At 60.2% G+C, this 57,671-nt stretch carries 43 protein-coding genes and 1 pseudogene (1 of these 44 running past the window's edge); 17 read left to right on the top strand and 27 right to left on the bottom strand.

The features are described 5' to 3' along the window. Together GSQ77_RS00665 and GSQ77_RS00660 are read right to left on the bottom strand one after the other, a co-directional pair. A protein-coding gene (locus GSQ77_RS00665; protein ID WP_158898372.1) for a diguanylate cyclase crosses the window boundary here: on the bottom strand, positions 1 to 449 show its 5' portion. It extends 595 nt beyond the left edge of the window; only the first 449 of its 1,044 coding nucleotides appear in the window; its start codon is at positions 447 to 449; its stop codon lies off the left edge, out of view. Positions 450 to 678: 229 nt separating this feature from the next. Then, the gene (locus GSQ77_RS00660; protein WP_158898008.1) at positions 679 to 1,563 is read right to left on the bottom strand and encodes a LysR family transcriptional regulator; all 885 of its coding nucleotides are present in this window, start codon (positions 1,561 to 1,563) and stop codon (positions 679 to 681) included. Positions 1,564 to 1,731: 168 nt separating this feature from the next. Here GSQ77_RS00660 and GSQ77_RS00655 point away from each other — a divergent pair, with 168 nt between their 5' ends. Beyond that, positions 1,732 to 2,451 carry a pirin family protein gene (locus GSQ77_RS00655; protein ID WP_158898006.1) on the top strand — a complete coding sequence of 240 codons (720 nt, stop codon included), beginning with the start codon at positions 1,732 to 1,734 and terminating at the stop codon, positions 2,449 to 2,451. A 66-nt stretch (positions 2,452 to 2,517) separates the two neighbouring features. Here the strand turns inward: GSQ77_RS00655 and GSQ77_RS00650 are convergent, their stop codons facing one another. The 6 genes from GSQ77_RS00650 to GSQ77_RS00625 form a co-directional block, all read right to left on the bottom strand. Continuing rightward, positions 2,518 to 3,810, bottom strand: a complete 1,293-nt coding sequence (locus GSQ77_RS00650; protein ID WP_158898004.1) for a dicarboxylate/amino acid:cation symporter — start codon at positions 3,808 to 3,810, stop codon at positions 2,518 to 2,520. A gap of 276 nt (positions 3,811 to 4,086) precedes the next feature. Beyond that, positions 4,087 to 5,451, bottom strand: a complete 1,365-nt coding sequence (locus GSQ77_RS00645; protein ID WP_158898002.1) for a sigma-54 dependent transcriptional regulator — start codon at positions 5,449 to 5,451, stop codon at positions 4,087 to 4,089. After that, on the bottom strand, positions 5,441 to 7,462 hold the full coding sequence (locus GSQ77_RS00640) for an ATP-binding protein (protein ID WP_158898000.1): 2,022 nt from the start codon (positions 7,460 to 7,462) through the stop codon (positions 5,441 to 5,443). The genes GSQ77_RS00645 and GSQ77_RS00640 overlap by 11 nt, the downstream gene beginning before the upstream one ends. Continuing rightward, entirely contained in the window at positions 7,462 to 7,905 is a 444-nt protein-coding gene (locus GSQ77_RS00635; RefSeq protein WP_158897998.1) for a hypothetical protein, read from the bottom strand. Before GSQ77_RS00635 ends, GSQ77_RS00640 begins: the two co-directional genes overlap by 1 nt. A 73-nt stretch (positions 7,906 to 7,978) precedes the next feature. Then, positions 7,979 to 8,401, bottom strand: coding sequence for a hypothetical protein (locus tag GSQ77_RS00630; RefSeq protein WP_158897996.1), 423 nt, complete (start codon positions 8,399 to 8,401; stop codon positions 7,979 to 7,981). Between the two features lie 71 nt (positions 8,402 to 8,472). Beyond that, positions 8,473 to 9,174 carry a GntR family transcriptional regulator gene (locus tag GSQ77_RS00625; RefSeq protein WP_158897994.1) on the bottom strand — a complete coding sequence of 234 codons (702 nt, stop codon included), beginning with the start codon at positions 9,172 to 9,174 and terminating at the stop codon, positions 8,473 to 8,475. A 189-nt stretch (positions 9,175 to 9,363) separates the two neighbouring features. Here GSQ77_RS00625 and GSQ77_RS00620 point away from each other — a divergent pair, with 189 nt between their 5' ends. From GSQ77_RS00620 to GSQ77_RS00605, 4 genes are all read left to right on the top strand, one after another. Next, entirely contained in the window at positions 9,364 to 10,581 is a 1,218-nt protein-coding gene (locus GSQ77_RS00620; protein WP_158897992.1) for an alanine--glyoxylate aminotransferase family protein, read from the top strand. 135 nt (positions 10,582 to 10,716) lie between these two features. Beyond that, a complete protein-coding gene (locus tag GSQ77_RS00615; RefSeq protein ID WP_158897989.1) occupies positions 10,717 to 11,481 on the top strand; it encodes a 2-keto-4-pentenoate hydratase in 765 nt (254 codons plus the stop codon). A 69-nt stretch (positions 11,482 to 11,550) separates the two neighbouring features. Beyond that, on the top strand, positions 11,551 to 14,595 hold the full coding sequence (locus GSQ77_RS00610; RefSeq protein ID WP_158897987.1) for an FAD-binding and (Fe-S)-binding domain-containing protein: 3,045 nt from the start codon (positions 11,551 to 11,553) through the stop codon (positions 14,593 to 14,595). Between the two features lie 56 nt (positions 14,596 to 14,651). Continuing rightward, entirely contained in the window at positions 14,652 to 15,902 is a 1,251-nt protein-coding gene (locus GSQ77_RS00605; RefSeq protein ID WP_158897985.1) for a nitrate/nitrite transporter, read from the top strand. A 30-nt stretch (positions 15,903 to 15,932) separates the two neighbouring features. On the opposite strand, the gene GSQ77_RS00600 is transcribed toward GSQ77_RS00605, so the two are convergent. Continuing rightward, the gene (locus GSQ77_RS00600; protein WP_158897983.1) at positions 15,933 to 16,799 is read right to left on the bottom strand and encodes an SDR family oxidoreductase; all 867 of its coding nucleotides are present in this window, start codon (positions 16,797 to 16,799) and stop codon (positions 15,933 to 15,935) included. A gap of 244 nt (positions 16,800 to 17,043) precedes the next feature. Here GSQ77_RS00600 and GSQ77_RS00595 point away from each other — a divergent pair, with 244 nt between their 5' ends. From GSQ77_RS00595 to GSQ77_RS00585, 3 genes are all read left to right on the top strand, one after another. Continuing rightward, on the top strand, positions 17,044 to 17,715 hold the full coding sequence (locus GSQ77_RS00595; RefSeq protein WP_158897981.1) for a glutathione S-transferase family protein: 672 nt from the start codon (positions 17,044 to 17,046) through the stop codon (positions 17,713 to 17,715). Positions 17,716 to 17,968: 253 nt separating this feature from the next. Then, positions 17,969 to 18,214, top strand: coding sequence for a hypothetical protein (locus GSQ77_RS00590; RefSeq protein ID WP_158897979.1), 246 nt, complete (start codon positions 17,969 to 17,971; stop codon positions 18,212 to 18,214). Positions 18,215 to 18,552: 338 nt separating this feature from the next. Next, positions 18,553 to 22,941 (top strand): EAL domain-containing protein, encoded by a 4,389-nt coding sequence (locus GSQ77_RS00585; RefSeq protein ID WP_158897977.1) that lies wholly within the window; start codon positions 18,553 to 18,555, stop codon positions 22,939 to 22,941. Positions 22,942 to 22,987: 46 nt separating this feature from the next. Here GSQ77_RS00585 and GSQ77_RS00580 read toward each other — a convergent pair whose 3' ends face one another. From GSQ77_RS00580 to GSQ77_RS00530, 11 genes and pseudogenes are all read right to left on the bottom strand, one after another. Then, positions 22,988 to 23,689, bottom strand: a complete 702-nt coding sequence (locus tag GSQ77_RS00580; protein WP_158897975.1) for an ABC transporter ATP-binding protein — start codon at positions 23,687 to 23,689, stop codon at positions 22,988 to 22,990. Further along, a complete protein-coding gene (locus tag GSQ77_RS00575) occupies positions 23,682 to 24,443 on the bottom strand; it encodes an ABC transporter ATP-binding protein (RefSeq protein WP_158898370.1) in 762 nt (253 codons plus the stop codon). Before GSQ77_RS00575 ends, GSQ77_RS00580 begins: the two co-directional genes overlap by 8 nt. A 64-nt stretch (positions 24,444 to 24,507) precedes the next feature. Continuing rightward, positions 24,508 to 25,464 (bottom strand): branched-chain amino acid ABC transporter permease, encoded by a 957-nt coding sequence (locus GSQ77_RS00570; RefSeq protein WP_158897973.1) that lies wholly within the window; start codon positions 25,462 to 25,464, stop codon positions 24,508 to 24,510. Next, positions 25,461 to 26,333, bottom strand: a complete 873-nt coding sequence (locus GSQ77_RS00565) for a branched-chain amino acid ABC transporter permease (protein WP_158897971.1) — start codon at positions 26,331 to 26,333, stop codon at positions 25,461 to 25,463. The genes GSQ77_RS00570 and GSQ77_RS00565 overlap by 4 nt, the downstream gene beginning before the upstream one ends. Before the next feature lie 6 nt (positions 26,334 to 26,339). Further along, positions 26,340 to 27,518: an ABC transporter substrate-binding protein gene (locus GSQ77_RS00560; RefSeq protein ID WP_158897969.1), complete on the bottom strand. Its 1,179-nt coding sequence runs from the start codon at positions 27,516 to 27,518 to the stop codon at positions 26,340 to 26,342. Positions 27,519 to 27,563: 45 nt separating this feature from the next. Next, complete coding sequence (locus GSQ77_RS00555; protein WP_158897967.1) at positions 27,564 to 29,312, bottom strand: class I adenylate-forming enzyme family protein; 1,749 nt, start codon at positions 29,310 to 29,312, stop codon at positions 27,564 to 27,566. Further along, the gene (locus GSQ77_RS00550; protein ID WP_158897965.1) at positions 29,312 to 30,466 is read right to left on the bottom strand and encodes an acyl-CoA dehydrogenase family protein; all 1,155 of its coding nucleotides are present in this window, start codon (positions 30,464 to 30,466) and stop codon (positions 29,312 to 29,314) included. Before GSQ77_RS00550 ends, GSQ77_RS00555 begins: the two co-directional genes overlap by 1 nt. A gap of 26 nt (positions 30,467 to 30,492) precedes the next feature. Further along, the gene (locus GSQ77_RS00545; protein WP_158897963.1) at positions 30,493 to 31,308 is read right to left on the bottom strand and encodes an IclR family transcriptional regulator; all 816 of its coding nucleotides are present in this window, start codon (positions 31,306 to 31,308) and stop codon (positions 30,493 to 30,495) included. A gap of 462 nt (positions 31,309 to 31,770) precedes the next feature. Next, a pseudogene (locus GSQ77_RS00540) lies at positions 31,771 to 32,357 on the bottom strand (YceI family protein). A 210-nt stretch (positions 32,358 to 32,567) separates the two neighbouring features. Next, positions 32,568 to 33,524, bottom strand: a complete 957-nt coding sequence (locus GSQ77_RS00535; protein WP_158897961.1) for a bifunctional enoyl-CoA hydratase/phosphate acetyltransferase — start codon at positions 33,522 to 33,524, stop codon at positions 32,568 to 32,570. Positions 33,525 to 33,620: 96 nt separating this feature from the next. Continuing rightward, positions 33,621 to 34,373, bottom strand: coding sequence for an IclR family transcriptional regulator (locus tag GSQ77_RS00530; protein WP_158897959.1), 753 nt, complete (start codon positions 34,371 to 34,373; stop codon positions 33,621 to 33,623). A 391-nt stretch (positions 34,374 to 34,764) separates the two neighbouring features. On the opposite strand from GSQ77_RS00530, the gene xsc reads away from it, so the two are divergent. Beyond that, complete coding sequence (gene xsc, locus GSQ77_RS00525) at positions 34,765 to 36,552, top strand: sulfoacetaldehyde acetyltransferase (protein ID WP_158897957.1); 1,788 nt, start codon at positions 34,765 to 34,767, stop codon at positions 36,550 to 36,552. Between the two features lie 113 nt (positions 36,553 to 36,665). On the opposite strand, the gene GSQ77_RS00520 is transcribed toward xsc, so the two are convergent. Continuing rightward, positions 36,666 to 37,499 carry an IclR family transcriptional regulator gene (locus GSQ77_RS00520; protein ID WP_158897955.1) on the bottom strand — a complete coding sequence of 278 codons (834 nt, stop codon included), beginning with the start codon at positions 37,497 to 37,499 and terminating at the stop codon, positions 36,666 to 36,668. Between the two features lie 150 nt (positions 37,500 to 37,649). Between GSQ77_RS00520 and GSQ77_RS00515 the strand changes: the two genes are divergently transcribed. Both GSQ77_RS00515 and GSQ77_RS00510 read left to right on the top strand, forming a co-directional pair. Next, positions 37,650 to 39,302, top strand: a complete 1,653-nt coding sequence (locus tag GSQ77_RS00515; RefSeq protein ID WP_158897953.1) for a GMC family oxidoreductase — start codon at positions 37,650 to 37,652, stop codon at positions 39,300 to 39,302. Between the two features lie 123 nt (positions 39,303 to 39,425). Beyond that, complete coding sequence (locus tag GSQ77_RS00510; protein WP_158897951.1) at positions 39,426 to 40,727, top strand: MFS transporter; 1,302 nt, start codon at positions 39,426 to 39,428, stop codon at positions 40,725 to 40,727. Between the two features lies 1 nt (position 40,728). Here the strand turns inward: GSQ77_RS00510 and GSQ77_RS00505 are convergent, their stop codons facing one another. Next, on the bottom strand, positions 40,729 to 41,493 hold the full coding sequence (locus GSQ77_RS00505; protein ID WP_158897950.1) for an IclR family transcriptional regulator: 765 nt from the start codon (positions 41,491 to 41,493) through the stop codon (positions 40,729 to 40,731). A 231-nt stretch (positions 41,494 to 41,724) separates the two neighbouring features. Between GSQ77_RS00505 and GSQ77_RS00500 the strand changes: the two genes are divergently transcribed. The 3 genes from GSQ77_RS00500 (at position 41,725) to GSQ77_RS00490 (ending at position 46,453) form a co-directional block, all read left to right on the top strand. Continuing rightward, a complete protein-coding gene (locus tag GSQ77_RS00500; protein ID WP_158897948.1) occupies positions 41,725 to 43,167 on the top strand; it encodes an aldehyde dehydrogenase family protein in 1,443 nt (480 codons plus the stop codon). 38 nt (positions 43,168 to 43,205) lie between these two features. Further along, entirely contained in the window at positions 43,206 to 44,876 is a 1,671-nt protein-coding gene (locus GSQ77_RS00495; RefSeq protein ID WP_254067392.1) for an AMP-binding protein, read from the top strand. A 167-nt stretch (positions 44,877 to 45,043) separates the two neighbouring features. Further along, positions 45,044 to 46,453 carry an MFS transporter gene (locus tag GSQ77_RS00490; RefSeq protein WP_158897944.1) on the top strand — a complete coding sequence of 470 codons (1,410 nt, stop codon included), beginning with the start codon at positions 45,044 to 45,046 and terminating at the stop codon, positions 46,451 to 46,453. A gap of 64 nt (positions 46,454 to 46,517) precedes the next feature. Here the strand turns inward: GSQ77_RS00490 and epsC are convergent, their stop codons facing one another. The 5 genes from epsC to GSQ77_RS00465 form a co-directional block, all read right to left on the bottom strand. Beyond that, positions 46,518 to 47,534, bottom strand: a complete 1,017-nt coding sequence (gene epsC / locus GSQ77_RS00485; protein WP_254067391.1) for a serine O-acetyltransferase EpsC — start codon at positions 47,532 to 47,534, stop codon at positions 46,518 to 46,520. A 515-nt stretch (positions 47,535 to 48,049) separates the two neighbouring features. Further along, positions 48,050 to 48,949 (bottom strand): 3-hydroxyisobutyrate dehydrogenase, encoded by a 900-nt coding sequence (gene mmsB / locus GSQ77_RS00480; protein WP_158897942.1) that lies wholly within the window; start codon positions 48,947 to 48,949, stop codon positions 48,050 to 48,052. A gap of 56 nt (positions 48,950 to 49,005) precedes the next feature. Continuing rightward, positions 49,006 to 50,532 carry a CoA-acylating methylmalonate-semialdehyde dehydrogenase gene (locus tag GSQ77_RS00475; RefSeq protein WP_158897940.1) on the bottom strand — a complete coding sequence of 509 codons (1,527 nt, stop codon included), beginning with the start codon at positions 50,530 to 50,532 and terminating at the stop codon, positions 49,006 to 49,008. A 74-nt stretch (positions 50,533 to 50,606) separates the two neighbouring features. Next, positions 50,607 to 52,295 carry an AMP-binding protein gene (locus GSQ77_RS00470; protein WP_158897938.1) on the bottom strand — a complete coding sequence of 563 codons (1,689 nt, stop codon included), beginning with the start codon at positions 52,293 to 52,295 and terminating at the stop codon, positions 50,607 to 50,609. A gap of 231 nt (positions 52,296 to 52,526) precedes the next feature. Continuing rightward, complete coding sequence (locus GSQ77_RS00465) at positions 52,527 to 53,660, bottom strand: acyl-CoA dehydrogenase family protein (RefSeq protein WP_158897936.1); 1,134 nt, start codon at positions 53,658 to 53,660, stop codon at positions 52,527 to 52,529. 224 nt (positions 53,661 to 53,884) lie between these two features. Here GSQ77_RS00465 and GSQ77_RS00460 point away from each other — a divergent pair, with 224 nt between their 5' ends. From GSQ77_RS00460 to GSQ77_RS00450, 3 genes are all read left to right on the top strand, one after another. Continuing rightward, complete coding sequence (locus GSQ77_RS00460) at positions 53,885 to 55,060, top strand: AraC family transcriptional regulator (RefSeq protein ID WP_158897934.1); 1,176 nt, start codon at positions 53,885 to 53,887, stop codon at positions 55,058 to 55,060. Positions 55,061 to 55,580: 520 nt separating this feature from the next. Next, the gene (locus GSQ77_RS00455; protein WP_158897932.1) at positions 55,581 to 56,087 is read left to right on the top strand and encodes a Fur family transcriptional regulator; all 507 of its coding nucleotides are present in this window, start codon (positions 55,581 to 55,583) and stop codon (positions 56,085 to 56,087) included. A gap of 299 nt (positions 56,088 to 56,386) precedes the next feature. After that, positions 56,387 to 57,556: an alpha-hydroxy acid oxidase gene (locus GSQ77_RS00450; protein ID WP_158897930.1), complete on the top strand. Its 1,170-nt coding sequence runs from the start codon at positions 56,387 to 56,389 to the stop codon at positions 57,554 to 57,556. The last annotated feature ends 115 nt before the right edge of the window (positions 57,557 to 57,671 follow it).

Below are 57,671 nucleotides of genomic sequence, written 5' to 3'. Positions count from 1 at the left end.
AAGCAGGCGAGTATCGTCTCCATGCGCGGCTGAAACTGAAACTGCAGGCCCAATACCGCAATGCCGATCAACGCTCCCAGCAACTGTGACGCCAGCCCGCGAAAAAACAAACGCGAACCGCCGGCGGCCATATTGTCCATACTCATCATCGCCAACATCACCGTGCAAGACAGCACGTTGAACTGCATCGCGATCGTCCAAAAGCCACCGAAGCAAGAATCGACCATGATGCAGAAGCGCTCGAACCGGTACGGATAGCGATTGCGTAGCCCTAGATAGCAAGCCAGATGCGGCCAGATAAAACCGTGCAGGACGACCAGTGCCCAGATGGCTGGCGAGACATGGGGCAAAAACCATAGCGCCGAGACCACGCACAACGACCCCGCGCCCAAACCGACAACCCGCAGTTTGTAAAGGCGCCTAACAAACCTTTTCCCCTTACCGGGCAAGTGTTCGGGTACATGAAGGGAAACGTTGTGTCCCAAAATTAAAATCCTGACGTGACGCTAAAAATGGTACGGAGCCGAGCGAACCTGGTGGGCGCTTATTCGGCGTCGAGTCGACGCTGAATAAGCGCCGCTCTTCCACATTGGTAATATTTAAAATATCACCGTTGGCGTTAATTTAAGCAGATACCGCGCGTTTTGCCATGTTTATTTTTGATGTCATTTGCGAAACTCAAGATTTTGCGAAAGTTTCATAAAGAAAATCGACAAAAACGCGCAACGCAGTTGAACTCTGGCGATGTTGCGGATAAATCGCATAGACGCCGCCGTCGGCAGACAGATAGTCATCCAGGATTGTGACAAGCTCGCCTCGCTTTAAAGCTTCGCCCACGATAAATGTCGGTAGAACGGCAATGCCTAATCCTGCCAGCGCCGCGTCCCGTACTAATTCGCCATTATTGACGCGCAATCGCCCGGTTACAGGAATCCCACGTGTGCGACCATTGATTTTGAACTGCCATTCAACGGTTTTTGCGTGGCCATACAACAGGCATTCATGCTCTTTTAAGTCGTTCGGCGTGACAGGCGTGCCACGCCGCCGCAAATAGTCAGGCGCGCAACATGCCACCAGATTAAAGGGGGTAATGCGCCGCGCGATCAGGGAGGAATCGCTCAACACCCCAATACGCATTGCCATGTCATAGCCCTCTCCCACCAAATCGACGGTGCGATCGTTGAGTTCCAGCTCGATCGATACGTCGGGATAACGCTGGAGAAACTTTGGAATAACCGGACCCAGGTGCAGCGTGCCGAACGACATCGGTGCGCTAATGCGCAAGCTGCCTCGGGGGCCCGCGTTCTGACTGGAAATCGCCTCCTCGGTTTCAGCCACCTCCGCGAGGATCTTTTGGATACGCTCGAAATAAGCTCGGCCCAGTTCCGTCACTGTGAGCTTACGGGTGGTTCTGACCAATAAGCGCACACCTAGCCGCCCTTCCAGGGCCATCACCCGCCGGCTGACGAATTGCTTGGACAATCCCAGCTTGTCGGCCGCCGCCGTGAAGCTCTGCGCCTCGACGGTGGTGGCGAAAATCCGCATGTCTTCGAATTGATTCATCGGGCGCCCTTGAAAAACAGCATTGTGCTGAATTGTCACATACTAGGTGACAGTATTACGCCAGAATCGATCTTTATCAATCAATAATATGACACTAAACTTGCTTCATCGGTCCAGCGCCACCCTAACGCGGCGCCCGGGCTCAAACCCAGTTTCCCGGAGTTCATCATGATTGAAGTTCGCAAAGCAAACACCCGCGGCGTCGCCGAGCATGGCTGGCTGAGCTCGCGTCACACGTTTTCGTTCGGTCACTATCGCGACCCGCAGCAGCAGGGTTTTTCAGATCTGCTGGTGATCAACGACGACCGCGTGGCACCGGGCAAAGGGTTCGGCACCCATCCGCACCGCGACATGGAGATTTTTTCCTATGTCCTCGAAGGCGCTTTGGAGCATAAGGACACGATGGGAACGGGATCCGTGATCCGCCCCGGCGATGTCCAGATGATGAGTGCAGGCACCGGCGTGGCTCACAGCGAATACAACCATTCGAAGAGCGAGCCTGTGCACTTCCTGCAAATCTGGATCGTGCCGCAGCTTAAAGGCGCAGCGCCCCGGTACCAGCAGTTGAATTTCACGGCGGCCGAAAAGAGCGGTGTGTTCCGGCGGATCATTTCTCCCGACGGTCGGGATGGCTCGCTGGGCGTGCATCAGGACGCGAGTGTTTACGCCGGGCTTTTCGACGCGGGCCAGAGCGCTACGTTCGATGTGGCGCAAGACCGCTACGCCTATGTGCACGTTGCAAGCGGTAGCGTCGAGATGAACGGCGTAGCGTTGAGCGCTGGCGATGGCGTGCGAGTACGCGACGAGCGTGCGCTCACGTTTGCCAAGGGCGAACACGCCGAAGTGCTGGTATTCGATCTGCGTCCGAACGAATTGCCTGACTTCTGAACCAGCGGCATGTTGCAGTGAAAGCTTGCAAAGGTGCGGGGAGTATTCCGCACCCTTGATGGCTTATTAAGCCGCGACCCCTGCGTCTGCGTCAGTATCAATCACCGGTGCCCCGCTGAGCACCTGCCCCAACTTCTTGCGATCGAGTTCGCGCTCCCACGCCGACACCACCACGCACGCCACACCGTTACCCACGATATTGGTCAGCGCACGGCACTCGCTCATGAAGCGGTCGATACCCAGAATCAGCACCATGCCCGTGACCGGCAAGCTAGGCACCACCGCCAGCGTCGCCGCCAACGTGATAAAGCCCGAACCGGTCACACCGCTGGCACCCTTCGAAGTCAGCATCGCCACGGCCAGAATGGCCGCTTCCTGGCCCCACGTGAGATCGATGTTAAGCGCTTGTGCAATGAATATCACCGCCATCGTCATGTAGATGTTGGTGCCGTCCAGGTTGAACGAGTAGCCCGTCGGTATCACCAGCCCCACCACCGAGCGCGAGCAACCCAACTTCTCCATTTTCTCCATCAGTTGCGGCAGCGCCGCCTCCGAGGAACTGGTGCCGAGCACGATCGCAAGCTCTTCCTTGATGTAGGAAACAAAACGCAGGATGCTAAAGCCCGTCAGGCGCGCGACGATCCCCAGCCCGACCACCACGAACACCACCGCGGTCAGATAGAAGCAACCGATCAGCTTGAGCAGCGGAAACAGCGAGACGATCCCGTATTTGCCTATGGTGAAAGCCATCGCGCCAAACGCGCCGATCGGGGCGACCTTGGTAACGATATGCACCATGCGAAAGAATATCTTCGAAATCTGGCCGATAAAGTCCGTCACGATCTGGGCTTTCGGGCCGATCATCGACAGCGCTGCGCCGAACAGCAGCGCGCCAAACAGAATCTGCAAGATATCGCCCTTGGCGAAGGCATCGATCATCGTGTCCGGGATGATGTGCAACACGAAGTCCACCGTGCTCTGGCCTTTGGCCTGGGTGGCGTACGTGGCGATGCTCTTGGCGTCCAGGCTGGCCGGGTCGATGTTGAAGCCGGTGCCGGGGCGCAGCAAGTGCGCGGCAAGCAAACCGATCACCAGCGCGACGGTCGACATGACTTCGAAGTACAGCAGTGCCTTGCCGCCCACACGCCCGACCTTGGTCAAGTCCTGCATGCCTGCAATGCCGGTGACCACCGTACAGAAGATGATGGGCCCGATCAGCATGCGTATCAGCTTGATAAAGCCATCGCCGAGCGGCTTCATGTCGATGCCCAGGCTCGGGTAGAAGTGCCCGAGCAAGATTCCAAGCGCGATCGCGATCAGCACTTGGACGTACAAAATCCGATAGAAGGGTTTTTTCACGGTGTCTCCTGATTGAAATAGTTGAACTTGAGCGGCGAGATCCGCTCGGTCTTTTTGTTTTTGTGGGTCAAATTAACGCAAGGGCCGTGCCATTCGGGCACGCCTGCTAAGCGACTGATCTATATGGGATAAGCGCATGCATGCGGGACACGCTGTGCGGAAAGACAGACTTTCGGCGCGTGCGCTGGCTGGAGAACGTTACGCAAACCAACTTATGCGAACCCGCTCATGCACGCTGCCTACGCAACCGGGGCGGGGCGACGCGACCGCAGCGCTTTATTTGAATTCTTCGGTACTGATACCGAGTCGGCGCATCTTGTCGTAGAGAGTCTTCTTGGGAATGCCGAGTTGTTCGCTGGCGGTCGCAGCGCGCCCGGCGCTACCGCGCAAGGCCTCTTCGATCAGGTAGCGCTCGAAGCCGTTGAGTTGTTCGTCCAGCGAGCGCCGCGCACCTGGTTGGCCCGCTTCGCCTTCGCCGCGGCCCGCCGCCGGCTCATCAACACGCGTCAACATGCCCAGCGCAAAGCGCTCGGCCACGTTGCGCAGCTCACGCACGTTGCCTGGCCACGAGCGCGCCATCAGATCGCGCATCTGCTCGGAGGAAATGTCCGGCACCGGCCGATTGTAGGCCGCCGCCGCATGCAGGACGAAATGCTCGAACAACAGCGGGATATCTTCGCGGCGCTCCCTCAATGGCGGGATTTCCAGAATGATGACGCCGAGCCGATAGTACAGATCGTCGCGGAAGTGCTTTTGCTGCGAGAGTTCGAGCAGGTTCGCCTTGGTGCCGGCGACAATCCGGCAATCCATCTCCAGCAGTTCGTTGGATCCGATGCGTTCGAACGTGCGCTCCTGTAGCAAGCGCAACAACTTCGCCTGCAAGGACATCTGCATGGTCTCGATCTCGTCGAGAAACAAGGTGCCGCGCTGCGCGTATTCTATTTTGCCGATACGGCGTTTGATCGCGCCGGTGAAAGCGCCCGCTTCGTGCCCGAACACTTCGCTTTCGAACAGCAACTCGGGAATGCCCGCGCAGTTGATAGCGGCAAAGGGATGTGCCTTGCGCGGGCCGTAGTCGTGCAGCGAGCGCGCAACCAGCTCTTTGCCTGTACCGGTTTCTCCCAGCACCAGCACATTGGCGTCCGCGCCGGCCAGCTCGAGTATCATGCGCCGCAGCCGCTCGATTGCGCTCGATCGACCGAGAATCTTGGCTTCGATCTGATCACGTTGCTGCAAGGTCTGCCGCAGCGCCTGCACTTCCAGCGTTAGCTGGCGCTTTTCCAGCGCACGCCGCGCAACATCGACCAATTGCTCGGAAGAAAACGGCTTTTCGATGAAGTCATAGGCACCGCGCCGCATCGCATCGACGGCCATTGCGATGTCGCCATGGCCGCTCACGAGAATGACGGGCAGCGTCGGGTCGATCGCTTTTGCCTGTTCCAGCAGCGCCATGCCATCCATGCCGGGCAGGCGGATATCGCTCACGACGATACCGGGAAAGCCCCGCTCGATCAGCTTGAGCGCAGGCTCCGCGCGCTCGAACGCCCGCACCTCCAGGCCGCCAATCTCGAACGCCTGCACGCTGCCCAGCCGTACGGCCGCATCGTCTTCAATGAACAATATGGTCAGCTTATCTTGCATCCGGCTCTCGCGGCGTAGCCGCTCTCAATCTGATAATGAACTCGGCGCCGCCCTCGGCCCGGTTGTGCGCGCTCAGCGCGCCGCCGAACTCCTGGACGATGCTCAACGAAATAGTCAGCCCCAAGCCCAGGCCTTCGCCTTGATCCTTGGTCGTAAAGAATGGTTCGAACAAATGCGCGAGCGCTTCATCGGTGAGGCCGGGGCCGCTGTCGTGCACGCTGATAGAGACATCGTCGGCGTCACGCGCGATCGAAATCGTCAATTCGCCCGCTGCATAGTCCCGCGCTGCCGATACCGCCGTGGCGGGCATCGATCCCGATCCCGATTCCGATCCAGACGCCGAGATTGCCCGTGCCTGCGCTTGTGCCCCCGCCGTCATCGTCATCGCATCCAACGCGTTGGCGATCAGGTTGACCAGCACTTGTTCGAGCCGAGTCGCCTCGGCCCACCCATACACCTCAACGTCGGGTTCCGTACGCACCGGCAGCACCAGCCGCACTTCGCTGCGCCGCAAGCGCGCATCCAGCAAAAACAGCGCATTGGCCAGCGCAGCATGCAATGAAACCGGCTCCAAAAAAGCCGGTGATTTGCGCGCAAAACGTTTGAGCTGACGGGTGATTTTACCCATGCGCTCAGTGAGATCGCAGATTACCTCGAGATTTTTCTGGGCACCGGGCACTTGCCCGCGCTGGATAAAAATCAGCGCGTTGTCCGAAAGCGTGCGCAACGCGGCCAGCGGTTGATTGAGCTCATGGGTAATGCTCGCAGACATTTGCCCCAGCGCTGCCATCTTGCCCGCCTGCATCAATTCCTGCAGCGTCGACTTCAGAACGGCCTCGGTGTTTTTCCGTTCGGCGATCTCGACCTTCAGGCTCTTGTTGGCGTGGCTCAATGCATCGGTACGTCGCGACACCTTTCTTTCGAGCTCATCGTTCAACCGACGCAAAGCGGATTTGGTCGCGAGCTCCTGCGCGATGATACGCCGACGCTGCAACACGAACAGGACAAACACCGTAACGAACGCCAACCCCAGCCCCGTGCCCACTGCCACGTTCAGCGCGGCGCTCTCCGCCGGCTTGATATTGGAAAGCGTGACGATCTTCCAGTCGGTGCCCGACACCGGCCGGCTGACCGCAAGAAACCGCGGCCCCAGCAAGGCCGGAATACTGCGCCGCAAGTCGACGTATGACGCAAACCGCTCGACGGCCGTGCCGGCATTGATTCGATTCTGTTCGACCAGACCAATCGCTTCGAGCGCGCCAGGCGCATCGTATTGACGGGTCGCCGCGATGCTCGCACGCGCCTCGCTGGACAACGCGATCAGGGACTTGTACTTCCATGGATCGAAGGTCGAAAGAAAAATCACACCGTTCGCATCGGCGGCCACTACGGTATCCGCGCCACGCTTCCACACCGGCTCGATCTTGTCGAGATTGATCTTGACGGTCGCGATCCCGACCACCTTTCCGCCCGCGCCGCCCGCATACACGCGCTCGGCATAAAAGTAGCCGGCCTCCTTGCTCGTGGTACCCAAGCCGTAGAACACGCCGTGCCCCTGGGCCAGCGCGTCCAGAAAGTAAGGCCGGTAGGCGAAATTCATGCCGACGAAAGTGATCGGCTGATCCCAGTTGCTCGACGCCAGCGTCTTGCCCTGCAGATCCATGATGTACAGCGTGTTGGAATGGGCGCCCCGATTGACCGCCGCGAGGTAGCGATTGACCTTGTCGGTCAGCGCGGCGGTGCCAGGCTCCTGAAGCAGGCGCACGGTGTCAGGGTTAAGGCTGAGCAACGAAGGCAGATAGGTGTAGCGGGCCAGTTCGCTGGTGAGTGTGTTTTCGTATATATCGATCCGATGCGCGGCAGCGTCACGGATCGTGTCGATACCGCTGCGTTCCGTATATCGATAAGCGCTCCATACGCCCAGCGGAATCAGCAGCAAGACGCAGAGATACGTCAGGAGCCTGGGTTTGCGCGCAGAAGCGCCGCCTGCGGCGGTAGGCTCCGAGGCCATCAATTGCCCGGTAACGGTCCGACGACGATACTGACCTGTGTGCTGCCGAACATCGACGAAGTGATCTGGATCGTCGCGGAACGGGCGCCCTTGGTGAACGTCAGCACGCTAGCCTTCGAAAACAGGCTGGTGACCAATGACCACCCCGAACTCTTCGGTTGATCGCGATAAAAGATGAAGGCGTCGTTTGCCGAACTGTCGGTCGCGAAAATGATCCGCCCGGTCCAGGTCGAACCGCTGCCGAGCACCAGACTGTCCTCGGGATCGATCTTCACGCCCAGGGGAATCGGAAAATCGCCCGCCAGACGCTGCTCGATCGGCTGAGTGTTAGCCTGGAACCCGCTTTGCGGAGTGCTGCCAGCGGCACGCCCCGGAGAACTCGTGGTACAGGCGCCGATCGTCAAAACCAGCGCAGCGATCGTCAAGACGCGAATCAAAACCATAGGTCACCCGGAGATACAGTTAGAAGGAGCCGCGAACGTAACGCTCAGGCCACAAACAACGCGTACGCAAAACTCAATCGGAACTGTCCAGCCAGGGAATCTCGACGTCGGTAATGAACGCCACCACAGCGAGCGGGCCATCTTCGAAACGCCCCACCTTACCGTCGGCACGCTGCCACTCGACGCGAAACTTCGGCGGATGGGAGTCGGCCAGCAGCCACACCGAGCGCAATTCCTCTTCGTCGGTTTTGGCAACGGCGCCGTCCAGCGAGATACGGATATGTTGCGGCCACAAGCCGCCGGTCGGTTCCGCGAATTTCTCGGCATCGAGAATATCGTAATCGGCCTCGATGCCGATGGTCGCCGCTGCATCGACGTTCATCTTGCCCACACTATGCAGCAACGCCGTCGCCCGCGCGAAATCGGCGTGACGTATCGCCAAGGCGCCGCGAGTCAGAGCCTGTTCAAGCTTGGGGTTGGTTTTATTTCGGCTCACGCGCAATCCTTATTTGGTTAGCTGAGGGGTTAGCTCAGTGGTAAATCCACTCAGGCTGGATTGTACCGGTCTCACTGATCAGCGGCACTATCGCCGAGCACGGTATCGCGCTTGTCCAACAGGTGGCGCCGCAACACAGCCCCCAGGCGCTTGCCATCCCGAGCTTCGAGTGCCTCGATCATGGCTTCGTGGTCCTGGACCGCACGATTCCATTTGCCGATCTGGAAATTGGATTTGTACCGCAACGCCTGGATGCGTCGATTCAACGACAAGTAAGTTTGCCGCAAGACCGAGTTACGCGCGGCCTCGTTGATTTTGTCGTGGATGGCCTGATTGCGACTGTAATAGCCCGAAAGATCGGACTGCGCGTGCGCGGCCAGCATCGCGAAATGCAAAGCCTTGATTTCGGCCACTTCGGCTGCCGTGATGCGCTCGCAAGCCAACTCGCCGGAAAAAGCCTCCAGCCCGCTCATCAATTCGAAGGTTTCGCGGATATCGGCCTCGGACAGTCGTGACACCGAGGCACCGCGGTTCGGCGTGATCTCGATCAGCCCTTCAGCCGCCAGCACCTTGAGCGCCTCGCGCAGGGGCGTACGGGAAATACCGAGCAATTCGCATAGCTCGCGCTCGTTGAGTTTGGCGCCGGGAACCAGGAAACCCTCGACGATATAGGTACGCAGATGGTCGACGACCATGTCATGCAGACGTTGGCGTTCGAACTTGGGCAACGCGGTCGCCGGCGGATCAATATCCAGTAAAGCCGTATTTTGCATGCAAAACCTCTTAGGTACGCGCTGCCATTATAGCTTACGGTTCATGGCTTAATATCGCTCGAAGACACCGCTTGCAGGCCTGAAAGCTGCCTGCGGTACTGCCGGCCACGGCCAGCAAAATTTGACTTCCCAACTACCTCTATTATCGGCTAAAGTATTTTGAATGCAAAATTCAAAAAGGATACCAAGATGCTGAAACTCGACTTTCATCCCGCGGGCCGTCACTTCCTGCAAATCCCCGGCCCGAGTCCGGTACCGGACCGAATTTTGCGGGCGATGAGCTATCCGACGATCGATCATCGCGGGCCGGAATTCGGTGAGCTTGGCCTGAAGGTGCTGGCCGGCATCAAGAAAATTTTCAAGACCGAGCATCCTGTGGTGATCTACCCGGCGTCCGGCACCGGCGCGTGGGAGGCGGCGTTGGTGAATACGCTCAGCCCGGGCGACGCCGTGTTGATGTTCGAAACCGGTCATTTCGCCACCTTGTGGAAAAAAATGGCCGAAAAGCTCGGTCTGAAGCCCGAGTTCATTGGCCTGCCTGGCGTCGAAGGCTGGCGCCATGGCGTGGATGTCGCGATGATCGAAGAACGTCTGCGCGCGGACAAAGGGCATCTGATCAAGGCCGTGTGCGTCGTCCATAACGAAACCTCCACCGGAGTCACCTCCGATATCGCGGCGGTGCGCCGCGCGATCGATAGCGTCAAACATCCGGCGCTACTCATGGTGGACACCATTTCGGGGCTTGCCGCGGCCGATTATCGCCATGATGAATGGGGCGTGGACGTCGCCATTTCCGGTTCGCAAAAAGGGTTGATGCTGCCCCCAGGAATCAGCTTCAATGCGCTCTCCCCCCGGGCAATCGACGCCAGCAAGAAAGCGACGCTGCCGCGCGCGTTCTGGGATTGGGAAGAAATCGTGTCGATGAACAAGACCGGTTACTGGCCCTACACGCCGAGCACCAACTTGCTCTACGGTCTATCCGAAGCGCTCGATATGATTTTTGCGGAAGGCCTGGAGCAGGTATTCGCGCGCCACCAACGGCTCGCCGCAGCTTGCCGCAGCGCCGTGCGCGGTTGGGGTCTGGAGATTCAATGCGCCGACGAAGCGGTCTATTCACCGGTCCTGACCGGCGTCATGACACCCGCGGGCGTCGATGCCGACGCCGTGCGCAAGTTGATTTACGAACACTTCGATATGTCGCTGGGCACGGGCTTGGGCAAAGTGAAAGGCTGCATGTTCCGTATCGGACATCTAGGCGACTGCAACGATCTGACGCTGATGGCGACACTGGCTGGTTGCGAGATGGGGCTGCAAATGGCGGGGGTGAAGTTGAGCGGCAGCGGGGTCCAGGAAGCGATGCGTCATTTGAGCGCGCATCCGTCGAAATTGCGTCATGCGGCTGGGTGAGTGACGAGCAAGTGACTGAATAAGCGGCCGATATGTGACCGATTGATCGGTTGAATAGGCGGCCGAATAAACGGTTAAATAAGCGATTGAACTAGCGGCTGAATAAGCGACCAAGTAGACGCACGGGAAAATAATATGCCGGTATTGGCACCTCATCTGGAACAGCTGGCGAGCACGCTTGCCGCTGCAGCGCGTAGCGCGACGCCCGCGGCGATCGAACCGGGCATGTACCCCCGTTCCGCCTTCGAAGCCTATCGGGTACAGCGTGAAATCCTGCGCCTGGACGGCCGTGGCTTGGGCGGCATCAAGGTCGGCTCCAAATCCGCCACCGGGCCGATTCATGGCGCGTTGCTGCCCAACTCGGGCCTCAAGCCCAGCGCCGAGAATGTGCAGCTTCGCGACTTTCCAGTCGTCGCGCTTGAGCTCGAAATCGCGTTCCGGTTTGGCAAACCATTCCTGCCCCGTCCTACGCCTTATACCGAGCAGGAGGTGCTGGATTCGGTAGCCATGATGGCGGCCACGATAGAGATCGTCAGCAGCCGGTTAGCCGGCTGGCCCGACAGCGATGCACTGTGCCAGTTGGCGGATCTGCAAAATCACGGCGCGCTGATCGTCGGCGAATTCGTGCCCTACGATCCCCGCTTTCCCTTCGAACAGCCGCCGCTGACCTTCACCTTCGCCGGCCAGGATATCGGTGGCTCGGCGCCCGTCAACCCAGCCGGCGATCCGCGTCGCTTGTTGAGTTGGGCGGTCAATCACTGTCTCGATCAGGGTCTGGCGGTGGGTCCGGATCTGGTGATCACCACCGGGAGCTATACCGGCGCATACTTTCTGGACAGACCCGGCCTCGCGGCCGGTGAAATTGCGGGCCTGCCGCCGGTGCAAGTCCAGCTCGTGTAATGGGCTCGGCGTGCCCCCGCCACTCACCCGGCCACCCACCCATCCCTACCGATCGATGAGCCACCGTTCATGCTGAATCAACCTTCCAACACTTTGGTTAAACCGGTGCGCTTCGTCGACGCAGGACGCGCGTCGGCCACGCCGCTGGCGCAACACTTGCGGCGCGAGTTGCGCGGCGGTGTGATGTTCGATCGCGCCGCGCGCGGCCGCTATGCAACGGACGCCTCGATCTACCAGATCACGCCGATCGGAGTAGTCGTGCCGCGCGACCAGGACGACCTGATCGTCGCGCTCGATATCGCGCGCCATCACGCCGTACCCGTTCTCGCTCGCGGAGCCGGCACCAGCCAGTGCGGGCAAACGGTGGGCGAGGCGCTCGTCATCGACACGAGTAAATGGCTGCATCAGGTGCTGGCGTTCGACGCGCAAGCGCGCACCGTGACGGTTGAACCGGGGCTCGTGCTCGACCATCTGAACGCGTGGCTCAAGCCGCATGGCCTGTGGTTTCCTGTCGACGTGTCGACCGCGGCCCAATGCACGATAGGCGGCATGACCGGCAACAATTCCTGCGGTTCGCGCTCGATCGAATACGGCAACATGGTGCACAACGTGGTCGGCATCGACGCGGTGCTGGCCGACGGTTACCAAGCGCGTTTCACGACGCTAGCTGCCATGGCCCCCGATACGCGCCTGCAAGCTCTGGTCGCAAGCCTGAAGCAGATCGCGCAACGCGAAGCCGCACAAATTATCGAGCAGGTGCCCAAGGTCTTGCGGCGCGTCGCGGGCTACAACATCGACGTGTTCGATTGCCAGAATCCCAAGCCCTACAGCGCGGATGGCATGCCCAATCTTGCGCATTTGCTGGTCGGCTCCGAAGGCACCCTCGCCTTCAGCCGGCAGATCACGCTGCAGCTTGCGCCGCTGCCTGCCCACAAAGTGCTGGGCGTGGTGAATTTCGCAAGCTTCCATCAGGCGATGGATCTCACCCAGCATATCGTCAAGCTCGGCCCGACCGCGGTCGAATTGGTCGATCACACGATGATCGCGCTGTCGATTACCAATCCGGCATTTCGCCCGGTGATCGAGGCAGCGCTGGTCGGCACGCCGCAAGCGATCCTGCTGGTCGAATTTGCCGGCGCGGACGCGGCCGTGCAATTGGCCAAATTGGCGCAACTTGATGAGCTGATGGGCGATCTGGGTCTGCCCGGCTCGGTCGTGCGCATGACCGGTGCCGCGCAGCAAAAAGCGCTTTGGGAAGTGCGCAAGGCCGGGCTGAACATCATGATGAGCATGAAGGGCGACGGCAAGCCCGTTTCGTTTATCGAAGACTGCGCGGTGCCGCTCGAACACCTGGCCGAGTACACCGCAAGCCTGACCGAAGTGTTTCATCGTCACGGCACCGAAGGCACGTGGTACGCCCATGCCAGCGTGGGCACCCTGCATGTGCGACCGATACTGGATATGCGCCGCGACGGCGCACAAAAAATGCGTGCCATCGCCCAGGAAGCCTCAGCGTTGGTGCGCAAGTTCAAAGGCGCGTATTCGGGCGAGCATGGCGATGGTCTGTGCCGTGGCGAATGGGTGGCGTGGCAATACGGCCCGCGGCTCAATCAGGCGTTCAAGGACATCAAGAACCTGTTCGATCCCGACAATCGCTTCAACCCCGACAAGATCGTCAATCCACCCAAGATGGACGACGAGCGCAATTTCCGCTTCGGCGCGAAATATGGCGAGGTGTCGCTGACCCCTAGACTGGATTGGTCTGCCTGGAATGTCACGCGCGCGCCACTGACCGGCACCGAAGGCGAACCGGGCTCGGGCGGCGACCGCACCGGTGGCCTCGCCAAGGCAGTCGAGATGTGCAATAACAACGGCCACTGCCGCAAGTTCGATGCCGGTACGATGTGCCCAAGCTACCGCGTCACGAAGGACGAAATGCATGTGACGCGCGGCCGTGCCAATACCCTGCGGCTGGCCCTTTCGGGCCAATTGGGGAGTGAGGGTCTGGCGAGCCCGGAGGTCAAGGAAGCGCTCGACCTGTGCGTCTCATGCAAGGGCTGCAAGCGCGATTGTCCGACCGGCGTCGATATGGCGAAGATCAAGATTGAAGCCCGCGCCGCCTGGCAAGATAGCCACGGGCTGACATTGCGCGAACGGCTGGTGGCGTTCATGCCGCGTTACGCGCCGTTGGCCAGCCGCTTGAGCCCGCTCGTCGATTTGCTCAAGGCGCTGCCCTTGCCTTACGGCTGGGCCAAGCGTCAAATGGGTTTTGCGACGGAACGCTCGCTGCCCAGTTTCAAGCCATCATTCCTGACAAGGCGATCAGCCACCTCATCTTCCAAACCCGGGGCTAACCTCGCGAGCGGTGACAAACAAGTCCTGCTGTTCGTCGACACCTTCAACAATTACTTCGAGCCTGAAAATGCCGCTGCCGCCAAACGCGTGCTCGAAGCGGCCGGCTATCACGTCCACCTCAACACGCGCGCTGGGGAACGACCGCTGTGCTGCGGGCGTACGCTGCTCTCGGCGGGTCTGGTCGCACAAGCCAAGGAAGAAGCGCAGCGCATGCTCGATGGTTTGCTGCCTTTTATCGAACAACAGATCCCGATTGTCGGGCTCGAGCCCTCCTGCCTGCTGACTTTACGCGACGAATTCCTCAACTACGGTTTCGGCGAACCTGCGCGCAAGCTGGCGCAATCGGCGTTCCTGTTCGAGGAATTTCTCGTGCGCGAATCCGAAGCGGGCCGGTTGCAACTGGATCTCGGCGCCATCGCGCAAACCAAGGCATTGATCCACGGACACTGCCACCAGAAGGCTTTCGACGCATTGGGCGCCGTACCTACCGTGCTCAAATGGATACCCGGGCTGGAAGTGTCGGTGATCGAATCGTCGTGCTGCGGGATGGCGGGCAACTTCGGTTACGAAGCCGAGCATTATCAGACTTCGATGGCCATGGCGGAATTGGCTTTGCTGCCTGCCATTCGCGAGATCGACGACCATACGGTGGTGGTGGCGGACGGTACCAGTTGCCGGCACCAGATCGCCGACGGGGCTCAGACCGACGCAGTTCATGTTGCCGTGCTGCTCGCGTCGGCGCTATCGATCACCCAGTAATTTGCTGTCTATATCGATTGATATAGGTTGCTGCACATCACCGAAGATTCCAATCGATGTCTAAATGGACGCAACTTCGCGTACTGCTCTTATTTGCATGCGGCTACTTCGTCTCGTATGTGTTTCGCGGCGTCAACCTGGGTTTCGCGCCCTACCTCTCCCATGACCTCGGCCTGTCGACCGCCGGGCTGGGCGTACTGACCAGTCTCTACTTCGTGGCGTTCGCGGCGACCCAGATCCCCGCCGGGGTGCTGCTCGATCACTACAGTGCGCGACGCGTCATTCCGGCGCTGCTGTTGCTCACCGGCCTGGGCTCGTTCCTCTTCGGCCACGCCCACGGCCTATCGGGCCTGATGTTGGGTCGCCTGCTGATCGGGGTCGGCGTTGCTGCCTGTTTCGCCGGCGCTATCAAAGCGCTGGCCATGGTTTTTCCGGTCGAGCGTTTGCCGATGGTCAACGGTTTGGTCATGGCGATCGGTGGTTTGGGCGGTGTCTTCGTCGGCTCGCCGCTCACGTGGCTGCTGGGGCTAACCGATTGGCGCACGATCTGTTACGGGCTGACCGGCTTGAGCCTGCTGGTGGCCATCGCAATCTGGTACGGCGCACCCGCCGTGACCAAGCCCCACCAGCACGGCGGCGTGCTGGCGCAGTTCAAGGGCACCGGTCAGATCTTGGCCAGCGGCACATTCTGGCGCGTAGCGTCGTTATCGGTCGTGACGCAAGGCGTGTTCTACGCGATGCAATCGCTGTGGGTCGGGCCTTATCTGAGCGACGTGTCGCAGTTGTCCGCCCGCGACGCCGGGTCGATGGTGTCGATTCTCGGTCTGGCCATGATGGGAGGCTGTGTGGGCTTTGGCGCCATCGCACGTCACATCGAACGCATCGGCATGCGGCTCTATACCTTCTGCGGCGTCGGCATGGTGGCGTTCATCGTCACGCAGTTGCTGATCATGGCGCAAGCACCGTTGCCGCCGGCATTGCTATGGGCCGCGTACGGTGCGTTCGGCAGTATCGGCATATTGACCTATGCATTGATGGCCGAATATTTCCCGCAGCATCTGCTCGGCCGGGTCAGCACCACCCTCACGCTGGTGATGTTCGTGCTGGTCGTCGTGTTCCAGACCGGCGTGGGCGCGCTGCTGAATCACTGGCTTCCTGTGAACGGCCATCATCCTGCAATCGCTCATCTGAGCGCATGGAGCATCCTGGTGGTGGTGCAGATCGCTAGCGCGGTCTGCTATTTCTACCCGGCCGCCAAAGCGCGGCCGAATCCATGCCCGCCGCCGTCGGCATCGTCGCCGCGTTGATTCGGCGTTGATTCCGCGTTGATCCTTCCGTCAACCGCGTCCGACGAACGGCATTTTCGCGGCCATCACGTTCATCGTCAGCACGTTGGCGCTGAGCGGCAAATTGGCGATATACAACACCGCATCCGTGACATGTTTGAGGTCCATGAGCGGCTCCACCGCGACCTCGCCGTTGGCCTGCATGACGCCTCGCGCCATGCGTGCGGCCATTTCGGTATCGGCGTTACCGATATCGATCTGACTCACCGCGATATCGAAATGCCGGCCGTCGAGGGAACACGCGCGGGTCAGTCCGAGCACGCCGTGTTTGGTTGCCGTATAGGGCACGCTGTTTGGCCGCGGCGCATAGGCGGAGATCGAACCGTTGTTGATAATGCGGCCACCGCGCGGCGCCTGCGCTTTCATCAAGCGAAACGCGGCGCGAGTGCATAAGAATGCGCCTGTGAGGTTGGTGCCGACCACCGCGTTCCATTGCTCGACCGTGAGTTCATCGATCGGCACCGCCGCAGCGCCGATACCGGCGTTGTTGAACAGCACGTCGAGGCGCCCGTACGTGGACTGGATGCGCTCGAATAACGCATCGACGCTCGCTGCGTCGCTAACATCCGTCGGCACGGCCAATGCCTCCCAGCCCTCGGCTTTCGCTTGTTCCGCCAACACCTGCAGCGGTTCAGCGCTGCGCCCGCTGAGCACTACCCGGTAACCGTCCCGCAACAAAGCCAACGCCGTCGCTTGTCCAATGCCGCGACCGGCGCCCGTGACGAGCGCCACTTTGCCGTGCCTGGCTTGGGGCGCTGGGTGAGTTGGCGCTGGGGTCACCGCTGGTCTCGCCCCTTGTGCCACCGTCTGTGCCGTCGCTTGCGCCGCATCTGTCACGTTCTTGCCGTCCTCATTCATCTTCGATTCCCTTGATTGTTCGACCGCGGCGCTTGCATCAGGTCTGCGCGTGGCTTGCGCCGCCTCGGATACCCCTGTCCAGTACGTCATCGATTGTAAGGCCTCGCGACATCCTGGGCACCGCTTCGAGTAGCGCTTTAGTGACGACGTCACCCGCTCCCGATACAGTGAAGTGCCCCGGGGGGATCGATTCCCGGTTCGCATTGTCGAACTCCATTTGCCGCGCCCTCCAGGATAAAACCCGATGATCACCGTCCATCACCTTAATAACTCGCGTTCCCAACGCGTTTTGTGGATGCTTGAAGAGCTTGGCTTGTCTTATCAGGTGAAGCGTTACGAGCGCGACCCGAAGACGCTGCTCGCACCGCCGGCACTCAAGGCGATCCATCCGCTGGGCAAATCACCGGTCATCACGGACGGCGACCTGACACTGGCCGAGTCGGGCGCGATCATCGAGTATCTGGCCCGGCGCTACGGCCACGGCAGACTGCAGCCACTGCCCGGCTCGCCCGACGAAATTCGCTATGCCTACTGGCTGCACTATGCCGAAGGGTCGGGCATGCCGCTGCTGGTGATGAAGCTTATTTTTCAAAAAATTCCGCAGTCGCCGATGCCGTTTTTCATCAAACCCATTGCGCGCATGTTGATGCAAGGTGTGCAGACTGCGTATCTCGACCCGCAAATCAAGACCCACCTCGACTATCTCGAGGGCGAATTGGGCAAAGCCGCTTGGTTCGCCGGACCGGAATTCACCGCCGCCGATATCCAGATGAGTTTTCCGCTCGAAGCGGCTGCGGTGCGCGGCGGTCTCACGCAAAATCGACCGCGTCTGTGGGCATTCCTGCAAACGATCCACGCGCGCCCGGCTTATCAACGCGCGCTGGCGGCCGGCGGCCCTTACGATTTGCTTTCTTGATGCGGCCGCCCCACAGCAGCCCCTTTCTTCATGCGGCAGCCCTCGCGGCCGCGACTGCGCTACGGGCGGCGGAGCCCAACGCCGTATTTACCGCCCCAAAGGCGGTCCCCCCGCTATCTCCCACAATCGAGTCGATTGCGCGGCCACGCGTTGTCAAGACATAGCTCCTAAGCACCACAATCCCCGCCTCGGGGGGGTGCCACGCCGACGCGCTTCAAGCATACTAACGGCTTGGACGAATCGAGGAGTAGCGATGGACGCGAATACGGAAGCCGCGCAAAGGCGTGCGGAAGAGGCTCAGGCAATGGAACGCATCGTGGCGGCGACGCTACGCGTTCAGACTGCGTTTGCCGCGCTGCAGACGCATTTCCCGCCGGTAGGAGAAGCACATCCCTCGAAATTCGCCCTGCAAACGTTCGACGCAGCGTTGCAAGAGTTGGAGGACGCCCAAGCGGCGTTCGACAATTTGCTCGGTGATTTGCTGGACGGCGCTCGCTAGCGGCATCCCGGATTTCGGCCGCCTAGGCCGTCGATGGGAGACGTCCGGGCAGCCCGTTCAGGCAATTTTCGGGCAGCGCGTGGGCAATCAGTCGAAGCCGTAAATCACGGCAATTGGTCGTCCTGAACAGATGACGCGATTACGGCGAACCTTCCGCCAGGATCGCGCCCTTTTTGGTATTCTCTGCGACGCAGACTACAAAATTGCGAAAATGCGCCGCTATCCTATTTATATTGCTGCATCGCAGGCGTGCTAACTTGCACGCAGCACAATCGTGAAACGCTCCGCCCTCGCAGGGTTTTACAAATCTCTTACAGCGTCGAGCTTCAAGGCGGACTATGAAAGACACTAGCGTCGCACGGCACGACGGGGAGCGACTCGCTACGCTAGACACGTATCAGCCACAGCTGATCGTGGATCGCACGGCGTTTTACGAAATTGCGGCCCTGGCCGCATCGATCTGCAGCACACCGAATTGCCTGGTGTCACTGGTTCATCGCGACCACATTGACGTTCTGGCCGCTGTCGGCTGGACTCCCACCGCACACGATGCCGATGTCGATGTCGATACCAACGATACCGGGGCATTCTGTAACCATACGGTTCTCAGCGCCGACGTATTCGAAGTGGCCGACACGCTCGCCGATATCCGCTTTGTTCATCACCCGCTCGTGACAGCAAGCCCGCGATTACGCTTCTACGCCGGCGCGCCGTTGCTCAGCCGCACCGGACAGATCCTCGGCACCTTGTGCGTAACGGATGTCGCGCCGCGACAACTGACCGAAGAACAGCGCCGCGCATTACTGCGGCTTGGCAACGTCGTTGTCAGCCTGCTTGAAAATATCAAGACGATCCGGGCTGCCACGCCGATCGCCAGCCTGGTCGAACAAACCGCTCGCGAAGTCTTGGTGATCGACAGCGTGTCATTGTTGGTCCTCTATGCCAACCGCGCTGCCTGCGACGCGCTCGGCTATACCAAACAAGCGATCCGCAATCTGCCGATCGCGGCGCTCGACCCGGATTACCTCGAGTGGATCGCCCATTTCGATGCAACGGGCCACGGTCGAACGGCCGAACCCCAGCCGCGCGGCTCGATGGGCATGTTCAAGCACAAGCGCAGCGACGGCTCGACCTATCCGGTCGAAGCACGGCTGCAGCGGGCTCATGACGGCGACGCCGCCGTATGGCTGCTATCGGCGGACGATGCGAGCGAGCGCGTGGCGCTGGAAGAGTCGCTGACGCGCTCGAGGCGTTTTTTCGAAGTGGTCGCCATGACCAACCACGCGATCATCGATGCCGAGACGCAAGTGGAGTTGTTCGCCAAGACCTGCCGCATCGTCGTGGAAACCGGCGGGGCGAAAATGGCCTGGATAGGCTTGGTGGAAAACGACGTCGAACTGATGCCGGTCGCCTCGGCGGGCTTGCCGCTCGAAACGCTGAAAAACTTGCGCTACCGGCTCGACGATCCTCTATCGCAGGCACGCAGCGGTTCGGTGCGCGCCGCCGTGACAGGCGAAACCGCCCTGATCGACCACGTCGATACCGCTTACCCCACTCCCGGCTGGCAAGAACCGTATCTCGCTGCCGGGCTGAGGTCTGCGGCAGCCTTCCCGCTCAAGTTGCGCGGCAAGGCCATCGGCACGATGTGTGCTGCTTTTTCTCAACACGATTTCTTCGACGCGGAGTTGATCTCGCTGTTCGAGAAGGTCGCGGAAAATATCTCGCTGTTCCTCGAACGCAAGCACCTCGAGGCGGAAAGAGCCGGCGCGGTCGCGCAGGTCAGCCGCGGTGAAGAACGTTACGCAACTCTGGTAGACCTGTTCCCTGAAAGCGTCCAGGTCTATCAGGACGGGGTGTTGCAATTCATCAACCGGGCAGGCGCGCATCTGTTCGGCGCGCGCGATCCCAAGGAGCTGATCGGCCAGGCGTACATGAGCCTTTTCGATGAGTCCGCGCACCCGGTACTCAAACAACGCATGTTCGCGCTCAAGAGCCAGAAGCGTACGCCCCCGCTGATCTATCTGGGGCGCAAGCTCGACGGCTCCACGTTTCATATGGAGGTCCAGTCGTCCCAGTACCCGGCTTTCGGTAAGGGGGCCGTCCTGAGCGTGGTGCGCGACGTTACCGAGCGCGTCCTGCGCGAAGCGTTTATCAGCGAAGAGGCGCGCATCCTGCAGATGTCCGCCTCAGGCGCGCCATTGCACGCCATTCTCGACCGGTTGGCCCTGCTGCTGACTCAGCAGGCGCCGCGCATCATGCCGGCAATCATGCTGGTCAACAGCAAGCGGCAAATGCTGCAACTGGCCAGTGCGCCCACGCTGCCGGCCGCGCTTTGCGACTCCCTGGATGGCCTGGCGATCGGGATGACCAGCGGTTCATGCGCCGCCGCCGTGGTCCTCAAGCACGAAGTTGTAGCGCAAGACATTGCCAACGACGAGCATTGGCGATGTTGCGCGGCAACTGCCGCGGCCCACGGCGTACTCGCCTGCTGGTCGACTCCCGTGGTGGCGTCCAATGGCGAGGTGGTCGGCACCTTTGCGTGCTACTACCGGGTTGCAACCGAGCCGACCGATGCCGAGCGCGAGTTGTTGCGCGCGTTGCGCGGCGTGGCGGCAGTGGTGATCGAGCGCGACCGCGCCGATCGCCGGCTGGTCGCCACGCGCAACCGACTGCTCGAAGCGCATTCGCTTGCGCGCATGGGTTACTGGCGCTACGAAATCGAAACCGACCGGTTCAGCGCCTCGCATCTGGCGCTGCAAATCCTCGGCCTGCCGCCGCATTCCCGCACGATCAGCCGCGCCGAATACAACGCGATGATTCATCCGGACGATCGCGCGCGCGTTGCCGCCAAACGGCTCGATTCCATACGCAATTTCACGCCGTTTCATCAGCACTATCGGATCATTCGACCCGATGGCGAAATCGTGTACATCGATGGGCGAGGGTCGGCCACCTTCGACGAAATCAACCGGGTGACTCACTTCTCCGGCGTGATCCAGGATGTGACCGAACGGCACCGGGCCGAGCAAGCGCTGCGGCTACGCCAACATGCGGTCGATGCGACGCTCGACGGCATCGTGATGGTGGATGCGACCCACCCCAATCTTCCGATCCTCTACACGAACCCGGGCTTCGAATGCATGACCGGCTACACCGCCGCGGAGGTGCTAGGGCGCAATTGCCAGTTCCTGCAGGGCCCGGACACGGATCAACTCGCTCTTGAGGAAATCCGCGCGGCCTTGCGCGAACAGCGGCCAGGCCAGACCATTCTCAAGAACTATCGCAAGGATGGCTCGGCGTTCTGGAACAGCTTGCGCATTGCGCCGGTACGCGACGAGAACGGGGTGCTGACCCACTACGTCGGGATTCAGACCGATGTGTCGGAGCGCATGCGCTATGAGGAAGAGCTGGCCCGGCGCGCCAATTACGACGCGCTCACCGGCCTGCCCAACCGCGCCTTGTTCTTCGACCGGGTGCAGCAGGTCATGCTGGCAGCGTCGCCGACTCAGGCGCCCGTTGCGGTCGCCTTCGTCGATCTCGACCACTTCAAGGTATTCAACGACAGCATCGGCCACGACGCCGGCGATCAGGTGTTGAAGACCGTCGCGCAGCGCTTGCGCGAACACATCGAGGAAGGCGAAACGCTGGCCCGCTTTGGCGGCGACGAATTCGTCATCTTGTTTCCGCGCGTTGCGCATGCATCGATTATCGAAAGCCGCCTCAAGGCGGCCATGCAAGACCTGAAGCAGCCTGCGATGATCGCCGGACAGGAAGTCTCGATCGGCGCCAGCATCGGCTTGGCGATTTATCCCGATGATGCCGACTCTGCCGAAAAACTGGTCAGCCACGCCGATTTTGCGATGTATCGGGCCAAGGCCGAGGGGCGCGCGGAATTACGCCGCTACGACCCGCGACGCGACGTAGGCAACGCGCGCCTGCTGACGATGCAACAGGAAATGCGCCGCGCGATCGACCAGAACGAATTCCAATTGCACTATCAGCCCAGGGTCGACGCCGAGTCGCACGAGATTGTCGGCTTCGAAGCGCTCTTGCGCTGGGCGCACCCCGAAAAAGGCTGGCTCCCGCCGCTCGAATTCATTCCGATTGCCGAAGAAACCGGTTTGATCGTCGAAATAGGCGAGTGGGTGCTCAACACGGCCTGCGAACAAAACCAAAAGTGGGTCACCGCGGGGCGTTTCGAATGTCCGGTTTCGGTCAACGTTTCGGTAGCGCAATTCGAGAAGACGAATTTCGTCGAGGTGGTGCAGCGCTGTCTGGCGAATACCGGGCTCGCGCCGGCTTTGCTCGAACTCGAAATCACGGAGTCGCTGGTGATGGAAGACCCCGAAGCGTTTATCGAGGTGTTGAAGAAGCTTAAGGCACTCGGCGTGAAAATCGCCATCGACGATTTTGGTACCGGCTATTCGAGTTTGAGTTACTTGAAACGTTTCCCGATCGACCACCTGAAAATCGACCGGTCATTCGTGCGCGACCTCGCTACCGACCCGGCCGATGCCTCGATCTGCCGCACCATCATCGCGATGGCGCATTCGCTCGAGATCAGCGTGGTGGCCGAGGGCGTCGAAACGGTCGAACAGGCGATTTACCTGAGCGCTCACGGTTGCGAAGAGTTGCAGGGCTATTTGTTCTATCGCCCGGCCCCACCTGAGACGTTCGACGCCGTCGATCAGGGGCCGTCTGAGCGGATCGCGGGCGGAGCGCTCTGATCGCGTTGCCTGACGGAATCGGTGTGCATGAGGTGGTGTGCGGAAATCAGCGCGCAAAATACAGCTCATGCAGATGTTCAAGACTGATCTCGCCGGCCGCTTGCGACAAAATCACCCGGCCTCCCTGCATCAGATACACATGATCGGCGACGCTCACCGCCATGTGCGTATTCTGTTCGACCAGCACGATGGTGCGCCCTTGCGCCTTCAGCTCTTTGAGGATGTCGAACAGCTCGTGCACGATCACGGGCGCGAGACCCAATGAAGGCTCATCGATAATCAGAAGTTGCGGATCGGACATCAGCCCGCGTGCCATGGCCAGCATCTGTGCTTCGCCGCCGGACAGCGAACCGGCCATCTGATTGGCGCGTTCGCGCAGACGCGGAAAGCTCGCGTAAGCGCGCTCCAGATTGTGCTTGAGCTTGGCGCGATGCGGCTTGGCAAAAGCGCCCATGATCAGGTTTTCCGCGACACTCATATCGCGAAAGATCATCCGGCCTTCCGGTATCATCGCGACCGAGTGATCGGCCATCTTCCAGGTCGGCGTGCCTGCCAGCGAACGGCCGTCCAAACGGATCTCGCCTTGCGTAACCGGAACCAAGCCCATGATCGCGCGCAGCAAGGTGGTCTTGCCGGCGCCGTTCGGACCGATCAGCGTGGTGAGCTTGCCCGGCTGGATCTGCAGCGAGACATCCCACAGCACGTTGATCGCGCCGTAGCCCGCGCGCACCTTGTCGATTTCAAGCATGCGCGGCTCCCGTATAGCTCTGGATCACTGCTGGATCGGCAAAGACTTGTGCGGGTGTGCCGTCCGCAATCAGCTTGCCGAAGTTCAACACGGCGACGCGCTCGCACAATGTGCTGATCGTATCGATGTCGTGTTCGATGATCAGTATGCCCACCGCGAACGCCGTGTGCAGATCCTTGAGCATGGTCATGAAGCGACGCTTACCGTGGGTTTCCAGGCCGGCCAACACTTCGTCGAGCAAGAGCAATTTGGGCTGCGTGGCCAAGGCCTTCGCCACCTCCAGCGCCTTGAGTTCAGTAAGTGCGAGTTCAGTCGCGGCATTGCACTCGGCCTTGCCGGTCAGTCCGGTAAAGTCGAGAATTTCGTCCAGCTTGGCACGATCGACCTGCCCTGTGCCGAAGCGCTGCGCAACCAGCAGATTCTCGCGCACACTCAACTCAAACATGGGCTGCGGGATCTGGAAGGTCCGGCCTAGCCCCAACCGCGCGCGCCGATACAGCGGCGTGCGCATCACATCGATTTCGTCGAACAGAATGCGCCCGCCGGTAGGCCTGACCAAGCCCGAGATCGCATTGAACAATGTCGTCTTGCCCGCGCCGTTCGGGCCCACCAAACCGACGACCTCGTGACTGCCGACCGACAGCGTCACATCGCTGAGCGCACTCAGGCCACCGAATCGCACCGACACGCGTTCGAGCTTGAGCGTGCTAGTGCTTCCTGAATTGAGCACGCCGGCGCCTCCCGACTCAAGCATGCTGAGGCTTCCCGAACCAAGCGCGCTGGCGCCTCCAAACTTGAGCAGTCCGGCGCCTCCCAATTTAAGCATGTCGGCCCCTCCCGAAAGGTCGCTGCGCCAGCGTCAGCAAACCGCGCGGACTGAAGATGATCATCGCGACCAGCAACGCACCGAGCACGAGCTGATGGCCCGATGGAAGCCAACTTTTGAAGATCAGTTGATCGACCAGATACACAAACACGGCGCCAACCAGCGGCCCGACGATCGTGCGATAACCACCGAAAATCGCAGCAACGATGGGCAACATCACCCACACCCCGTTGAACGCGTAATCGGGTTCGAGAAAGTTGATGTAGTGCGCATTGAATGCCCCGACGATACCCGTCATGAACGCCGACACAAACAGCATCAAGCTCTTTAGCAAAGTGCTGTTGACGCCCACCACCCGGGTGGCGTCTTCGCTCTCGCGCATCGCCCGCAACGCGACACCATAGTGGCTACGACGCAGCGCCCAGTAGGCACAGGCGAACAACAACACTATGGTGAGGATTAACAGGTAACTTCCCAGCTTGCTGCCGAAATCGAAACCGAACGCCGCGGGCACCGTGGGAATACTGGCAATGCCGCCCGAACCACCGGTCAGGCTGCTCCATTCCGTTGCAATGATTTCGAAGATGCGCGCGTAGGCAAGAATGGCCAAAGCGAAATACGGACCTTTGAGCCGCAGTACCGGCAACATGACGAGCGATGCCAACCATGCGCCCACGCCACCCAACACGATTGCTGCCGGCACAGGCACGGCGAACTTCATGCTCAGGATCGCCGACGTATAAGCGCCCACGCCGAAGAACGCCGAATGCCCGAAGCTGACCATGCCGCCGAGATTGCCCAGCAAAGCCCAGGGCAACGCCACGCCGCCGATAATCAACGCGGCCACCAGCAAACTCATCACATAGGGATCATGGCCCCACAGCATCGGCACCACACCATAGCCTAGCACCAGCAAACCCAGCACCGCGCCGTTTTGACCGGTTTTCATCCGCGCCTCCGCACGGCCCCAAACAGGCCGCTGGGCATCACGAACAGCACCAGCAAAAAGAGCATCATGCCGACCAGTTCCTGTAGCGCCGAACTGGCCAGTGTCACGGTCAACGCTTCCGCCACGCCGAGCAAAACGGCGCCAAGCAGCACGCCGGGAATCGACCCTACGCCGGCCAGCACGGTAATGATGAAGGCCTTGACCGTCAGCACATTGCCGTAGGCTGGCTGAATCACGCCATAGCTGTAGAGCGCCACCCCGGCAAAGGACGCGAGCACGCCGGCCACGACAAACGAAACCAGTTCCGTGTAGGCGGGCGCGATGCCCATCAGCTTGGCCGCGTCGCGGTTACTCGATACCGCTCGCAGCGCGCGCCCATACCAACTGCGCGATAGCCACCACCAGAGGGCAACGAGTATCACCACGCTGATGGCAAAAAATAGCAGTTCGCTACGCATGCTGAAGAGCGGCCCGACTACGAACGCCTCCTGGAACCAGCTCGAACTGCTGGAACGCACATCGGCCTTCCAGATCAACAGCATGGCGTTGGACAACATAATGCCGATGCCATACGTCAGGATCAGCGAATTGAGTTCTCGATCCCCCTTCACCATACCGACCAGAAAATACACGGCAACGGAAGTCAGGCAGACGATCACGAGCGCCACCGGAATCGCGAAAATCGGATTCAAGCCGTAACTCGATTCGACGGTGTAAGCGATGTAGGCCGCCAGCAGCACGAGTTCGCCGTGCGCCAGGTTGATGACCTTCATCGTGCCGAACACCAGCGCCAAACCCAGGGCGATCAGCGCGTATGAGCCGCCTTGCAGCAAGCCCGAATATAGCGCTTGGGAAATAAGTTCTGTCATCCGCTTTTACCAGGGCACGCCGGGGAAATTCATCTTGCCGGTGGCCGCGTCCTTGGGCCACACGATCACGATTTTTCCGCTCTGGTGCTGGCCCATGCGTTGGGTGAAATTGGGGTTGTCGCCATCGGCGCTGAATTGAACACGACCGATCAGGGTGTCGCGATCGGTCTTGCGCATTTCGTCGGCAACACCGCTTTGTTTGAGCGTGCCCTTATCGGCCGCGCGCGCGATCGCTTCAAACAGCAGCATCGATTGCACATAGCTGAACTGCCCCAGATAATCGGGTTCCTTGTTGAACAAGCGCTTGTACGTATCGGCAAATGCACGGCCGTCGGCGCTGCGGAATTCCGCGGGGAAAGGCAGCAGCGCCGTGCCATACACGTTGGGCATCAGGTCCGGAAAATCCGACGCCATTTTGGGCGTCGCCAGCGACCACACCCCTATCATCGCTTTGACGTCGGGCTTGAGCACGCGTGCCGCACGCAGGATGCCGACATAGTCGTTTTCGTAACCGACCATCAGGATCACGTCCGGTTTGTCCTGGATCTTGACCTTGTTGATGATGGGTTTGAAATCGGTAATGGCGGGATCGAACGAATGAGACGTTACCTTCACGCCTTTGGCGCTGAGCACCTTCTCCACGTCGATCGCCAGATTGGCCGGCGCCTCCTTGGTCGAATCGATGATGGAGACCGACTTCACACCCATGTCGCTCATCAGGCCGACCAGCGCCTTTTGGTAGCCGGCTGTGTTGTTGATGCGGAAGAAAGTTTTCAGGCCGCGATGGGTCAGGCTGTCATCGACACCGCCCGATGTGACGTACACGAGCCCCAACTTGCTGGCGGCCTCGGAAGCTGGCGCGATATTGTTCGAACCGTAACCACCGGTAATTGCGAGCACGCCATCGGCTGCAAGCTTCTCGACGGCGGCAATCGCTTTGGCCGGCGACGACTCGTCGTCTATCGTCTCGAGCTTGATCTGGTGCTTGGGGTTGTTCTTGTTGAATACGTCCACTGCCACCTGGACGCCCTCCTGCATCCCCGACCCGACGCGGGCGAGCGTGCCGGTCAGCGGCATCTCCACGCCCACTTTCAATTCGTCGGCGCACGCGGCCGTCGTACCTGCTGCCCAGCAGGCCCATACCGCGAGCGCGGCCATTGCGCTTTTTGTGGTGCGAGAAAACATGTCTGCGTCTCCTGTGAGTGCGAGTCTCTTTTTGGACTCGCTTTCCTATGCTTGCTGCCGAGCTTCGTACATCTGCTGCGCTTGCTGCTTGAGTCGTCCTTTCAAAATTTTCCCGGTTGCGGCCGCGGGCAAGGCCTGCATCGCAACGATTTCGGCGGGGCATTTATACGGCGATAGAATCTTCGCCAGATAGGTGTGCAATTCGTCAATCGCCACCGCTCGTGCCGGGTCCAACTCGACGAAGGCCACGACCTCTTCGTTCCCGTCGACCACCGTGCGTCCAACCACCGCAGACTGGATCACGCTCGGATGCGAATTCAGCGCCGTCTCCACTTCCACCGGATAGACGTTGAAACCCGAGCGGATAATCAATTCCTTCGTACGTCCGACAATGAAGAGCGCGCCATCGTCGGCCTGCTGCGCGATGTCGCCGGTATTGAGCCAACCACCCGGCAACAACGCCTGTGCGGTCAAAACGGGTTCACGGTAATAGCCTTTCATGACGTTCGGGCCGCGCACCCACAACTCGCCAGGTTCTCCGGCAACCACATCGCGCTGCGCTGAATCGACGATGCGCACGTCGATGCCGGGAATCGCCGGGCCGACCGAAGTGTCATGCCGCGGCGCCTCGCGTCGGGTCTGACTGATAGTCGGCGAGCTTTCGGTCATGCCATAACCGTTGTGCAAGGGCTGACCAAATAATTGTTCCACCTCGCGCTTGAGCGTTGGGTCGAGCGGCGAGCCACCTGCATAGATAAAACGCAGCGAGCGTGCCGAAAACGTGTGACCTGCGTGTGCCTGTGCCTGCGCTTGGCCTTCCGACTGCCCGCCTGCTTGCCTGTGCGCTTGTGCGTCGCCCTGCGCGTCCGCTTGTACATCCTTAAGACATTCAAGCAAACGCGCGTACATCGCCGGTACGCCCTGCAACATCGTGATGCCCTGGTTGCGCAATGCATCGAGCAGACCGTGCGGCGTGTAGCGCGGCACCAGATAAAGGCAAGCACCCGCGTTCAGCGTACCCAGCATGACGGAAGCCAAGCCATAGACGTGCGAGATCGGCAATACGCCGTAGACGCGATCGTCAGCAACCAGACTGCGCAGCGTGCTCGATATCTGCGCGATAAACAGCAGATTACGGTGCGTCAACATCACGCCCTTGGGCGTGCCGGTGGTACCGGTCGTATAGATCAGCGCGGCTACCTGCTCGTGGTTTTCGGCAGAAACCGGTTCAACCTCAGCCGCCGAATTAAGCGCTCCGATCGCCAGCGCACCCAACAGACCCCTCACGTATTTCGCTTCGCGAGTTGCATCGGCTTCGACCGTACTTTCGGCCTCGCGCGTCACCGTATCTTCGGCCTCACGCGTCACCGCAGGTTGCGCCTCGTAGAGCGCCGCGCCGTGACGCTCGGCATGCGCGGCGGCATCGGGCGAGACGCCTATCGTATAAAGCACGCGCCGCGCGCCGCAATGGTCACGAATCGCGTCGAGCTCGCGCGCCGAGAGCCGTGCATTCACGCACACCGCCCACGCATCGCACGCGCCCGCAGCAAAAATCAACGCCACCTGCAATGCGCTGTTTTCCCCCACGATCATGACCCGGTCGCCCGGTCTGACTTGCAGTTCGCGCAACAAGGCAGCCGCCGCTTGAACCGCCTGATGCAAGTCGCGATAGGTCCAGCTCAGCGCGCCTTCGCACAGGGCCGGCGCGTCTGGCGTACGCATGGCCCAGCGTTGCGGGATGTCGCTCAAGCGCCGCGGCAAGGCCGCGAGCAGCGCCTCGGCCTGGGCACTCATCAGGCTTGGGCTCCCTTGATCATGTTGCGCGCGATCACCAACTGCTGGATCTGCGAAGTCCCTTCATAGATGCGGAACAAGCGCACGTCGCGGTAAAAACGCTCGATCGCATATTCGGACACATAACCCGCGCCGCCATGGATCTGCACGCAACGATCGGCCACGCGTCCGCACATCTCCGATGCGAACAACTTGCAGCACGAGGCTTCCGTCGACACGTCCTCGCCCGCATCGCGCCGTCGCGCCGCATCAAGCACCATGCAGCGCGCCGCGTAAATTTCCGTGCGGCAATCTGCCAGCATCGCCTGCACCAGTTGAAACTCCGAGATCGGCTTGCCGAATTGCTGGCGATCCATCGCGTAGCGCAAGGCGTCGTCGAGCATGCGCTCGGCCGCACCCACGCACACGGCCGAAATATGCAGGCGGCCTTTATCAAGCACCTTCATCGCGGTTTTGAAACCCACACCTTCTTTCCCGCCGATCAGGTTGCCGGCCGGCACGCGACAGTTTTCGAATATGACATCGCAGGTGTGTGCGCCCTTCTGCCCCATCTTGCGATCGATCTTGCCCAGCGACAGACCAGGCGTGCCCTTCTCGACGATAAACGCGGAGATCGCGCCGGCACCCCGCTTTTCCGCGTCGGTCCTGGCCATGACCGTGAAGATGCTGGCCTCGGGCGCATTGGTGATATAGCGCTTGGTGCCATTCAATACGTAGTCGTCGCCGTCGCGTACCGCGCTGGTGCGCAGCGACGCCGCATCGGAACCCGCACCCGGTTCGGTCAGCGCGAACGAGCCGATGATGTCTCCGGCGGCCAGCCTCGGCAGGTAACGCTGCTTTTGTTCCTCGGTCCCGTCGATCACAATCCCCTGCGAACCGATGCCGTTGTTGGTGCCGATCAGCGAGCGAAACGCAGGCGAAGTGCGAGCAATTTCGAAAGCGACGAGGGCCTCCTCTTCCATCGTCAACGCCAGGCCGCCGTAGGCCTCGGGAATCGACAGCCCGAACAATCCGAGCTCACGCATTTCGGCCACCAGTTTCGCCGGGATCTCGTCGGTATCGGCCACTTCCGACTCATTCGGCACCAAGCGTTCGCGCACGAAACGGGAAATGCTGGCCAACAGGACGTTCAGGGTTTCTTGATCGCGAATCATCAGGGTCTCTAAGATGCCGGGCAGGCTCAAGCACGGCCCAGGCTGGTTTGTACTTTACGGACCAATCTGACCAGACCCGGGCTCAGATCGGTTTCAAGCGCATCGCGCGACAGCAGGAACGCCGGGCCGCCGCAGTTGAACGCCATCACTTTTTCGCCATCCACGCCGACCAATGGCACGCCCACCGAATGCACGTCTTTTTGCCACTCGCCGGCCGCCATGCAAAAGCCATGATCCTGGTAATCCTTGAACCCTTGCTCGATGCCAGCTTTGATGCGCGGCCATTTTTCTTCGTCACGCATGCGGATGTGATCCATCAGGTAGTCGCGCTCGACTTGCGGCAATGCGCTTAACAACGCCTTGCCCATAGCGGTCGTACCAATCGGGATGCGCGAACCCACGTCCAGGCGCAAGGTCACGTTCGAGTTGCTACGACAGGTTTCGATATAGACCATGCTGAGCCGATCACGCGCCCCGATCGACACGGAAGCCTGCGCATACTCGGCCAGCTCCTGCATCCAAGGGCGCGCCACCTTGCGCACGTCGAGATTCGACAGCAGCGAATACCCGAGGGCCAGCACACCGGCCGCCAGTTGATATTTGCCCTGCGTGCGCGAGTAGCTCAGGTAACCGAGCCGGGTCAGCGTGTGGGTCAGACGCGAGACGGTAGGCTTGGGCATCGCCGTGCGCCGGGCAAGCTCCGCGTTGGTCAGGTAGACCTCCCCCGGTCGGAAGCAGCGCAGAATTTCGAGCCCGCGTGCGAGGGCATTCACAAACTGACGATCTTGGCTCGCATCGTCGGCGTCGAATGCCTGCAATGGCTGGCCCGTCTCTGTCTGCATCGCTATCGTCCTCCGAGGTGTCGATGCAGCGCTGGATTCTTGCGCATCGTTCTTGAGGCCAAGTGTGCCGACGCGAAATGGCACGGTCAACAGATTTCGGACTAGCCGTTCGTCTAGCGAAACACTTTGACGACCACGGGGTAGCCGGTTCAGAACCGTGTCCTCGCACAGCAAGCCTCTGCCGGAAAAATCAGTGCAAACCCTGTACTCGTTGGGGTTCCTGCTCTTCGGCCGACTTCGAGCCATCGAACCTGGAGTTCATCGAGATGTTTTGAGCCTGGGGATTTGGGTGAAATCTGAGCGAGTTGGCGAACGAGCGTTTCGCCTAGCGAACCAGCAAAAAAACCGGGGCGCAGGGTTACGCTCCGGTTTCTCGCGAGTTCACGTTCGCAGGCGCTATCTTTACCCGATTGCTCCCGCGAGCTTTACTGCGGCCTTCTACCGCGGCCTCTCTTCTGACCGCTATTCCGATTTGATGGCTTCCACTTGAATCTGCAATTTCGTCAAGGTCTTGTAGCCCATGTTGGCGCCGTAGTTCATGCCGAAATCGGCCCGATCGAAACTGCCGGTCGCGTCGGCGCCACATATTTCGCGTTTGAGCGTTGGGTGTATATGACACTTGAACGAAACGATTTTCAGTGTCACCGGCCTGGTCACGCCGTGCATGGTGAGGTCGCCGATGACCTCCGAAGGCTGGTCACCCGTGAAGACCACTCGCGTGCTCTTATAGCTCGCGGTCGGATATTTCGCGACATCGAAGAATGCGTCGCTCTTCAACTTGGTGTCAGCGCCGAGTTGCCGGTATCGATTGCGCTCGGGTCGATGCTGATGTCGATCGAACCGGTGCGTGCCTCGCGGTCGAGCTTGACCACGCCGCTGTTCTTGGTGAATTTGCCGCGAAATACCGATATGCCAAAGTGATCCGCTTCAAAGCTGGGATAGGTGTGCGCGGGATCGATGTTATAGGTCGCTTCGGCAGCATGGGCGCAAACGGCAAAGCCCGCGGCAATCGCGCCCGCGGCTGCAAGGCCGAGAATACGTTGCTTCATGAGAACTCCAGGTGAATAAAAGCGTTACCTCAAGCCGTGTGGGGCAAGCCGTGCAGCGCGATGGCTGTACCGGTGCAGCGCCCTGTCGCGGTAGACCTTGTGGACCCCACATAGCGCTAAATAGGGGAACTATAGTCTTTTGAAATTACTTTTATATAGGAGTTACCCTCGGGGCCGTGGGGCTACCTGATCACTGGTCGACTCTCATCATCAAGCCGGTATCGCTTGAGCATGCCGCGCCACCACCACGCCAAGCGCGACCGAGGCGAGCCGGGAGAATTCCGAGTCGGCACGGCTCGTCAGCACGACCGGCACACGCGTACCGAGCACAAGACCCGCGCATTGCGCATGCCCCAAATGAACGAACGATTTGTACAACGTGTTGCCGGTTTCGAGGTTGGGTACCAGCAGGATGTCGGGGCTTCCCGCCACTGTCGACGCAATGTTCTTGGTGCGCGCACATTCGGCGGAAATGGCATTGTCAAAAGCGAGCGGACCGTCAAGCTCGCCACCGGTGATCTGCCCGCGATCGGCCATTTTGCAAAGCGCGGCGGCGTCTATGGTGCCGCGTATCGCCGGGTTGATCGACTCCGTCGCCGAGAGTATGCCCACGCGCGGACGAACGATGCCGATGGCATGCGCAAGATCGATCGCGTTCTGCACGATGTCGCGCTTCACCAGCAAGTCGGGCTCGATGTTGACGACGCAGTCCGTCATCAGCAGGGGGCGATCGACATCGGGAAGATCGAACAGGAACGCGTGCGAGATGCGGCGGCTGGTGCGCAGGCCGGCCTCGCGGCTGACCAGCACGGACATTAGTTCGTCAGTGTGCAGGCTGCCCTTCATCAGGATCTGCACGCGCCCTTCGGCGACCAGCGCCGCCGCTACGCGCGCGGCCGTGACAGGGTCGTCCGGGGTATCGACGATCTCGACCTGCGACAAGGTCTGCAACCCGTCCAGCAACTCGTCGGCGCCGTCCGCCCGGGCGAGCGCCGCGATGCGCGGTGCGGGCCCGACCAGGATCACGCGGGCGAGATTGCGTCGCGCGACATCCAGGCTCGCGCGCAAGGCCACCGTCTCGCACGGATAGACCACCGCCAGCGCTTGATCCGCTTGACGGGTGGCGCGATCGATCAGCTGATTCAAATAGAGGTACGCGTGCGACATGTCTTCTCCCGCCCTATTCTTATGCCGGGTCGCCCCGGTTATTCGATAGTCGTCCGTCGGCGCGCACCCAAGGGACCGAAGGCAGGGGCATGCGCGTCAGAACGTCTTGGCAATCTCCCGCGACGCTTCCTGAAGACGCGGCACGAATTCCAGCGCGCGCGACAACGGAACGCGCGAAACCGGGGCATGCACTGCGATCGCCGCAATGCAAACGTTGCGTTCGTCGACAACGGGGGCAGCAACACAGACGATGCCCGCGAAAAATTCTTCGTTGTCGATACCGACGCGCTTGTGGGCCGTGCGGTCGAGTTCGGCCTGCAGCAGTTCGGGGTCGGTAATCGTGTTGGGCGTGTAGTGCTCAAGCTTGAGCGCACGCGTGAGCGACGTGCGCTGATCACGCGGCAGCATGGCGAGCAGCAGCTTGCCGCTCGCGCTGCAGTAAGCCGGAACGTGCGAACCGGGTTTGAGGTCGAGCCGCAGCGGCCAAGGTGCTTCGACCCGGTCGAGATACAGCACTTCGGTCTCGTGCAACATGGTCAGGTTGCAGGTCTCGCCGAGATCGCCCACCAGCCGAGACAGCATTGCATGGCGCGTACGCCGCGCACCGGAATGCATGACGACGCCCAAACCCAGTTGCGCCAGGCGCGGGCCAATCACGTAAGCATTTTTTTGCCCGGGCTCGCGTATGACCAAGCCGCCGGCTTCGAGCGAAGCCAGCATTCGGTGCAGCGACGCCTTGGGCGCCGCGAATTCATGAACGATGTCGGCCAACGATACCGGGCCTTCTGCCTGGACAAGGTGTTCGAGCAACGCAAACGCGCGCAGCGTAGGTGTGTCTGCTTTAGTCATATCAGCCGTTCCGGAAAATGGATCGCTCTCATTGTACCGGACACTCAGGGTCGGCCCATTTTGCAACAAGCGAGGACGGACCGATTCGTTCCGTTTTTCGGAACGCTCTAACAGCGCTTCTCCCGCCCCCGAAGACACCGTTTCGTTGGGTTCCGAGCTACTTATCGACTGAAGTTCATTGCTGTCCATGCAACCCACTATGGGATACACAAACAAAAAAGTCAACAAAACGTACTGAAAAATGATTTGCGATTTTGATTTCCATGAAATAAACTTCATAAAATCAATAAACAGAACGTTTTGTTCCACCACGCCGCTCGCTGACGCAGTTGATCCTGCAGATCGATCGACACCAAGCCCGCCCATCATTCAATTCAGCAGGAGACACACTATGAGTAAGCGCGACCCCCTTAAGCGTGAAGTCACCAAAGGCCTCACGACCATGACACCGTCCGAAGCCTTCGTCGAGACCTTGGTCGCCAACGGCGTGACGGACGTGTTCGGCATCGTGGGATCGGCGTGCATGGACGCGCTGGACATCTTCCCGGCCGCCGGCATCCGCTACATCCCGACGGTTCACGAACAGGGCGCGGGCCACATGGCCGATGGTTTCTCGCGCGTAAGCGGGCGTCACGGGGTGTGCATGGCGCAAAACGGCCCAGGCATTACGAATTTCGTGACGGCGATCGCCGCCGCTTATTGGGCCCACAGCCCCGTTGTCATGATCACGCCGGAAAGCGGCACGATGGGCATGGGCTTGGGTGGCTTCCAGGAAACCGAGCAGTTGCCGATCTTTTCCAAGATCACCAAGTATCAGGGGCACGTGAATAACCCACGCCGCATGGCGGAAATCACCGCGCGCTGCTTCGATCGCGCGATGCTCGACATCGGCCCGACCCAACTGAATATCCCGCGTGATTATTTTTACGGCGAGTACGCATACGAAATTCCGGAGCCTATCCGCATCGAAAACGGTTCCGGCGGCTCGCAAGCGCTCAAGGAAGCCGCCACGCTGCTGGCCGGCGCCAAATTTCCGGTGATCATCGCCGGCGGCGGCGTCGTGATGTCGGACGGCGTCGATGCGTGTGTCGCCCTCGCTGAATTGCTCGATGCCCCGGTGGTGAACAGCTATCTGCACAACGATTCGTTCCCGGCCAATCATCGCTTGTGGTGCGGTCCGCTCGGTTACCAGGGTTCGAAAGCCGGCATGCAACTGATCCAGCAAGCCGACGTGGTGCTCGCACTCGGTACCCGCCTGGGACCGTTCGGGACCCTGCCGCAGCATGGTCTCGATTACTGGCCGACCCATGCGAAAATCATCCAGGTCGATGCCGATCCGAAGATGCTCGGTCTAGTGAAGAAAATTTCGGTGGGCCTTTTGGGCGATGCGAAATCGTCTGCATTGGCGCTCGCGCAGGAGCTGCGCGGCAGCGAGCTGGCCTGTCACACGAACCGCGACAAGCGCCTCGCGGAAATCGCCAAGCAAAAGAGTGCGTGGGAGCACGAACTCAACGAATGGACCCACGAGCGCGATCCCTATAGCCTCGATGTGATCCGCGACTCCAGCGCAATGCACCCGCGCCAGATGCTGCGCGAAATGGAAAAGGCGATGCCGAAAAATGCGATGGTGTCGACCGATATCGGCAACATCTGCTCGGTGTCGAACAGCTATCTGCGCTTCGAGCAACCGCGCTCGATGCTGGCTGCGATGAGCTTCGGTAATTGCGGCTACGCGTTCCCCGCGGTCATCGGCGCGAAGGTGGCCGCACCCGACCGGCCGGCTGTCGCCTATGTCGGCGACGGCGCGTGGGGCATGAGTTTCGGTGAAATCCTCACCTGCGTGCGCGAAAACATTCCGACGACGGCCGTGGTGTTTCATAACAAGCAGTGGGGTGCTGAAAAGAAAAACCAAGTGGACTTCTACAGCCGCCGCTTCCTCGGCACCGACCTTGAGAATCCAAGCTTCGCGGCCATCGCGCGTTCGATGGGCGCCGAAGCGCTGGTGGTCGAAAAACTGTCCGACGTCGGGCCTGCACTGGCCGCTGCTTGTGAAGCACAAAAGCAAGGCAAGACGACCGTGCTCGAAATGATGGTGACTCGCGAGTTGGGCGATCCGTTCCGCCGTGATGCGCTGTCGATGCCGGTGCGCAAACTTGCGAAGTACAAGGACTACGTCTGATCGAAGTCGGCGCGCCCTTTAATTGGGGCGCGCTTTTCTTTGTGCAATCGACTGGCTGAGAGCCGGCGCTGCATTGCGCATCAGCCACTCGCTAACGACTCGTTCGCGACTCCTCATCGGCTCCTCATCGGCTCCCTATCGAGGTCTCTTCGACTCAACAAGGGCACAAGTTTGGCTGCCGCAGCCTCGATCCGCGGCACGGCTTCCAGCAGGTCCTGCAAGCTCGCACGCGCAGTAGGCGCATGTGCGGCCAGCGAGGCCAACACGCCGCCCTGCGCGTCTCGCACCGGCACCGCAACGGCCACCATGCCGCGCACGAACTCCTCGTTGTCGATACCGATGCCGCGCACAGCCAAGCGATCGAGCTCGGCTTCGAGCAGCGTCGTGTCTGTCAACGTCCTGGGCGTCATGCGCTTGAGCGGCAGGCGCGCGAGCAATTGCTTGCGCTCCGCCGGCGCCATCTGCGAAAGAAACAGTTTGCCGCTTGCGGTGCAATGCAAGGGCACGCGCATGCCGGGCTGCATGTGCAGCCGCAGCGGCTCGTGCGTTTCGACTCGCTCGATATACAGCACCGAATCCCCTTCTAACGCCGTGAGATTGCAGCTCTCGCCGAGTTGCTCCACCAGCGCGCGCAATACGGAGCGGCATCCCCGGGTAAACGCGTTGTTGGCCAACGTAAGCAAGGCCAATTGCGCCGCGCGGGGCCCAAGCGCAATGCCGCGATCCGCACCCCGCGAATCCGGCGTATGCGTCACGTATCCCTGCTGTTCGAGTGCCTCGATCAGGCGCATCAACGTTGCCTTCGGAATGTGCAGGCGGGCAGCCAGCAGCGACAGCGAATGCGGCTGCCCCGCCACGGCCAGTTGCTCGAGTATCAGGAGCGATCGCAGTACCCGGGTTTCGTCGTGCGGTCGCTCGTCCGCAACGCAGTCGCGTAGCAATTCCATTCGTTGTCCTCGCGAAAGTGAAACAAAAAGTCGGTTTCCGTCTCACATCGCTCATCCTAGCGTGGATTCACTTGATTCGAGGCATTTCGATGAATATATTTGTACGAAACATACCGGTTTTTGTAACGGACTCTGGAGCGAGACTACCTCATGGTGCAAAGCTTCGACTATGTCATCGTCGGTGCCGGTTCGGCCGGCTGCGTATTGGCCAACCGCCTCACGCAGAACGGTCGTTATTCGGTATGCCTGCTGGAAGCCGGGCCCGCCGATAGATCCCCCTGGATCCATTTGCCGATCGGCTATGGCAAGACAATGTTCCATCCGGTGTACAACTGGGGCTTCTATACGGATCCCGATCCGAACATGCTGGATCGCAAGCTGTATTGGCCGCGAGGCCGTACGTTAGGCGGTTCAAGCTCGATCAACGGCCTGATCTATATACGTGGCCAAAAGCAGGATTACGACCACTGGGCCGCGCTCGGAAATCAAGGCTGGAGCTGGGAGGAATGCCTGCCGTATTTCCGGCGGATCGAGCACAACGAACTGGGCGCATCGGCCACGCGCGGCGTCGATGGACCGTTATGGGCGTCCACCATCAAGCAGCGCCACGAACTGGTCGACGCGTTTATCGGGGCCTCGAATTCGTTGGGCGTGCCCACCGTCGACGATTTCAATACGGGCGACCAGGAAGGCGTTGGCTATTACCAGTTGACCACCAAGCACGGGCTGCGTTGCTCCACGGCCGTGGCCTTCCTCAAGCCTGCGCGAGGACGTGCCAATCTTCATGTCGAAACCGATGCACAAGCGTCGCGTGTCGTGTTCGAGGGCACGCGTGCGGTAGGGGTACGCTATGCGCGGCACGGCGAAACCGTGGACGTCCGTGCCCATCGCGAAGTCATCCTGGCGGCCGGCGCCTTGCAGTCACCGCAATTGCTGCAGTTGTCGGGGATAGGGCCGCAGGCTTTGCTACGCGAATTCGGCATCCCGGTGATCGCGAACCGGCCGGGCGTCGGCGAGAATCTGCAAGATCATTTACAGGTCCGGCTGCTCTATGAAGTGACGAAACCGATCACGACGAACGACCAACTACGTTCCTGGAGCGGACGAGCGAAGATCGGCCTGCAATGGTTGCTGCTGCGCGACGGGCCACTCGCGGTCGGCATCAACCAAGGCGGCATGTTCTGTCGCGCGTTGCCCGACGAAGCCAAGACCCCGGATATCCAGTTCCATTTTGCGACCTTATCGGCAGATACGGCGGGCGGCGATGTCCATGCGTTCCCAGGCTGCACCTATTCGGTTTGCCAGTTGCGTCCGCAGTCGCGCGGCAGAGTGCAGATACGCTCGTCGCAAGCAAACGTAGCGCCATCCATCCAATCCAATTACCTCGATACCGAGCTCGACCGTCGCACCGCGGTAGCGGGTGTGCGCTTTGCGCGCCGCGTCGCCACGAGCGAGCCGATGGCGTCGCTGATGAAACGGGAGTTGCGGCCCGGCGCGCACGCGCAAACCGATGCCGAGTTGCTGCACTTTTGCCGCGAGCACGGGCAGACCATTTTCCATCCCTCGGGCACAGCAAAGATGGCAGTCGCCAGCGATCCGATGGCCGTGGTCGATGAGCGTCTGCGCGTGTATGGCGTAAGCGGCTTGCGCGTGGTCGATGGCTCGATCATGCCCACGCTCGTATCCGGTAACACCAACGTGCCGATCGTGATGGTTGCGGACAAAGCGTCCGACATGATCCTCGAGGACGCGCATGAGACAGCGAGCCGGCAAGTGCGCCCCAAGGTTCAGGTGCCGGCGTAGTCCATAGACCTCATATCCATAGGCCTCATAGACCTCACCAACCCGCCCCGGAGGAGACACCGAGGGGCATGACCTGCCAAGCGGCGCAACGCACGTCGCGCGGCATCCATCGGAGCAGCAGCTATGACAATCGATTACCGCATTGTCCGTCGCGTCGCACTAGCCAGTGTGATCGGCGCGACCGTCGAGTGGTACGACTTCTTCCTGTACGGAGTTGTGGCCGGTATTGTGTTCAACAAGCTGTATTTTCCGGGTAGCGACCCGCTGGTCTCGACCATGCTCGCCTATGGCACCTTTGCAGTCGGCTTCATCACGCGACCGCTGGGCGGCATCATCTTCGGACATTTCGGCGATCGTATCGGCCGCAAATCGGCTTTGGTATTCACGCTGCTCATCATGGGCGTGGCTACCGCGGGCGTGGCTATCGTGCCGACCTATGCGCAGATCGGCATCTGGGCGCCGATTCTCTTGCTGGTCCTGCGCATGCTGCAGGGCATCGGACTAGGCGGCGAATGGGGCGGTGCGGTGCTGATGGCCTATGAATACGCGCCACCCAATATGCGCGGCCTTTATGCGAGCCTGCCGCAGATTGGCTTGTCGATCGGGCTGTGCCTTGCGTCCGGCGTGGTCGCGCTGCTCTCGCACACACTGTCGGAGACGGCCTTTTTCGCGTGGGGATGGCGTGTCGCATTCGGGGTATCCCTGCTGCTGGTCGGCATCGGCTTGTATATTCGACTCAAGGTCATGGAAACGCCCGAGTTTCTCGCGCTCAAGCGTGCCCGCAAGGACGTGAAGATGCCGTTCGTCGATATGATCACTCGCTATCGCAGCACCATATTGCTGGGTATGGGCGCGCGCTACATCGATGGCGTTTTCTTCAATATTTTCGCGGTATTCGCGATCGGCTACCTGACGCAACGCATCGCGATGAGTCGCACCGACGCTCTGCTCGGCGTGATGATCTCGGCGATCGTGATGTGTTTCTTTATTCCGGTGTTCGGCCGGCTGTCGGACATCGTGGGGCGGGCCCGCATGTACCGCTGGGGATCGATTGTGTGTGGCTTGTCGGTGCTGCCTTCTTTTTGGTTGATGGAAAACCAGGTGGGGAATACCTTCATGATCTGGCTCGCGATGGTGATCCCGTTCGGTATTTTCTACGCGATGGTGTACGGACCTGAAGCCGCACTATTCGCAGAGTTGTTCGACGCCAGTGTGCGCTATACCGGCATCTCGTTCGTCTATCAGTTCTCCGGCATATTCGCCAGCGGCCTTACGCCCATCATCGCCACCGCCCTGCTTCGGATGAATGGTGGCAGCCCCTGGCTGGTGTGCGCATACGTGATATTTTCCGCGGCGGTTTCGGCGTGGTCGGCGCGAATACTGGAGCGACGATCGGCAACGTTCAATACCGTGGCCACCGTGTAAATCAGGTCCTGAATGTCTGTGCGGTCAGCTCGGCCGCGTGCCGCAAATCGGGGACGAAACTCAGTAGATCATCGAGAACGACCCGACCGACCGGCGCCTGTACAGCGATCGCGGCACAGGCGCGATTGCGGTTCAGCATCACGGGTACTGCAATCGCTATTAGCCCTTGCAAGTGCTCCTGGTCGTTGATCGCGAGCATGCGTTTGCGGGTCTGCTTCAGTTCGTCGCGCAGCGATTCACGACTGGTGATCGTCGATTCCGAATAAGCGCGCAGCGGTAAGGAGTCGATCATGCGTTCGCGCTGCTGCTTGGGCAAAAAGCTCAGCAGCAGTTTGCCGCTCGCCGAACAATGCAGCGGCACATGCGAACCCGGTTGCAGATGCACGCGCAGTGGCCAATCGGTTTCGACGCGATCGACGTAGATCACGTCGTTGCCCGAGAGCATGGTCAGATTGCAGGTTTCACCGATCTTCTTGACCAACTCCTCAAGCAGCGCATGACGCGCCGCAGCAGGACCGGCATGCATCAAAACGTTGACCGCGAGCGTACGCACGCGCGGCGAGCATTCGTATAGCTTGTCACCCGCGCCGCGCGTAACGAGCCAAGCATTCATCAATTGTGCAAGGATGCGGTGCACCGTCTGCTTGGGCAATTCGATTGAGTCGACGAGGTCGGTCAGCGAAAGCGGCCGGCCGGCCGCGGCAAGAATTTCAAGGACCCGAAATGCGCGAACTGCCGCCGCATTGGACTGGTTTGATGTCGACATGTCGTCTCCAGACTGTCGTTCTTCGAATGAACCAATCGCGTTGGTGCGTTGGCTTCTTTTTCGACTGTTGCATCGATATTATCGCTTTTCGGGACTTTCAGGAGTCCCGGAAATTGCACTTTTCGATTCTTTTTACGTGGCTGGAAACGAATCTTGAGAAAACGGGACTTCTTGCTTCGGTGTCTTGACTAGATTTAAGTTCATACCAGTTTTCTCAGGACGGGGTCAGGAATGAATGCACGACAAAAAGAAAGCGAAGCCAAGGGCGCTAACGATAGCGAGACCCGTGATGCGGTGAGTGCGTTGATGGCGCGCGCGCGCGTGGCGCAGCAAGTCTTCGCGCAAAGCGGACAGGCGACGCTCGACGCCGCGGCCGATGCGGCGGCCTGGGCCATCATGGAGCCAGACCGAAACCGCCAGCTTGCCGAACTCTCCGTACACGACACCGGCCTGGGCAACGTCGATGACAAATTTCGCAAGAATTTTCGCAAGACGCTCGGATTGTTGCGGGATTTACAGGGCCAGAAAACAACCGGCGTCATCTCCCGCGATGAGGCGCGCGGGCTGATCGAAATTGCGCGTCCCGTCGGTGTGGTCGCGGCCATTACGCCATCGACCAATCCCGCGGCGACCCCCGCCAACAAAATCGTCAACGCCCTGAAGTGCGGCAACGCGGTGATCGTCGCGCCCTCGCCTAAAGGCTATACCGCTGCCGCGTTGCTAGTGGGATTCATCCATCAACAACTGCGCAAGGCGCAGTGTCCCGTCGATCTGGTTCAGCTCCTTCCCGCGCCGGTCAGCAAAGCGGCTACCGCTGAACTGATGCGACAAGCGGATTTGATCGTCGCAACCGGGTCGCAAGCGAATGTACGCATGGCCTACACGAGCGGCACGCCGGCGTTCGGCGTAGGTGCCGGTAATGTCGCGTCCATCGTCGATGCATCGGCAGATTTGCATGCGGCTGCCGACAAGATCATGCGCTCAAAGACCTTCGACAATGCCACCAGTTGCTCGTCGGAAAATAGCGTGGTGATCGAGGCCTGCGTTTATGACGCGATGCTGGCCGCCTTGGCCGATTGCGGTGGTGTGATGCTAGACGCATCGCAAAAGAAGCATCTGCAGGACGTGATGTGGCCTGAGGGCCGGCTGTCGCAAACCTGCACCGGGCGTAATGCGACAAGCATCGCAAAGATTGCAGGCCTGGACGATATTGCCGCTCACGAACCGAAATTTCTGATGGTCGAAGAGTCGGGCTTCGGCACTGAGCATCCGTTCTCCGGCGAGAAGCTCTCGCCTGTATTAGCCGTGTACCGCGCACGCGACTTCGACCATGCAGCGGATATCGTGCGCGAGATCTATGGCTACATGGGCGCCGGCCACTCTGTCGGACTCCATTCCACCGACACCGCTCGGGCCGAGCGGCTCGGACGAACGCTGCCGGTTGCCCGTGTGATCGTCAATCAAGCTCACTGCCTCGCAACAGGCGGCAACTTCGATAACGGCCTGCCGTTTTCGCTTTCGATGGGCTGCGGCACATGGGGCGGCAACAATTTTTCCAGCAACTTGAATTTTCGCCACTACCTGAACATCACGCGCGTGGCATTCCCTATCAAGGAATCCGTGCCCGACGCCGACGCCCTGCTCGGCACTTTTTTCGAAAGGTTCGGACGATGAATTCGCGCTCCCTTCCTCCTCTGCCATCCGACATGCCAATGAGCATTCGGGCGTTGATCGATGCGCGCGCACTGCAATATCCCGACAAGCCGTTTTTACTCGCGACGCAAGACGATGACACACCGGCAGACAAAGCGGCTGTGCTGACGTTCGGCCAGCTGCGCGACGATTGCCGCGCGCTCGAAGCACAATTTCACAAAACGGGTCGAGTGGCAGGCGATGTTGTTTCGGTATTCATGAGCAACGGCATTCAGACGGCCAGATTGCTGCTTGCGGCCATGTATAGCGGGATGATCGCCAACCCGCTCAATTTGCTGTGTCAGCCCTCGCAGCTAAGCTATGTCATTGAGCACTCCGACACGAATTTGATTTTTTCCGCGCCCGATACAGAAGGCTCGATACAGGATGCGCTCGCTGCGTTGCGTGCGACCGGTTGCACGCGCGAGATCGCCGTGGTCGGCACGGAACCGACTGCGCCGGCCTTACCGGTTTGGGGCCGCCCGCATGCGACGCTCGCGCAAACCACCGGTCGTTCGTCCTTCGCCGCGGTCGGGGTGGCGGCCGATGGAGGCGCTAACTGCGGGACTGACTACGAGGTTAACCGCGAGACCAATCCGCGGGCCGCGCGCGCGCTCGAACCCAAGGGTGCGGACAACGCGCTGCTGATGTACACGTCCGGCACCACGGGCGCGCCCAAAGGCGTGCTGCTCACGCACGCGAATCTGCTGGCCAATGCTCGCAACGTCAGCGCCGAACATCGGCTAGGCACGCAGGACCGTGTGCTGGCATCGCTACCGCTGTATCACATCAATGGTCTGGTCGTAACCTTGCTCGCCCCACTTTTTCATGCAGGCTCGGTGGTGATGCCGGCGCGCTTTTCCGCGCGCGCGTTCTGGCGCGATGCGGCACATTACGGCTGCACCTGGATCAATGTGGTGCCGACCATCATCGCTTTCCTGATCAATGCCGATGAAACTTGCGCATTCGATCTCAGTGCGCTCAAATTTTGTCGCTCAGCTTCCGCGGCATTGCCGGCGGAACACCATCGCGCGTTCGAAGCACGCTTCGGTATCGGTGTCATCGAAACGATGGGCATGACCGAAACGGCTGCGCCGGCATTCAGCAATCCGTTCGAACCGGCAGCGCGTCGTGTGGGCAGCATCGGCCGGCCTTCCGGATGCGATGCGCGGGTGGTTGCGCCGGACGGTCACGTCTGCGCACCGAACGAGTGTGGCGAACTGGTGCTGCGCGGTGAGCAAGTGATGAGTGGCTACTACAAACGCCTCGAAGAAACGCGCACGGCGTTTACCGAGGATGGCTGGCTGCGCACCGGCGATCTGGGCTATCAGGATGCGGACGGCTATTTCTACATCAACGGCCGCGCCAAGGAACTGATTATCAAGGGCGGCGAGAACATCTCGCCGCGAGAGATCGACGAGGCGTTGCTCAAGCACCCGGCCGTGCTGGAAGCGGCTGCGGTCGGCGTGCCCGACCCCGTGTACGGGCAGGAGATCGTCGCGTTTGTCGTGCCGCGTGTATCGCCCGATGTCGTTGATGCTGCCGATGCCGTGAAGCTCGTTGATGAATTACGCCGCCATTGCCTGGTCGAGTTGGGTCGCTACAAGACGCCGAAAGAGTTCCGATTTGTGACCGAATTACCGCGCGGGCCGTCTGGAAAGGTTCAGCGGCTCAAGCTATTGCAGACCTGAACCTGGCAAGCAGGCCGCGCCACGCTTTTGTTTTTATAGGAGGCACGCCGAAGAGCCCATTTCAATGAGCCGCGGACGTGATGGCAACACTTCAGGCAACGATGCTCAATCAGCAAGCCGCCCTCGTCGATGGCTGAAGTATAGAAAAAATACAGGAGACAGACACCATGCAACTCTTCAACAGACGCATAAAAACGCGCCACATTATTCTGGCGGTCATGTGTTTGATGTATTTCATTTCGTACATCGATCGGGTCAACATTGCCGTCGCCGCTCCGCTGATCCGCCATGAAATGGGGCTGACGTCGGGTCAGCTCGGACTGGTGTTTTCCGCCTTCGCCTATCCGTACGCGATCATGCAAGTCGTGGGCGGTTGGCTCGCGGACAAGTACGGACCTAAACGTGTGCTGATCGGTTTGTCCCTCGTATGGGGGCTGGCAACGCTTGCGACCGGCTTTGCGGGCAGCGTGTCGATGCTGGTGGCGGTACGCTTCATACTCGGCATCGGCGAAGGCGGTGCCTTCCCCACGGCGACTCGCGCATTCACTTACTGGATGCCGGTTGCCGAGCGCGGTTTCGCGCAGGGGATCACCCATAGCTTTGCGCGGCTCGGCGGAGCGGTTACGCCACCGTTGGTGTTGGCGGTGGTGGCCACCGGGGGCTGGCGCGATGCGTTCATCCTGCTCGGCGCGGCAAGCCTTGCTTGGACAGTGCTTTTCCTGTGCGTGTTCACGAACTCCCCGGAGCAGAATCGGCACATCACGCCGGAGGAAACCGCTGAAATCGGTTATTGCGAAGGCGACTGCGATCGCGCAAAGCATGCGGTGACGCCGTGGCGTAAACTGATACACCGGATGTGGTTGGTGACTGTTGTCGACTTTTGCTACGGCTGGCTGCTGTGGGTGTACTTGACCTGGCTGCCGTCCTATCTGAAAGAGTCGCGAGGGTTCGATCTGAAGCAACTTGCGCTGTTCACCGCCCTCCCGCTGATGGCAGGCGTGATCGGCGACACGCTCGGCGGTGTCGTGTCGGACAAACTATTCAAGGTGACCGGGCGGTTGCGCTTCGCGCGTTGCGCGGTACTGGTGGTCGGTCTCGGAGGGTCACTCGCGTTTTTGCTGCCGATGATTTCCGCGACGAATCCGCTCACGGCGGTATGGTTCTTGTCGGCCTCGTTCTTCTTCCTCGAGATCACGAACCCGGTACTCTGGACGCTGCCGCTGGACATCGCGGGCAAATACGCCGGAACGGCGGGCGGGATGATGAATACGGGCTTTGGCGTAGCCGGGATGGTGTCGCCGGTGGTATTCGGCTTTTTGATCGAGAAGACCGGCAGTTATAACGTGCCGTTCACGATCTCGGCGGCCCTTCTGGCCGTTGGCATGGTAGCGGCCTTGTTCATCGATACGGGCAAGACAGTCGAAGCCGACGAACGAAGGGAAGCAGAAGCACTGGCGGGGAGCGGCGGCAGCGTGCAAAACGATCCGGCGTCGGTGCCGGCATTTGCCAGCACCGGGTCTCCACCGGTGCGTCTGGAACGCCACCACCTGCGTCGGCCATTGCGGTGGCGCAAGTAGGGTTCGGTGCGGCGTTCACCGCGGCGGGGCACTCCCGGTTTTAGTCCGGGTTTTAGTCCGGGTTTTAGTCATTACGCATTTTCGCCTGCGAGACATTGCTGCCCGCCGGCACGCTTTGCGTCAACCACACATTACCGCCTATGGTGGAGCCTTCGCCAACGGTGATGCGTCCGAGCAAGGTCGCTCCCGCATAAATGACAACATCGTCCTCGATGATCGGATGGCGTGCCGTGCCTTTGATCAGCGCGCCATTGTCATCAGCGGGGAAACGTTTGGCGCCCAGCGTCACGGCCTGGTACAGACGCACACGCTGGCCAATCACCGCGGTTTCGCCGATGACGACACCCGTGCCATGATCGATGAAGAAGCTCCCACCAATTTCAGCGCCTGGATGGATATCGATGCCGGTCAATGAATGCGCGATTTCAGTGATCAAGCGCGCCAGCAGTGGCATGCCGAGCAGATGCAGCGCATGCGCCAGCCGGTAATAAATCACCGCGGTCATGCCGGGGTAGCACAGCAAGATTTCCGAGGTGCTGCTGGCGGCCGGATCGCCCTGGTAGGCGGCCAGCAAGTCGCTGACGAGCAAGGCGCGGATCGCCGGCAGTTGTGCTGCAAACGCCCCCGTGATTTCCAAGGCCTTTTGGTGCAAATGCGCATCGCGCACCTCGTCCTGGGTATAGACGAACAGCAGCGCGCGGCGCACTTGTTCGACCAGCACGTTAAGCGTGTTGTGCAGCGTGTTGCCAACGAAGAAGTCGATGCCTTCGTCAGTCAAATCGGATTGACCGTAGTGCGTGGGGAATAGCACCGCCGACAACCCATCGAGAACCCGAGCGAGCGACTCGCGCGATGGCAGCTCGCGGATTCTGCCCAGGTGGCGAACGTTGTGCGTGACTTCTCGCGAGTCGCGCAGCCCCTCGACAATATGCGCCAGGTTCCAGTACGGGTTATTGACATTGGGGCAATCGGGCAATTCGGCCCGGCCACCGTTCCGGTGGTTTGCGGCGTCGTTCGTCCCAGTAGGTAACTGGCTCACCTGATTCGCGCTTTCGAGCGGCGTCAACGGTTCCATCTTCATGCTTCATTCTCCGGCGTGGGATGGCCTGGTTTCGATGCGTGCATCGACCGGGCCGGCGGCGTAAACATCATCACGGATGCAAATTGCGAGTCGCGACCGCACGACTGTCTATGGCATGCCAGGTGAGCGCTGGCGATGCGGCTGCGGGCGACGACCCGTGCAATCCATTTGCAGATGGTACCTGCTTCTTGAAAATCCCATGCGACCGCTCATTTTTGTCCATGCAGGCAGCGTGGGAATGACGGTTGGAATGACGATTAGACTCGCGGTCGAGCCGCAATTCAGCGGCGGCCGAAGTTAAGCCAAATAAGAAATGAGCGGCGGATGGGGAACGGGTGCGCGGCAGGTGAATGACTCTGAGCGCTGGGTGAGTGGCGGGTAAGCACGGCCACACACGGCACTAAGGTGAGTCGATACAGGGACCAAGTATCCGGCAGTCCACGCGAAAGGAGCTGTCTTTATTAACGCGCGGGGACTGCCGGGTCGGACACGTTATGGGCGGTCCGATCGCCGAATCAAGGGGCGTTCTCGCCAGCCTTGCGGTATAAGCCGATGATCGCCGAAAAATCCATGCCGCCGCCGCCGTGTTGACTGAACGATTGATAAAGTTGCTGCGCCAACGCGCCCAACAAGACCGGCTGCTTGACCTGGCGCGCGGCTTCGGTCGCCAGCCCCAAGTCCTTGAGCATCAGATCCGCACCGAAACCGCCCGTGTATCCGCGTGACGCCGGAGCCGTTTCAATCACCCCTGGGAAGGGGTTATAGGTGTCGGAACTCCAGCAACGCCCGGTGGAGGTGTTGATGATGCCGGCCAACACCTTGCTATCGATGCCCAGTGAGGCGCCCAACGACATCGCTTCGGCGACCCCTATCATCGAGATACCCAGCAGCATGTTGTTGCAGATCTTGGCGATTTGGCCGGTACCGCAGTCGCCACAGTGGACGATGTTCTTGCCCATGCCCAGGAGTACCGGCTTGATCTGATCGAACACCGCCTGCGTGCCGCCGACCATGAAGGTCAGCGTGCCCGCTTGCGCCCCCCCGGTACCGCCCGAGACCGGGGCATCGGCCAGCAAATTGCCCTGCTTGCCAGCCGTTGCCGCGATTTGCTTGACCGTTTCCGGGTCGATCGTGCTCGAATCGATCAGCGGCACGCCGGGCGCCACATGCGCCAGTACGCCGTCGTCGCCCAAATAAACCGCTCGTACGTGCGCGGCCGCAGGCAGCATGGTGATGATCAATTCGCTGCCAGCAGCGAGCGATTTGAGCGAATCGGTGCGCGCGGCGCCTGCCTTCACCGCGGCATCGACCGCCGCTTCGTTGAGGTCGAATACCGTGAGCGCATGCCCCGCTTTCAACAGGTTTTGCACCATCGGGCCACCCATATTGCCCAAGCCTACAAATCCGATCTTCATGGAAATTCCTTGGTTAAGCGTTGCTGTGATCGTGTGCGTGATCCAGAGCGTGCCGTCTATTTCATGCTGATAGTAGTGTTGACGCCATCGTTGACGGTAGCGTCGTCGAACCAGCGTGCGGTGACAGTTTTGGTCTGGGTGTAGAACTGCACCACTTGCTTGCCGTAGGGACCCAGATCACCCAGCTTGGAACCGCGCGAACCGGTAAAGCTGAAGAACGGCACGGGCACCGGAATCGGAATGTTGATGCCGACTTGGCCCACGTCGATTTCGTTCTGGAATTTACGCGCCGCGGCACCGCTCTGCGTAAATACGCCGGTGCCGTTGCCGAACGGGTTTGCGTTGACAAGCTCAATGGCTTCGTCCAGCGTGTCCACTTCCATGACCAGCAATACCGGCCCGAAAATTTCGGTGGTGTAGATTTTCATGCCGGTCTTCACGCCGGTGAACAAAGTCGGGCCGATGAAATTGCCCGATTCATAACCGGGCACGCTGCAGTTGCGACCATCCAGCAGCAGGTTGGCGCCTTCGCGTTCGCCATCGGCGATCAGTCCGAGCACGCGTTCCTTGGCCCGCTTGGACACTAGCGGTCCGATGTCCGTACCGTTCTCGTGACCGGCATTGACCTTGAGCCCACGCGCTTGTTCGGCGAGTTCACCGATCCACTCTTTCGACGAGCCGACCATCACGACCACCGATGTCGCCATGCAGCGTTGACCGGCTGCGCCAAAGCCCGCGCCAACCAGCGCATTCAACGTTTGCTGCTTGTGGGCATCGGGCAGTACCACCGCGTGATTCTTCGCGCCCATCATCGATTGCACGCGTTTGCCGTGCTGACCAGCCAAGTTGTACACGTGGGTGCCGACTTCGGTCGAGCCGACGAATGAAATCGCCTTGATATCCTTGTGTGTGCAGATGGCATCGACAACGTCCTTACCCCCTTGCACTACGTTCAACACACCCGGCGGCACGCCTGCTTCCAGGGCCAGCTTGACCAGTTCGATGGTCGACAGCGGGTCCTGTTCGGACGGTTTGAGCACGAAGGTGTTACCGCACACGATCGCCATCGGGAACATCCATAGCGGAATCATCGCGGGGAAATTGAACGGCGTGATGCCGGCGCATACGCCTATCGGCTGGCGCAGCGTGTAGGTGTCGACGGTGCCCGCGACATTCTCGCCATATTCACCGAGCTGCAGCGTGCCGATCGAGCAAGCGTGTTCAACCACTTCGAGGCCGCGGAAAATATCGCCCTCGGCATCGGGCAGCGTTTTGCCCTGTTCGGCGGTCAGCACCGCGGCGATACGTTTGGAATGCTCGCGAATCAGCGCCTGGAATTTGAGCATGATGCGCGCACGTGCGCCGGTCGGCGTGTGGCGCCAAGTCTTGAACGCTTCCTTGGCTGCGGCGACCGCGGCATCGACTTCGGCTGCGGTGGCGAACGGAACCCGAGCCAATACTTCCTGCGTAGCGGGGTTGACGATGTCGCGCCATTCGGTCGCTTTCGACTCGACCCATTCGCCATTGATCAGCAGTTTGACAGTAGGCGCTGCGACGCTGGTGGATTGCAGTGAGGCATTCATGATGTGAACTCCGTTTGGGTATAAGGCGCAACGTCAGTGCGCGTGTTATCGGGGGTTAAGGGGCGGCGTTGGATTTACCGCAGCTCGGGAAAATCTTCTTCCCAGAATTCCAGTGCACCGCGCTGGGTCAGGTCGGTGCGGCCTTCCTCGCGTCTGCGCAATTCGACGCGGCGAATCTTGCCCGAGATGGTTTTCGGCAATTCCGCAAATTCGAGGCGGCGTATCCGTTTGTAAGGCGCGAGGTGATCGCGGCAGTATTCAAACACCGCGCGCGCCGTAGCCCGATCGGCGGTGAAGCCCGTGCGAATCGAGACAAAGGCTTTGGGCACGGACAGGCGCAATGGGTCGGGGCTGGGCACAACGGCCGCTTCGGCGATCGCCTCATGCTCGATCAGCACGCTTTCCAGCTCGAACGGGCTGAGACGGTAATCGGATGCTTTGAACACATCGTCGGATCGTCCGATGTACGTGTAGTAGCCATCGGCGCCGCGCTCGGCCAGATCCGACGTATGGTAAAAACCGGCACGCGTCGCCCGCGCGGTTTCGGTCTGATTGCCCGCGTAGCCCGTCATCAGGCCAAGTGGAGGGTCCGCCATTTCAAGCGCGATTTCGCCTTCTTCGGCCGGTTCGTCGTCGGGGTCGAGCAAGGTGATGTGATAGCCGGGCAGCGGCCGCCCCATCGATCCTGGCTTGACGATCTGGCCCGGCGAATTGCCGATCTGGCAGGTGGTTTCGGTTTGACCGTAGCCGTCGCGTATGGTGATGCCCCAGCCGTGACGAACCCGCTCGATCACTTCCGGGTTAAGCGGTTCGCCCGCCCCCACCAGTTCACGCAGATGAGTGGGGTGCGCAGCCAGATTCTCCTGGACCAGCATGCGCCACACGGTAGGGGGTGCGCATAGCGTGGTGACGCGACACCGCCCGATGGTGTCGAGCACGGCTGGCGCGTTAAAGCGCGTGTAGTTGTAGATAAACACCGTCGCCTGTGCATTCCACGGCGCGTAGAAGCAGCTCCAGGCGTGTTTGGCCCAGCCCGGCGAGCTGATATTCCAATGCACATCGCCCGGTTTGAGCCCGATCCAGTACATGGTCGACAAGTGCCCGACCGGATAGCTCTGGTGGCTGTGAGCCACCAGTTTCGGTTTGGAGGTCGTGCCCGAGGTGAAGTACAAGAGCATCGGGTCGGTGGCGTCAGTAGGCGCATCGGCGGTGAAGTGCGGCGATGCTTGATAGGCGTCGTCGAGATTTTCCCAGCCGGGTCGTGCGCCGCCCACTGCGATGCGTTTAAGCGCCAAGTCTATGCCGTTGAATTTGTCGAGTTCGGAGGCTGCGGCAACCACGTAGTCGACTTCGCCAAGCACGATGCGGTCCCGCAGGTCGCTGTTCGCGAGTAAGGTGGTCGCCGGAATGACCACCGCGCCAAGTTTCATTGCCGCCAACATGACGTCCCACAGCGCGACTTGATTGGGCAGCATCAATAGGATGCGCTGCTTGCGTTTGACACCCAGGCCACGCAGATAGTTGGCCACGCGGTTGGAGCGCTCGGCCATTTGCGCGTACGAGAAGCGGGCGTCGCTGCCATCTTCTTCGACGATCCAGAGCGCTGTTTGGGGGTTGTTGACGGCGATTACGTCGAAGTAATCGAGCGCCCAGTTGAATGCTCCGAGCTTGGGCCAGCGAAAATCCCGGTAAGCCGTGTCGTAGTCTTCACGATGCTTGATGAGAAAATCGCGAGCTTCGAAAAAAGCCTGTGCTGCATCCATCTATGTCTCCTGATCGGCTTGACCCGTCGCGACTGGCGCGCGATTTCGGGGGCTGTGCTGTGGCAACCGCGGGTAACGTATGTGTTGCCCGTGTATCTGCTGCCGGTGGCTTATGTCGTTCGTGTCCTTTGCCCAATTGGCGCTATCTAGTGTAACGAGTGCGGGGTTGGGGTAACCACGGTCATTACCCTACCTTAGAGGGTTCCGCGCGCGGATTGTGCCCATGCTTGCTTACAGGTCGCGGGCAATCACCATGCGTTGGATTTCGCTGGTGCCCTCGTAAATTTGGGTAATGCGCGCGTCGCGGTAATGGCGTTCGACCGGATAATCTTCCAGATAGCCGTAACCGCCGTGGATCTGTAGCGCTTTCGAGCACACCCATTCCGCGGTTTCGGACGCAAATAATTTAGCCTGCGAAGCTTCCGATAGACACGGCCGCCCTTCGGTGCGCAGTTGCGCAGCGTGCAGTGTCAACAAACGCGCTGCATTCAGGCGGGTATGCATGTCGGCCAGCATTTGGCTGATGGCTTGGTGCTCGGTCAGCGCTTTACCGAACTGGACGCGGTCATGGGCATAGCGCTGTGCGGCTTCGAGCGCTGCCCGCGCGATGCCCACCGCCTGGGCAGCGATGCCCACGCGGCCACCTTCGAGGTTCGACAGGGCAATGCGCAATCCTTCGCCGCGCGTGCCCAGCAGATTGGCCTCGGGAATTGCGCAATCGACCAGGGAAATGGCGCAAGTATCCGACGCGCGTATGCCCATTTTGTGCTCGGGTTGATCGACGTTGAACCCCGGCGTTTCAGTCGGCACGATGAAGGCGGACAGCCCGCGCTTGCCCATGTCGGGGTCGGTCACCGCGAAGACGATCGCCAGGCCCGCGCGTCGCCCGTTGGTGACGAATTGCTTGTTGCCGTTCAGTACCCATCGCCCGTCTTGAAGGACCGCGCGCGTCTTCAAATTGTTGGCTTCCGAGCCCGCTTGCGGCTCGGTGAGGCAGAACGCGCCGATAATCTCGCCACTGGCGAGCCGACCGAGATACGCGGTCTTTTGCGCTTCAGTGCCGTATTTGAGGATAGGCATGCAACCGACGGAGTTGTGCACTGCCATGAGCGTTGAGCAACTGGCGCAGCCGGCCGCGATTTCTTCGATCGCCAGAGCATAGGCGGTGTAATCGGTATAGTTGCCGCCCCACGCTTCCGGCACCATCATGCCAAGCAGGCCCAGTGCGCCCATCTCGCGCACGACTTCGGGGGGCAACTGACGGTCCCGGTCCCATTTACCGGCGTTGGGCGCCAAGCGTTCGCTGGCGAAACTGCGCGCCGCGTCGCGAATCATGGTTTGCTCTTCGGTGTAAAAATCAGACATGAGTTCGATCCTGGTGAATTCAAGCGGGAGCGATTTGAGCGCCAGCAATGGGCCGATGCATGTCGGCGGGCGCGGAACATCGTTGAAAACGATTTCAGATGTCGCTAATCCGAAAAGTATAGGTGCCCGGCGGCCCCCTTTCTATCGCCCAGTCGCTCAAAATATTTGGAATAAATTACCATGTTCGCCTACCATCGGGGCTAACCTAACTCGGTGCGGATTCAATGGAAAAAGGCACAATTGCGATGTGTTTCGTCGAGCAGGCGATACAGCCGGTGCAAGCGCGCGGAATCGATACCATCCCGATTTTACGGACGGCGGGCATCGCCCCCCACTTGCTCACACTGCCACAGGCGCGGGTGTCGGCGTCCAGTTACAGCACCCTGTGGCGGCTAGTCGCGCGCGTGCTCGATGATGAATTTTTTGGGCAGGATTCGCATCCTATGCGGGTCGGCAGTTTCGCCATGCTGTGCCATAGCGTTATGGGTTGTCATACGCTTGAGCACGCCCTGCGCCGCACCTGTCGTTTTTTTTCGCTGGTGCTCGATGATCTCGCTGTGACGCTCGAGCCCGGCTCCGGCGCCGGGGCGCATCCGCTTGCGATGCTGCGCCTGGGTCCGTGCCGGCCAGATGCCGCGGTACGCGTGTTCGGCCACGAAACCATGTTGATTCTGTTGCACGGGCTAATGTGCTGGCTGGTCGGGCGCCGAGTACCGATCGTGCAGGCGTGCTTTGCCTACGCCGAGCCGCTGTATAGCGCAGAGTACAAGATGATGTATTCGGAGCGCATGAAGTTCGATATGCCGACGACGCAAATCGAATTCGAAAGCCGGTATTTAAGCTTGCCGGTGATCCAAACGCCGGAAACGCTTGAAGCGTTTCTGAGCAGCGCACCCGAGAATATCGTCCTCAAGTATAAGAACGAGCGCAGCTTGACCGCGCGGGTGCGCCGGCAGTTGCGTATTTTGCTGCCGGCCGACTGGCCGAGATTCGAGGAGATTGCCGATACCTTGCATCTAACCGCCTCGACTTTACGTCGGCGCTTGGCTGACGAAGGGCAGTCTTACCAGTTGCTGCTGGACGAGCTTAGACGCGATTTGGCCATTGGGGCTTTGATTCATTCGACGAAAACCGTGAGCGCTATCGCTGGCGAACTGGGTTTTGCCGATCCTGGGTCGTTTCATCGCGCTTTCAAAAAGTGGACGGGGACGCCGCCGGCGGGATATCGGAAAACGCGCGCGGTGCGGGGGACTGGGGTGGGAGTGGGAGTGGGAGTGGGAGTGGGAGTGGGAGTGGGAGTGGGAGTGGGAGCTGGAGCTGGAGCTGGAGCTGGAGCTGGAGCTGGAGCTGGAGCTGGAGCTGGAGCTGGAGCTGGAGCCATCAAGCGTACGAGAAGGTGATTGGAAGCTGCGGAGGAGAATTTGCACCGTGATTTTATATGGTGGGGCTAAACGGGTACCCCACCTTCGTCGAGAATGGCGCGGTGATAATTTACGACCGCGAACACCTAGCTGCAGCCACCATTTGGGACCGTTATTTGCCTCAATAATCGCTGACTCCAAAACAGCGGACCACCTCGGCGCGCACGTCTTTTCGGGCAGGCCGACAACCGTCTTCTGGCGATTTGAGCGAATATCACGCAAACATAGGCGACGTAACTGCATTTTTGCTCGGACTTTGAAGGACGAATCGCCTAGCAGGCTAGATTTCTTAAAGGTGAAGATCCCTGTTTCACCTCACCTTTCAGGTCGGGCTCACCGCCGTCTGTCGAGGCCGTTCATTGCAACTTATCTCTCAAGCCGATCGCAAGAGCAGGGGTTTTGTTGAATTAAGTCCCTGTATCGGCTCACCGTTACAATCGGATAGCGCGCAACTCGTATAAAATGACCCTATGCATAATTCAAAGCTTGCCAACCTTTCGTGATTGAAACCCTGCAGCCCCCCCGCCTTGAGTCTGCTCTTGCGCTTGCGGAAGAGTATTGCCGCAATCGCGGCGAGCGGCTTACGCCCATTCGACGAAAAGTGCTGGAATTATTGCTGACCGCAGGTCGTGCCACCAAAGCGTACACGCTGCTCGATGAGATGAAAAAGACCCATCCCGGGTCCGCGCCCCCGACCATTTACAGGGCTCTCGACTTTTTGCTGGCAGCTCGTCTAGTGCACCGAATTGAATCGATTAACGCGTTTACGGCGTGTCACGATTTGACGCACTGCGAGCATGGCATTTTGGTCGTGTGCCAGGAGTGCGGCACGGTAACGGAGTTGCATGACCCTCCATTGCAACATGCCCTTGTCGCAAAGATTCAGATGGCGGGCTATCAGCTGGCGGGTGAGGGTTTTGAGTTGAAAGGGATATGCCCGGACTGCCAACAAAACCGCCCGGCTATCTCCGATGCCGCTCATCACGGCCACGTTCACAACCACTAAGCGTACGGCGTGGCAGACGTGCACGTCTGCCACGGCCAATCGGAAACCACCCGGTTGATTTGGCTCGTAGAATTAATGAAGGCTCAGTCCTCGCAATCTCGGCTCGCTACTTCCAATTTCCCACCCCCTGGCTGCAAACAGGTTCAGCGCTCGCTGACGTTGGAGCATTGACGCCGGAAATTCGGTGTCATATAGTATTCTGAATTCATTTTTAATTGGCGAGAACTCCATGACCCTGCCGCTTGGTATTCATGTGGCCTAAAAGTCGACGCTATTATCGCGGTAGCGATCTCGCACGCATGACGACGATAGAAGACTTACGTCACGCTGCGCACCGCCGGTTACCGGCGTTCATCACCGAATATCTCGAAGGCGGCGCTGAAGGGGAAATTACGCTCCAGCGCAACCGCGACGCTTTTGCGCGTCGGACGCTCGTCCCACGAATGCTTGTTGGGGTCGATGCTTTGGATTTGTCGACCACGCTGTTCGGCGAGCGGCTGCCAATTCCACTGATCGTTGGACCTACCGGTTTGAACGGCTTCTTAATCGATCAGGGCGATATCCATCTGGCGTCTGCTGCATCCCGCGCGGGCCTGCCATTCGTACAAAGCATGGTTTCGATGGCTTCGATCAAAGCCGTGGCCACTCACCTCGAAACGCCCCATTGGATGCAAATGTATGTGCTGCGCAACCGGGATTTCGCGCTACATCTGATCGCTCACGCGCTAGAAGCGGGTTGCTCAGCACTCATGCTAACGGTCGACGGCCCGGTGTATGGCAATCGCGAATGGGATAAACGCAACTATGCGCGACCGGCAGTGCTCGATTGGCCAAATCGGTTCGATCTGCTGCGTCATCCAGGGTGGCTGACGAACATCTGGCAGAGGGGTCACAGTCCTCGTTTCGTCAATGTCGAGTCGTTCATCGGCGCCGGCATGTCCGTCGCACAGACGGCCGACTGGATGCGCAGCGAGATGGATGCTTCGCTCACGTGGAGCGATGTGGCTTGGCTACGCCAGCGCTGGCCTAGGAAATTGATCATCAAAGGCATCCTCTCGTTGACCGATATACAGCGCTCGATTGATTCAGGTGCCGATGGTGTGGTGCTATCCAATCACGGCGGCCGCCAATTGGATCTCGTGGGCTCACCGCTAGACCTCTTGCCGGCGGCCGCGGCCCTGATTCGTGGCCGTATCGCATTGCTGATGGACGGGGGCATTCGTCGCGGCAGCGATATCGCCCAGGCCGTAGCGTTGGGCGCCGACGCGGTACTTATCGGGCGCGCTACACTGTATGGCTTGGCTGCGGCAGGCCAAGCCGGGGCGTCTCGAGCGCTGACCATTCTTGCCGAAGAGTTTGCCCGCACCGCGGCATTGCTCGGGTGCACGTCGCTTGCAGATCTGAATTCGTCGGTCTTCGAAGAGGCTATTTGCGTCGCACCGGACGACGCACGAGTCGTTTCCGCTTAAAGAAGCCATACATCACCTGCGCGATCGCGTTTCTCGGCTGATTTGGGCGTGTAAGCAGTGGCACGGGGGAGGCGAAACGCAAAAACCCCACCTGAGTAGGTGGGGTTTTTGTTTG

The sequence above is a fragment of the Burkholderia sp. L27(2015) genome, assembly GCF_009765705.1.
GTDB lineage: Bacteria > Pseudomonadota > Gammaproteobacteria > Burkholderiales > Burkholderiaceae > LMUX01.
This window is presented reverse-complemented; position numbering and strand designations above follow the sequence as displayed.

Excerpts from the sequence above, each read along its gene's own strand:
- GSQ77_RS00660 (WP_158898008.1), bottom strand. The coding sequence starts at position 1,563 with ATGAATCAATTCGAAGACATGCGGATTTTCGCCACCACCGTCGAGGCG.
- GSQ77_RS00655 (WP_158898006.1), top strand. The coding sequence starts at position 1,732 with ATGATTGAAGTTCGCAAAGCAAACACCCGCGGCGTCGCCGAGCATGGC.
- GSQ77_RS00645 (WP_158898002.1), bottom strand. The coding sequence starts at position 5,451 with ATGCAAGATAAGCTGACCATATTGTTCATTGAAGACGATGCGGCCGTA.
- GSQ77_RS00640 (WP_158898000.1), bottom strand. The coding sequence starts at position 7,462 with ATGGCCTCGGAGCCTACCGCCGCAGGCGGCGCTTCTGCGCGCAAACCC.
- GSQ77_RS00635 (WP_158897998.1), bottom strand. The coding sequence starts at position 7,905 with ATGGTTTTGATTCGCGTCTTGACGATCGCTGCGCTGGTTTTGACGATC.
- GSQ77_RS00625 (WP_158897994.1), bottom strand. The coding sequence starts at position 9,174 with ATGCAAAATACGGCTTTACTGGATATTGATCCGCCGGCGACCGCGTTG.
- GSQ77_RS00620 (WP_158897992.1), top strand. The coding sequence starts at position 9,364 with ATGCTGAAACTCGACTTTCATCCCGCGGGCCGTCACTTCCTGCAAATC.
- GSQ77_RS00615 (WP_158897989.1), top strand. The coding sequence starts at position 10,717 with ATGCCGGTATTGGCACCTCATCTGGAACAGCTGGCGAGCACGCTTGCC.
- GSQ77_RS00610 (WP_158897987.1), top strand. The coding sequence starts at position 11,551 with ATGCTGAATCAACCTTCCAACACTTTGGTTAAACCGGTGCGCTTCGTC.
- GSQ77_RS00605 (WP_158897985.1), top strand. The coding sequence starts at position 14,652 with ATGTCTAAATGGACGCAACTTCGCGTACTGCTCTTATTTGCATGCGGC.
- GSQ77_RS00600 (WP_158897983.1), bottom strand. The coding sequence starts at position 16,799 with ATGAATGAGGACGGCAAGAACGTGACAGATGCGGCGCAAGCGACGGCA.
- GSQ77_RS00595 (WP_158897981.1), top strand. The coding sequence starts at position 17,044 with ATGATCACCGTCCATCACCTTAATAACTCGCGTTCCCAACGCGTTTTG.
- GSQ77_RS00590 (WP_158897979.1), top strand. The coding sequence starts at position 17,969 with ATGGACGCGAATACGGAAGCCGCGCAAAGGCGTGCGGAAGAGGCTCAG.
- GSQ77_RS00585 (WP_158897977.1), top strand. The coding sequence starts at position 18,553 with ATGAAAGACACTAGCGTCGCACGGCACGACGGGGAGCGACTCGCTACG.
- GSQ77_RS00580 (WP_158897975.1), bottom strand. The coding sequence starts at position 23,689 with ATGCTTGAAATCGACAAGGTGCGCGCGGGCTACGGCGCGATCAACGTG.
- GSQ77_RS00575 (WP_158898370.1), bottom strand. The coding sequence starts at position 24,443 with ATGCTTGAGTCGGGAGGCGCCGGCGTGCTCAATTCAGGAAGCACTAGC.
- GSQ77_RS00570 (WP_158897973.1), bottom strand. The coding sequence starts at position 25,464 with ATGAAAACCGGTCAAAACGGCGCGGTGCTGGGTTTGCTGGTGCTAGGC.
- GSQ77_RS00565 (WP_158897971.1), bottom strand. The coding sequence starts at position 26,333 with ATGACAGAACTTATTTCCCAAGCGCTATATTCGGGCTTGCTGCAAGGC.
- GSQ77_RS00560 (WP_158897969.1), bottom strand. The coding sequence starts at position 27,518 with ATGTTTTCTCGCACCACAAAAAGCGCAATGGCCGCGCTCGCGGTATGG.
- GSQ77_RS00555 (WP_158897967.1), bottom strand. The coding sequence starts at position 29,312 with ATGAGTGCCCAGGCCGAGGCGCTGCTCGCGGCCTTGCCGCGGCGCTTG.
- GSQ77_RS00550 (WP_158897965.1), bottom strand. The coding sequence starts at position 30,466 with ATGATTCGCGATCAAGAAACCCTGAACGTCCTGTTGGCCAGCATTTCC.
- GSQ77_RS00545 (WP_158897963.1), bottom strand. The coding sequence starts at position 31,308 with ATGCAGACAGAGACGGGCCAGCCATTGCAGGCATTCGACGCCGACGAT.
- GSQ77_RS00535 (WP_158897961.1), bottom strand. The coding sequence starts at position 33,524 with ATGTCGCACGCGTACCTCTATTTGAATCAGCTGATCGATCGCGCCACC.
- GSQ77_RS00530 (WP_158897959.1), bottom strand. The coding sequence starts at position 34,373 with ATGACTAAAGCAGACACACCTACGCTGCGCGCGTTTGCGTTGCTCGAA.
- xsc (WP_158897957.1), top strand. The coding sequence starts at position 34,765 with ATGAGTAAGCGCGACCCCCTTAAGCGTGAAGTCACCAAAGGCCTCACG.
- GSQ77_RS00520 (WP_158897955.1), bottom strand. The coding sequence starts at position 37,499 with ATGGAATTGCTACGCGACTGCGTTGCGGACGAGCGACCGCACGACGAA.
- GSQ77_RS00515 (WP_158897953.1), top strand. The coding sequence starts at position 37,650 with ATGGTGCAAAGCTTCGACTATGTCATCGTCGGTGCCGGTTCGGCCGGC.
- GSQ77_RS00510 (WP_158897951.1), top strand. The coding sequence starts at position 39,426 with ATGACAATCGATTACCGCATTGTCCGTCGCGTCGCACTAGCCAGTGTG.
- GSQ77_RS00505 (WP_158897950.1), bottom strand. The coding sequence starts at position 41,493 with ATGTCGACATCAAACCAGTCCAATGCGGCGGCAGTTCGCGCATTTCGG.
- GSQ77_RS00500 (WP_158897948.1), top strand. The coding sequence starts at position 41,725 with ATGAATGCACGACAAAAAGAAAGCGAAGCCAAGGGCGCTAACGATAGC.
- GSQ77_RS00495 (WP_254067392.1), top strand. The coding sequence starts at position 43,206 with ATGAGCATTCGGGCGTTGATCGATGCGCGCGCACTGCAATATCCCGAC.
- GSQ77_RS00490 (WP_158897944.1), top strand. The coding sequence starts at position 45,044 with ATGCAACTCTTCAACAGACGCATAAAAACGCGCCACATTATTCTGGCG.
- epsC (WP_254067391.1), bottom strand. The coding sequence starts at position 47,534 with ATGAAGATGGAACCGTTGACGCCGCTCGAAAGCGCGAATCAGGTGAGC.
- mmsB (WP_158897942.1), bottom strand. The coding sequence starts at position 48,949 with ATGAAGATCGGATTTGTAGGCTTGGGCAATATGGGTGGCCCGATGGTG.
- GSQ77_RS00475 (WP_158897940.1), bottom strand. The coding sequence starts at position 50,532 with ATGAATGCCTCACTGCAATCCACCAGCGTCGCAGCGCCTACTGTCAAA.
- GSQ77_RS00470 (WP_158897938.1), bottom strand. The coding sequence starts at position 52,295 with ATGGATGCAGCACAGGCTTTTTTCGAAGCTCGCGATTTTCTCATCAAG.
- GSQ77_RS00465 (WP_158897936.1), bottom strand. The coding sequence starts at position 53,660 with ATGTCTGATTTTTACACCGAAGAGCAAACCATGATTCGCGACGCGGCG.
- GSQ77_RS00460 (WP_158897934.1), top strand. The coding sequence starts at position 53,885 with ATGGAAAAAGGCACAATTGCGATGTGTTTCGTCGAGCAGGCGATACAG.
- GSQ77_RS00450 (WP_158897930.1), top strand. The coding sequence starts at position 56,387 with ATGACGACGATAGAAGACTTACGTCACGCTGCGCACCGCCGGTTACCG.